The sequence below is a fragment of the Nocardioides psychrotolerans genome, assembly GCF_943371775.1.
GTDB lineage: Bacteria > Actinomycetota > Actinomycetes > Propionibacteriales > Nocardioidaceae > Nocardioides > Nocardioides psychrotolerans_A.
In genome coordinates this window covers 1-52,656 of sequence record NZ_CALRWD010000024.1, presented here as the reverse complement: position 1 = coordinate 52,656, position 52,656 = coordinate 1, and the positions used below count along the sequence as shown (strand labels likewise).

Here is a 52,656-nt window from a genome sequence, read left to right as displayed (position 1 = left end):
AGGATCTCGGGCGGGTCGTCGCTGGAGCGGGTCGAGCGGGCGGATCAGGCCTTGGCGTCGTCCTCGGAAGCGGCCTCGGCCGGCTCCTCGGTGTCAGCGGGGGCCTCGTCCACGGCGCCACCCTCGGTCTCGAGGGTGTCGGTCGCCTCGGCCTCGGTGACCTCGTCGGTGGCGGTCTCCTCGGCGGGAGCCTTCTCGACGGGGGCGGCCGGGGCGGCAGCAGCGGTGGTCTTCTTCGAGGACGGGGCCTTCGGTGCGTAGGCCTCGGTCACGAGCTCGATGACGGCCATGGGCGCGTTGTCGCCCTTGCGGGGACCGATCTTGGTGATGCGGGTGTAGCCGCCGGGACGCTCCGCGAAGGTGGGGGCGATCTCGGTGAAGAGCACGTGCACGACGCCCTTGTCGCGGATGGTCTTGAGGACCATGCGACGGTTGTGCAGGTCGCCCTTCTTGGCCTTGGTGATCAGCTTCTCGGCGTGGGGGCGCAGGGCGCGGGCCTTGGCCTCGGTCGTGGTGATGCGACCGTGCTCGAAGAGCTGGGTGGCCAGGTTGGCCAGGATCAGGCGCTGGTGGGCCGGGCTACCGCCGAGGCGGGGACCCTTCGTGGGCTTGGGCATGTCTTCTCTCGATTCTCCCCGGCCGTGTCAGGTACCGGGATAGAGGGATGTGGTGCGGGACCGCCGACCCGCCGCGGCAGCGACGGGTCAGCGGGAGGTGCTCAGTACTGCTCGTCCTCGACGTAGGCGTCGTCGTCCTCTTCGCCGTAGGCGGCGAGCGCCGTGGCGGGGTCGAAGCCGGGGGCGCTGTCCTTGAGGGAGAGACCCATCTCGACGAGCTTGGCCTTGACCTCGTCGATCGACTTCGCACCGAAGTTGCGGATGTCGAGCAGGTCCTGCTCCGAGCGCGAGATGAGCTCACCCACGGTGTGGATGCCCTCGCGCTTGAGGCAGTTGTAGGACCGGACCGTCAGCTGCAGGTCCTCGACCGGGAGGGCGAGGTCGGCGGCCAGCTGCTCGTCGACGGGCGACGGGCCGATGTCGATGCCCTCGGCCTCGACGTTGAGCTCACGGGCGAGGCCGAAGAGCTCGACCAGCGTCTTGCCGGCCGACGCGATGGCGTCGCGGGGCAGGATGGACGGCTTGGTCTCGACGTCGATGACGAGCTTGTCGAAGTCGGTGCGCTGCTCGACACGGGTGGCCTCGACCTTGTAGGTCACCTTCAGCACGGGGCTGTAGATCGAGTCGACCGGCATGCGGCCGATCTCGTTGTCGGCGCCCTTGTTCTGGACGGCGGAGACGTAGCCGCGGCCACGCTCCACGACGAGCTCCATCTCCAGCTTGCCCTTGTCGGACAGCGTGGCGATCTTGAGCTCGGGGTTGTGCACCTCGACACCGGCCGGGGGCGCGATGTCGGCAGCGGTCACGGCGCCGGCGCCGGACTTGCGGAGGTACATGGTGACGGGCTCGTCGTGCTCCGAGGAGACGACCAGGCCCTTGAGGTTGAGGATGATCTCGGTGACGTCTTCCTTCACGCCCTCGATGGTCGAGAACTCGTGGAGGACGGTGTCCACCTTGATGCTCGTGACCGAGGCGCCCGGGATCGACGACAGGAGGGTGCGGCGGAGCGAGTTGCCGAGCGTGTAGCCGAAGCCGGGCTCGAGGGGCTCGATGACGAACCGCGAGCGGAACTCGTCAACGGTCTCTTCCGACAGTGAGGGACGCTGTGCGATGAGCACTGATTCTTTCCTTTCCGGACCCACCCGCTATTTGACGGATCCGAACTACGACGGTGAAAAGGAAGGTCCACCGGGGGCCGAGGCCCCCGGTGGGGGGTGGTCGGGGGACGGAGGCCCCCCGACCGGTTACTTCTTGGAGTAGAACTCGACGATCAGCTGCTCCTGGATCGGCATGTCGATCTGCGCACGCACGGGGACCTGGTGGACCAGGACACGCATGCGGTTGGGCAGGGCCTCGAGCCACGCCGGGACGATCCGCTCGCCGAAGGTCTCGCGCGCCACGATGAACGGGGTCATCTCGAGGGACTTCTCGCGCACGTCGATCACGTCGTAGGCCGAGACCTGGAAGGACGGGATGTCGACCTTCTTGCCGTTGACCAGGAAGTGGCCGTGGTTGACGAGCTGACGGGCGTGGCGACGCGTGCGGGCGAAGCCGGCGCGGTAGACCACGTTGTCGAGACGGCACTCGAGCAGCTGCAGGAGGTTGTCACCGGTCTTGCCGGTGCGACGCGAGGCCTCCTTGTAGTAGTTGAGGAACTGCTTCTCCATCACGCCGTAGGTGAAGCGGGCCTTCTGCTTCTCCTGCAGCTGGGAGCGGTACTCGCCCTCCTTGATGCGCGCTCGGCCGTGCTGGCCGGGAGGGTAGGGACGCTTCTCGAACGCTGCGTCTCCGCCGACGAGGTCGACACCGAGACGGCGCGACTTCCGGGTCATGGGTCCGGTGTAACGAGCCATGGGTCAGTCTCCTGTTCTGTCTCGGGTCAGACGCGCCGGCGCTTGGGCGGGCGGCATCCGTTGTGGGGGGTGGGGGTGACGTCCTGGATGGTGCCGACCTCGAGGCCGATCGCACCGAGCGAACGGATCGCGGTCTCGCGACCGGAGCCGGGGCCCTTGACGAAGACGTCGATCTTCTTCATGCCGTGGTCCATGGCGCGACGGCCGGCGGCCTCCGCAGCCATCTGCGCGGCGTAGGGCGTGGACTTGCGCGAGCCCTTGAAGCCGACGGTGCCGGCGGAGGCCCACGAGATGACCGCCCCGGTGGGGTCGGTGATGGTGACGATGGTGTTGTTGAACGTGCTCTTGATGTGGGCTTCGCCCTGAGCGATGTTCTTCTTCTCCTTGCGGCGGACCTTCTTGGCGCCGGCCGCGCGTGCCTTGGGAGGCATACGGTTCTCCTGTGTTAGCTGGTCTGTGAGTTAGGAAGGCAGTGCGTCGCGCGAACGCGAACGGTCACTTGGCCTTCTTCTTGCCGGCAACCGTGCGCTTCGGACCCTTGCGGGTGCGAGCGTTGGTCTTGGTGCGCTGACCGCGGACCGGGAGGCCCTGGCGGTGGCGGCGACCCTGGTAGCTGCCGATCTCGATCTTGCGGCGGATGTCTGCCTGGACCTCGCGACGGAGGTCACCCTCGATCTTGAAGTTGGCTTCGATCTCGTCGCGGAGCTTGACCAGCTCTTCGTCGCCCAGCTGGTGGACGCGCAGGTCGGGGTTGACCCCGGTTGCGGCCAGCAGCTGCTGCGAGCGGGTACGGCCGATGCCGTAGATGTAGGTGAGTGCGATCTCGATGCGCTTGTCGCGCGGGAGGTCCACACCAACGAGGCGTGCCATGTCATGGCCCTTTCTTGAAGAGCGGTTGCTCTTCGGTGGTTCACAGAGGTTTCGTGCGTGACGCGTCCTGGTGGTGACCAGGCTCCGGCCTTCTGCTCCGGAGGTGGTTTCAGCCTGTGCTCGTGAGAGACCCAGACCTAGCGATCACGATGAGTGGTGTTCAGTTGTGGTGCAGTGCGTCGCAGGCAGGGACTCAGCCCTGGCGCTGCTTGTGACGCGGGTTCTCGCAGATGACCATGACCACGCCGTGACGACGGATCGTCTTGCACTTGTCACAGATCTTCTTGACGCTCGGGTTGACCTTCATGAGTCGACCCTTTCTGGCTAGTCGGCTGCTTACTTGTAGCGGTAGACGATGCGACCTCGCGTGAGGTCGTAGGGCGAGAGCTCCACCACCACGCGGTCCTCGGGGAGGATCCGGATGTAGTGCTGGCGCATCTTGCCGCTGATGTGGGCGAGCACCTTGTGTCCGTTGCTCAGCTCCACACGGAACATCGCATTGGGCAGGGCTTCCGTGATGGTGCCCTCGAGCTCGATCACGCCTTCTTTCTTCGGCATGTCCTCCACAATCTGTTGGAACGGGTGTGTCTACCGGTGGCCCGGGAACCTCCGGCCAGGTGACCGGTGGACCTCGTAAGGCCGCTCAGGAGCGCCTCTTTCCGGACACACCTGACCTGCTCCGAGGAGACGGTCAGAGGTGATCCGGGCAGCCGCGAGGCACCACGGAACAGACCCACGTTGGGCCGACACGCCAGTTTACGAGGAAGCGGCTGCGAAACACGAATCGGGCAGGGTATCGGCCCTCCCCCGGACGCTCAAGCAGCGAGGAGCCGCAGCGTGTCGACGCGAGCGGGGGACGCATCCGTCGCCGTGCCCGCCGTCGCGCCGGCCACCGGGTTGACCATCACCTCGTCGACGCCGTACGACGCCGCGAGGTCGGCGAGCTGCGCGCGCCCCTGCTCGGCGTCGCCGATGACCCACCGGGTGCGCATCGCGTCGATCAGTCCCCGGTGCGCGTCGGGCACCTCCGCGGCGAGCGCCTCCTCCACGGTGAGCTGGGCGGTCAGCGGCTGCCCGGTGCGCAGCGCGACCATCTGCAGCAGCTGGGGCAGCGCGAGCCGCTCGGCCTCCTCGGTCGTCTCGGCCACAGCGGCGTTGACGGTCAGGAAGGTCCGGGGCTCGGCCAGCTCCGGCGAGGGGCGGAAGTGTGAGCGGTAGAGGTCGAGCGCCTCGGCGGCGCCCTGCCCGGAGAAGTGGTGCGCGAAGACGTAGGGCATGCCCTTCTCGGCGGCCAGCCGCGCCGAGTAGTCCGAGGAGCCGAGCAGCCAGATCCGGGGCACCGAGCGCGCCTCGGGGGTCGCCTTCAGCAGGTGCTGGCGGCCCTGGAGCGCCAGGCCGACCCCGGACGGCTCCATCATGGCCAGCACGTTGTCGACGTACTCCGGGAAGCGGTTGACGGCCTCGTCGCTGACGCCGCCCGCGCCGTGGCGCAGCGCCCAGCTGGTCACCGGGTCGGTGCCCGGAGCGCGGCCGATGCCGAGGTCGATGCGGTCGGGGTAGGCCGCCTCGAGCAGCGCGAACTGCTCCGCGACGACGAGCGGCGCGTGGTTGGGCAGCATGACGCCGCCGGAGCCGACCCGGAGCCGCTGGGTCGCGGCGGCGATCATCGCGATCAGCACCGGCGGGTTGGTCGACGCGATGGCGGCCATGTTGTGGTGCTCGGCGACCCAGAAGCGGCGGTAGCCGAGGTCGTCGGCGGCCCGCGCCAGGTCCAGCATCGCGCCGAGCGCGTCGCTGGTCGACTGGTCGCTGCGGACCGGGACGAGGTCGAGGACGGACAGGGCGGGCGCGGTGGAGGACATCACCGGCTCAACGCCCGGGCGGCGTGCGGCATTCCGGCTCTCAGCGACGGAAGGTGCGCAGGCTCAGCGCGGCACGGACACGTCGGCGACGCGTGACGCCCTGGGACATCCGGCGGCGCTCGGCGTCGACCTCCTGCCAGTACGACGACGCGACGTCCTCGGGCGGCTGGCTGGGGCCGAAGACGTGGCGGTCGGCGAGCGCGGCGAGGCCAGGCGCCTGAGCGGACGAGACGCGGAAGGACTGCTCGCGTCGCGTCCAGCCCGCCCCCACCGGGACCGGCTGGCCCAGGTCGCGGGCGTGGTCGACCAGCTCGCGCCAGCCGCCGACGATGCGCGAGGTGACCCGCTCGGCCGAGCGACGTCGGCGCCGGCGCAGCGCCTTGACCAGCACGACCGACGAGAGCACCAGGACGACGACCAGCAACGGGAGCGCGACGTAGAGGAGCACGACGCGCAGCCACGCGGGGAAACCGCTGCCGGCCTCGTCGACGCGGTCACCCTTGCGTGCGTTGAGCTCGGCATCGTTCTGCTCGGCGAGCGTCGACGGCGGCGGGATCGGCGCGGGCGGCGGCACGACGGTGCCCCTCATCTCCTGCTCGGCGATCGGCGGCTGCTCGGCCGGACGATCGGTGTCCATGAACGCCTCGGTCGGCAGCACCCGCCAGGAGCCGTCGGCGACGCGCAGCTCGACCCAGGCGTGGACGTCCTTGCCCTCGACGACCCCGTCGTCGGGGACGACGGCTCCGAGCACGACCCGGGCGGGCACACCGATCTTGTTGGCGACCAGCGCCATCACGGCGGCGTACTGCTCGTCGTTGCCGACCATGATCGGAGCGTTGACGAACTCCTCCGACAGCCGCCGCACGTGGTGGCCGGCGTGGTAGATCTTCTCGCTCTCCAGGACGCCGTCGGAGTACTTGCCCTCGCTCTTGAGGTGCTCGGCGGCCGCGAAGACCCGCTCCATCGGCTCCGAGGCACCGGCGGTCCACTGCACGGCCTGGGTGTCGAGGAAGCCCGCCGCCAGCGCTGCGTCGGTGAGGTCGCCGCTGGGTGCCGAGGTCTCGGTGACCTCCTCGACGGGACGGACGGCCGAGAAGTGGTAGACGTCGCCGGGCGCCAGACCGGCCGGGACGACCCCGGTCGAGGTGGCGAGGTTGTAGCGGAAGGACTCCGCCTGCTCCTCGACGGCGTCCTCGGAGGAGCCCTCGTCGAAGTGCATCGACTGCAGCGACCCGACGGTGGGCAGCCACACCCCGGAGTAGCCCTCCCCCAGGGTCACCGTGACGTCCACGCGCTCGCCGTCGACCGGGTTGTCGATCGTGGAGGAGACCCGCTGGAAGGTGTCGAGGGTGCTGCCCGGGACGGTGTCCTCGGCGGCGCCCCACACGACGCCGTCGTAGTCGTCGAGCGTGGCGATCCGGACCCGGGACCCCTCGGGCGCCCCGTCGACGGTCATCAGCGTGACGTCGTGCAGGTTGACGGCGTCGGGCTCGGGCATCGCGACGTAGCGACGGAAGGAGGAGAGCGGCGAGGGGTACTGACCGATGTCGAAGGGCGGCTCGACATAGGTGCGCAGGACCACCCGCTCGTCGTCGGCGCCCGCGACCCAGGTCGTGACCGGCAGCGCCGCGGCGCCGGCCACGCCGAGCATCGCCGCGCCGACGAGCACCCGGCGGGTGCGACCGGCACCGCCACGGACCGGACCCGAGCTGTGCTGCATGCGCACGACGAGCCAGCCCAGGGCGAGCACCGCGAGCACGACGCCCTGGAGCCACAGCGACGACGGACGTCGTACGCCGAGCAGGATGACCGCGACCAGCAGCACGGTGGGTGCCAGGACGGGCAGCAACGCGCGCAGCCACGCCGGCCCCGACCGGAGCCGGGCCGTCAGCGTGCCGAGCAGGCCGGCGACCAGGCCCAGCAGCCAGGGCAGGACCAGCAACGGGCCGTCGCCGTCGACCGGCGGCAGCGTGGTCAGCAGGTCCTTCCACCCGAAGAGGACCTGGTCGCCGAGCTCGGCGACCGTGCCCGGCCCGGGGGGCGAGCGCAACGCGAGCGGCCCGCCCACGAGCACGAAGACGACGATGGCCAGCACCACCGCCGACACGGCCGGCCAGCCCAGGCTGGAGGTGATGTGGGCGATGGTGGCGCCGAGGAGGACTCCGACGAGTCCCACCACGAGGAAGCCGATCCCGGTGAAGGTCGTCGTCAGCCCGGCCAGCGCGACGGCGCAGGCGGCGGTCAGCAGGACGGCGTCGAGGACGTGTGCCCGGGTGGGCGTGAGGCGGCTCATCGGGCACTCCAGTGCAGCAGACCGGGCAGGTCCTCCAGCGCCCCGACGCGCAGCACCGTCAGGCCGCCGGTCTCGGTCACCGTGGCGGCGGCGGAGCCGTCGACGACGATCGCGATGCGGCGGACCTCGGGCGGGAAAGCGGCCGAGGCGCGCAGGACGTCCTCGAAGGGCGCCGCGCCACCGGTGACGAGGAAGAGCAGGCTGGTGTCGTGGGCGATGTCGGCGGCCTTGCGCGCGGCGGGGATCAGCCCGACGCGGCCCGTGACCGCACGGCAGACGGCGTCGAGGGCGAGGTGGCCGTCGACGCCCGAGGACGCGTGGTGGCCGCAGACGAACGACGCCTCGAAGTCGTCGAGCACCGCGCGCACGATGATCGAGGCGGTCGCCGACATCGCGGTCTCGAACTCGTCGACACCGCGCTCCCCGCCCGCATAGCTGGCGGGCTGGTCGTCGACGACGATCGTGGCATGGCTGCGACGGGTGTCGAGGTACTGCCGCACGAGGAGCTGGCTCTCGCCGCCCGAGGCCATCGCCTTGGCCGAGGAGCGCCAGTGGACGTGGCGCAGGTCGTCGCCGGCGACGTACTCGCGCAGCGTGTGGAAGGCCAGGTCGCTCTGCGAGATCGACTCGGTCTCGACGCCCTCGAGGTCGCGCAGGAGGCCGGCGCCCAGGGCGTCGAGCGGGACCATCGCCGGGCGGACCAGGATCTCCTGGAGGTCGGTCCACTCGGTGTCGCGCGAGACCAGGCCGAGCGGGTCACCGCGGCGGGTGGTCGCCGGGCCGACGCCGATGACGCCGCGTCGCTCGGTGCGGACGGTGAAGGTCTCCTGGTGGGTGGCGCCGGGGGCCAGGGCCGGGATGCCGTAGCGGTGGACGGCGTCGCCGACCGGCAGGTCGAAGACCGTGGGCAGCATCCGCCCGGTCGCGAGGTTGGTGACGTCGATGCCGGCCGTCACCGTCATCCCGGCCGCGACCCGCGACGGCTCGAGCACCAGGTCGACGCGCACGCGGGTGCGCCCGACCAGGAACGGCAGGGACACCGCGAGCAGCAGCAGGCACGCGACGCCGAGGACCGTGAGCTCCCGCCACCCGGCGGTGGCCGCCGCAGCGAGGGCGAGCACCCCGAGGGCGAGGACCAGCCACCCGAGGGGCTTGACCACCCCCCGGACCCCGTGCCACCGCTGCCTGAGCCTCATCCGACGCTCACGCCACCCGGTCGGTCGGCGGGGCGACGGAGTCGAGGAGACGGGAGATGACGGTGTCGATCGAGACCCCGCTGAACTGGGCCTCGGCGTCGAGGAGCAGCCGGTGGCAGAGCACCGGGACCGCGAGGTCCTTGATGTCGTCGGGCACGACGTGGTCGCGCCCGTCGGCGGCCGCCCAGGTCTTGGCCACCCGGATGAAGGCCAGGCAACCGCGTGCGGAGAGCCCGAGCTTCACGTGGGGCTGGCGTCGCGACTCCTCGGCGATCTCGGCGACGTAGCCGATGACCGCCGGGTCGACGTAGACCTCGTCGGCCAGGCCGCTCATCTGGGCGATCGTGGCCGACGTGATGACGGGGGTCACGAGCGCGGCCCGGTCGCGCACCTTGGCGTTGACGAGGAGCTCGATGGTGGCGGCCTTGTCGGGGTAGCCGACGGAGCTCTTCATCAGGAAGCGGTCGAGCTGGGCCTCGGGCAGGCGGTAGGTGCCGGCCTGCTCGATGGGGTTCTGCGTGGCGATGACCATGAAGGGGCGCCCGACCTCGTGGGGCCGACCGTCGACGGTGACCCGGCCCTCCTCCATGACCTCGAGCAGCGCCGACTGCGTCTTGGGCGAGGCACGGTTGATCTCGTCGGCCAGCACGATGGTGTGGAAGATCGGTCCGGGGTGGAACTCGAAGGTGCCCTTGTGCTGGTCGTAGACGGTGACCCCGGTGACGTCGGAGGGCAGCAGGTCGGGGGTGAACTGGATGCGGGCGTGGCTGCCCTGCACGGTGTTGGCCAGCGCCCGGGCGAGCATCGTCTTGCCGGTCCCGGGGAAGTCCTCGAGCAGCAGGTGGCCCTCCGAGAGCAGACAGGTCAGCGCGAGCCGGACCACGTGGCGCTTGCCGAGGACGGCCTTCTCCATGTTGTCGGTGAGCTGGTCGAAGGTCTGCTTGAACCAGGCGGCCTGGTCGTGGGAGATGGTCACAGAGGTCCTCAGGAGTTGGGCCAGGGATAGCGGTTGGACTCGACGCCGTCGCAGACGACCCAGACCGTGCGGTCGGGGTAGCCGTAGTAGGGGCCGGGCTGGACGGTGCGGTTGGTGGCGATGGGGCGCGTCGCGTAGCTGCCGAAGTCGTCGTGGAAGACGCAGTTCATCGGGTTGTAGGCCCAGTTCTCGCTGGTGAACAGGATCCTCCCGCAGGAGGGGTGCAGGCAGTCGGTCCCCGTGCCGGTGGTGTTGCACGACGGGTCGTCCGTGCCGTCGTGGCACCGGTCGCCGCGGGTGATCGTGATGGTCGGCCTCGGCGCGTCGTCGGTCGTGGGGCTCCGCGCCTGCCGCTCCCCCGGTCCACGCTTGGGGCTGGTGTCGAAGAGCGTGACGATGAGCTGCTCGTTGCTCTTGAAGCCGATGTCGACCGAGCTGGTGCGGAAGGTGTGGACGTCGACACCGCTGAGGGTGAACGTCTCCTTGCCGCGCTTGTCGCTGTCGACGGTCATCGTGGCGGGGTCGCCGTCGGCGTCGACGGTGATCTCCCACGAGACCGTCTTGCCCTTGACGATCGGCTCCATCTTGAGGATGTCCTCGCGGCTCAGCGGACCGTAGGCCTGCAGCGGCTTGCCGGTCGAGCGCTCGCACGCGCCCGACTCGTTGCAGACCTCGAGCTCGATCGTGTAGGGCTTGTCGTTGGACCCGACCTGGATCGCGACGTCCTGGGGGCCGGTGCCGCTGAACTGGCTGATCGCCGCGCCGTCGGAGTAGATCGTCACGTTGGACTGGGCGCCGCGCGACGCCGGCACGGTGAACTGCGCCTGGCCGCTGTTGTCGCGACCGGTCGGTCGCACCGTGAAGTCACCCCACGCGGCCGGCTGACCCACGGCGCTCCACGGCGCTGACGGACCGGTGGCGGTGAGGCCCTTGCCGTTCTTGTTGGTCGCGCGCACGGAGTACTGGTAGGTCCGGCCGTCGTAGGCCATGCCGGCGTTGTCGCAGCGCGTCGCCACGATGTCGGCGCAGTTGGGCAAGGCCTTGCCGTCGCGCAGGACGGTGTAGCGCACGGGGTCGGGACCGTTGGGGTCGACGTCCGGCCAGGTGAGCGTCACCGCTCCGCTGTCGCCGGGCGTGCGCTGGTCGGTGATCGCGGGTGCCGCGGGCGTGCCCGGCGTGCCGATCGACTGGTAGGCGGCCGAGCGTCGGGCCGGGCCGATGTCGAGGGCGTTCTCCGCGGCCACGGAGAACGTGTACTCCTTGTTGTTGTCGAGGCCGGTGATCGTGATGTTGGGTCGCGTCGAGCTCTTGGACCCGCCCGGCCAGGACACCAGGTAGCGCCGGATGTCGGAGGTCTGGGTCGTCGGCGGGCTCCAGGCGATCACCAGGACCCGGTCACCCTCTCGCACGAGCTTGATCGGGCCGACCAGCCCGGGCTTGCGGTCCGGGGTCGCCTGCGCCGACCCGGTGCTCCACTCCGACCAGCCGACGCGGTTGTGCGCGCGCACCTGGAAGGAGTAGGCCGTGCCGTTGGTCAGTCCGCGGATCTCGCAGGTCGTGCCGCCGCACTGCTGCGTGGCACCGCCGCGGAGGCTGCGGACCTCGTAGCGGTCGACCGGGGCACCGTTGGCGTCGGGAGCGCGCCAGGACAGCGCGACCTCCTGGTCACGCACCGTGCGCCCGGGCACCGGCGCCGTGGGGGTGTCGGGCACGTCCAGCACCGCCAGCGAGATGCGGCCCTCGACCAGTCGCTCCGGTCCGGGGTCACCGCCGGACACGTCGCTCATGATGATGCGGAACTGAGCCTGCCCGTCGACGCGCTCGCCCGTGGTCAGCGTGACGCTGGAGCCCTCGGAGGTGATGTCCACGTCGAGCCCGGTGATCTGGGTGGCCTCCACGACCGTGGGGTCGGGGTTGCTCACGCCCGCGCGCAGGTAGCGCGCGAGGTCGATGGTGCGGGTCTCCCCGGCGCGCATGTCGTCGACCCGGATCGGGGAGAGCGAGGGCGGGGGCGACTTGACCACGAGCAGCTGGAGCCGGCCGGGCTCGCTGTCGCCCGTGGTCACGAGCAGGGTGCCGCGGCTGCCGGGGTCGGCGGTCGCCGCGGCGGCGACCTCGATGGCCGGGCCGCTCGGGGTGATGATCGCCAGCCCGTCGCTGGAGGTCTCCCAGTCGGCATCGAAGTCGAGGCCGCCGACGTCGTCGGGGTCAGGGGTCCAGACGTGGCACAGCGAGGCGATGTCGAGGTCGAGGGACTGGCCCTGGGCGATCCGCACCGGCTCGTCGGGGCAGCGCAGGATCGGGCTCTCGCTGCCCACCTGCACCGGCACCGACAGCACCGCGCGGATGCCCTCGGGGTCGTCGACCGAGGTGCCCGTGGTGACCTCGAGGACCACGGCGCCGGGACCGACGTAGGACTCGGCGGCGGTGAGCTCGAAGGCACGGTCGCCGGTGATGCCGGGGAGCAGGTTGGCGCTGGGCGAGGACCAGATGCGGTTCTTGAGGGTCAGCTGCACCGGGCCGCCGGCGGGGTTGACGACGTAGTCGTTGGGGTCGAAGGACTCGGTGTCGCCCGAGGCCAGCTCGATCAGGGCACCGGCCTCGACGTAGGGCGCCGCGGCACGCAGCGCGGGGACGAAGAGGGAGCCGGTGGCCACCCCGCCGTCGGAGTCACGGACGCGGAAGGGCACGACGATCGGCTGCTCGGCGCGGTCGACGGTGATCGTGCCGCCGTCGGCCGACGCCTCGATCCCCGAGGGCGCGACGACCTCGGTGACGCGCAGGGCCGAGGCGGGTCCGTCGGGGTCGTAGGCGGTCTCGAGCACGTCGACGGTCACGCTGTCGCCGGCACCCCCGCTGTCGCCGTCGCCGCCGAACGCGTCGAAGACGACGGGCGGGTTGTTGTAGGGGTCGCTGGTGCGCAGCGTGACGGTGCCCTGCGAGGCGGCGATGCCGTTGCTGAGCCGGTAGACGACCTCGACGTTGCGACCGGAGCCGTCGGTGGGCGACTCGACCACGACCGGACCCTGGGGGCTCTCCAGCTGGACCCCGTCGGGGGCGTCGAGCAGCTCGACGGTGACGCGGTCACCGTCGGCGACGAGGTCGTTGGCGAGCACGTCGACGGTGGCGACGCGGCCGGGCTCGACGGTGATGGCGTCCGCGACCGCCAGCGGGGGCTGCGGGGTGGCCGGCTGCACGACCGCGATGCGGGCGGTGCCGGTCGCCTGGGCGCCCTGGGGGTCGGTGACGGTGTAGGTGAACTCGTCGGTGCCCACGCTGCCGGGGAAGGCCTGGTAACGCAGCGAGTTGGCGCCGTAGGACACCAGCCGGCCCAGCGCCGGCGCGCTGGAGATCCCGGTCAGGGTGACGGGGTCGCCGTCGGGGTCGACGCCCGCGCCGGGGACCTTCAGCGTGATCGCGTCGCCCGACACGGCCCGTCCCTCGAGCGCGGGCGGCTCGGGAGGCTGGTTGGCGCGGCTCGCGGGCACCACGGTGATCTCGGCCTTGCCCGGCGAGGTCTCCCCCGCGGTGTTGGTCGCGAGGTAGCGCACCGTGAAGGTCTGCGCGTCGTCGATCCCGCGCGGTGCGACGTAGCGCACGAAGCGCCCGGCGACGTACGCCGAGCCCGTCGGCACGTCGTCGTCACCCGGAGGCAGCACCGTGAGCGAGCCCGCGGTCTCGCCGGCGACGTCACCGACCAGGCCGAGCTCGTCGCCGGAGGGGCTGAAGTCGTTGTCGAGGACGGGGATCGACGCGCCCGCGCCCTCGCGCACGACCACCCGGTCGACCTCGGTCACCGGGGAGTTGTCCTCGGGAGCGGGTCGCTGGGTCACGACGACCTCGCCCTCGATGCCTGAGCGGGTGCCGTTGCTGATGCGGTAGCGGACCAGCTGGGTGCGGGGGGCCAGCGTGCCCTGACGAGCGGAGAGCCGCAGCCACCGCCCCTCGACCACGGCGACGTCGAGCTGGTTGTCGGTCTCGGCCTCGCCGGACTGGACGACGAGGAGCCCACCGGTCGGGTCGACGTCGTTGGCGAGCACGTCGACCAGGGTCGCCGCCTGGCCGTAGACGGTGATGCTGTCGGGCATCGCCACCGGCGCCTGGGGCGGCTTCTCGCTGGCCCGCACGTCGACGCGGATGCGACCGCGGGCGAAGGGGGCGTTGCCGTACTTGGCGTCGTAGTCGAGGAAGTAGGTCTTGGGCTGCGCGGAGCGGAAGGTGATGGTGCCGCCGACCAGGTCGGTGCGGACGTCGGCGCCGCTGGTCGCGGCCACCTTGCCGGCGAGCTCGAGCACCGCGTCGGGCGTCACCGGGTCGGAGCCCGGGAGGTCGTTGCCGAGCGGGCGGATGGTGATCGGCTTCCCGGCCTCCCCGGCGATCACGTCGGGCTCGGCGGTCGCGGGGTAGGCCTGACGGTCCTTGATGCCCTGGACCTGGAACTTCAGCTCGTCGGGGACGGGGTCGCCGATGTCGTCGGTGACCTCGTAGACGACGCTCACCACCCCCGCCTTCACCGGGGCGGTGAAGCGGATCCGGCCCCCGGAGGTGACCCGGGCGGTGGCGCCGCTGCGCTCCCCGCCCTTGGCCTCGGCGGACGAGACCGACAGGGGGTCGCCGTCGTCCTTGTCGCGCCAGTCGGGCAGGACAGGCACGTCGAGCGTGCCGCCGGCCGGCACGTTCCACACCCGCGGCTCGAAGCCCTCGCGCAGCTGCGGCGCGCCGTCGACCTGCGGTCCTCGCGGTCGCACGGTGACCGTCGCGTGCGCCGCGACGTCCTGGCGGCCGTCGTCGACGTAGTACTCGAACGTCGTCACGCCGGCCTTGTCCGGCAGGGTGATCTGCACGGTCTGGCCGTCGGGGCTGATCGTCACGTCCGCGTCGGAGCCACTGATGTCCTGCACGGACCGGATGGAGAGCAGACGCCCCTCGGGGGCGGTGTCGTTGTCGAGCGGGTGGAGGACGGTCGTGCGCCCCAGCCGGGCGCCGAGGTCATCGGGCTTGGCCTCGGGCGGGCGCCGGTCCCCCTCGGCCTCCTCCTCGTTCTCCTCGTTCTCGTCGTCGTCCTTCACCTTGTTCTTGAAGGCGTCCCAGTTGTCGAGGCGGGTCGGCTCGTCGGAGTCGATGTTCCACACCGCACCGGAGGAGCGGTCGTTGAGCAGGATCTCGCCGCGGTTGACGCGGAAGACCAGGTCGCTGGAGTCGGTGCCGAGCGGGTTGACGACCGGCTCGTCGTCACCGCAGACGGTCGCGACCGCACCCACCCCGCCGGACCAGGCGCCGTAGTGGCAGGCGCCCAGTCGCACCGGAGCGGCCGGCCGGCCACCGACGCCGTCGGCGAGGGTCGTCTCCTCGCCCGACTCCAGGTCGATCGCGAGCAGCCGGTCGGAGGTCGCCACCAGCACCGAGGACGCGTCGGGCCCGGGCTGCTGCAGCACCGACCCGACGGGTACGTCGGTCCCCGCACCGCCGACGACGGTGAGGGAGCCGGACTCGGTGTCGAGGACGACCGGGGTGTCGCCCACGGCGGTGATGCTCACGGACGCCTCGACCGCGCCGGACAGGTCGGCGGTGCGGGGCTTGCCGAAACCGGCGTCGGTCCGGGCGATGCGGGTGAGGGTGTCGTCCTCGGCCGAGACGGTGAGGACCTCGCCGTCCTCGGTGACCGCGAGCGCGCCGTCGACGCCGGTCGTCGCCAGCGGGGGTGCCTGGGAGTCGAGGTTGCCGACGACGGGCACGCCGAGGTCGGGGTCGGCGACCTCGGCCCACAGCGAGCCGGTGGCCGGGTCGAGGACCGCGATCGTGCCGCCGGCCAGCTGCACCTGGGCGCCGCCCGGGATCGTGGCGCCGTCGCCGTCGGGGTGCTCGACGCTCGCGGGGTCGATCGCCGCGAGGGCGCCCGAGGAGATGTTGACCGCCACCACGGAGGCGCCGTCCTGGACGATGTCGAGCTGCGCGTCGAGCTCGGCGAAGAGCGCCCCGTCGATCTGCCCGATCGGCTTGTTGACGCGACCGTAGAACCCGTCGCGGGAGTTGGTGACCCAGATGCCGCCGTCGTTGAGCTGGGCCTCGTGCGTGCGGTAGCCGTCGGCCTGCACGGCAGCCGCCACCACCCCGGCGACCACCATGAGCAGCGCGAGGTTGGATGCGATGGCGATCCGGTGTCGCCGGATCGTCCCCGAGAGCGGCACGATCGTTTTCTCCCCGTGAAGAGTCCCCAAGAGCGTTCAGCCTAAAGGGTGCCGCATCGAGGCACTATTTGGCGCCTGCTTGACCGAACCCATTCCCTGGTCGCGACAATGGGGCCGTCAGCGCCGGTGGACCCGGCACGTCTCGGGAAGGGGACCACGGTGGAGGTGCGGTACGTCCCCGGGACCGGCGTGCTCCTCGCGGCCGCGCAGCGCTGGCTGCTGGTCGACGCGCCGCTCACGCCCGAGCAGGTCACCCTGCTGTGGGGCCCGCTCACCGCGCCCGGCCCCGCCGTCGAGCCCCTGACCGCCCTGGTGGTCGAGCTGCTCGGTGCCGACGTCTCCTTCGCCGTCCTCGACACCAGCCCCGAGCACCCCGGCTCGGTCAGTCGCGGCACGGCGCGGCTGCGTGTCGTCGACGACGCACCGCACACGGCGTCGGGAGGCGCACCTGCGCCCACGGCCCCCGCCGCCGGGCTCATCGACGGCATCCCGCCCGAGATCCTGGCCGGCCGAGCACTCCCCCCGTCCCCCGCGCCGACGCTCGAGGCCGTCACCACGGCCCCGCCCGAGGACCACACCGTCCGGCGCGCGCCCGGGCCGGTGCCGGAGCGTCGACTCGCGCCCGATCCGGACCACGACGGACACACCACCTTCGTCACCCCGCCGCGGCCCCCGGCCGCACCTCCCTTGGGTCCGCCCCTGCGTGCGCCCACCGCCCCCAAGGCGGAGCCGTCCGGGCCGCACCTGCAGCAGCACACCCACGAGACGGTGCTGGCGGCGCGGTGCCCGGTCGGCCACGTGACTGCCGCCTTCACACCGGCCTGTCGGGTGTGCGGCGCCCCGGTCCCGCCCCAGGAGCCGCAGCGGCTCCCCCGACCTCAGCTCGGCGTGGTCCGGCTGCCCGACGGCGACACCGTGCCCCTCGACCGGGGGGTGGTGTTCGGGCGCCAGCCCGTCGCCGCCCCGGAGAGCACCGACTGGCCGCACCTGGTGCGCCTGCCGCAGGGCTCGTCGTACGTCTCGAGGTCGCACCTCAAGCTCGAGCTCGACGGCTGGCTGGTGCTCGCGACCGACCTGGGGTCACGTGGAGGCACCACGCTGCGGGTGCCCGGTCGGGCGCCCGAGCGGATCCGGGCGCACGAGACCTACGTGTGGGAGCCGGGGCAGGTGCTCGACCTCGCCGACAGCTACGAGATCGTCCTCGAGACGACCGACGACCCCGGAGGCAGCGCGTGAGCGGTCCCCAGATCCCCGGCTACACCTACCTCGAGCACCTCGGTCGGGGCGGCTTCGCCGACGTCTACCTCTACGAGCAGGAGTGGCCGCGCCAGCGCGTGGCGGTCAAGGTCGTGCGACCCGACGTGCCGCTGACCGACCGCGAGAAGTCGCTGTTCACCGCCGAGGCGAATGCGATGGCGCAGCTGTCGGACCACCCCTACATCGTCAGCGTGATCACCGCCGGGGTCACCGATGCGGCCTCGGGAGGACGGCCCTACCTCGTGATGCGCTACTGCCCGCCGCCCGACCTCGGGGTGCGGGTGCGCACGGCGCCCATGCAGGTCGCCGACGCGATCGCCACCGGCGTCAAGCTGGCCAGCGCCGTCGAGACCGCCCACCGCGCGGGCATCATCCACCGCGACATCAAGCCCAGCAACGTGCTCGTCACGACCTACTCCGAGCCGGCGCTGAGCGACTTCGGCATCGCCGGCCACGTCACCGACATCGCCGGTGAGAGCGAGGTCCGGATCTCCTACCCGTGGTCGCCGCCCGAGCTGCTCGACGGCCGCTCCAACGGCTCGGTCGCCTCCGACGTCTACTCCCTCGGCGCCACGATCTGGAACCTCCTGACCGGGCGGTCGCCCTTCGCGATCCCCGGCGGCGACAACTCGCCGCGGGGCCTGACCGCCCGCATCCTGCACGCGCCACCGCCGCTGACGCAGCGCCCCGACGTCCCCGCCTCGCTGGAGCGAGTGCTCCAGCAGTGCCTCGCCAAGCAGCCCGAGCACCGCCCGCAGTCGGCCCTCGAGCTGGCCCGGGCACTGCAGCGCATCGAGGCGGAGGCCGGCTATGCCCGCACGGCCATCGCGGTCGAGGGCGACCGCCCGGCGCCCGGCGTCGTCGCGCCGCTCGGCGACGACCCCGACACGACCCACGTGAAGCCGATGACGGTGATCCCGTCGTCGGGCCCGCGGGCCGCCCGCATCGAGTCCGGACCGGCCGCGACCGAGCCCACGCGCCGGTCGACCGTGGTGTGGGCCGTCACCGGCACGGCCGTGCTCGCGGTCGTCGGCGTCCTGCTCGCCGTCAACCTCGCCGGCGGCGACGACGCCGAGGCTCCGACCACCAGGCCGTCGGTGTCCTCGACACCCCTCGACGTCGCCCCGGAAGCCCCCACGCGGGCACCGACGGTCACGGGCACCCGCGCCGGGGAGCAGGTCACGTTCACCTGGCGCTCGCCCGACGCCGGACAGACCGGCGACAGCTGGGAGTGGAAGCGCACCGACACCGGCGAGGGTCGTCGTACGACGGAGACGACGCTGGAGGTCGCCTCACCGGACCGCACGTGCCTGCAGGTGCGCTTGATCCGGGGCAGCTATGCGTCGCCGTGGGCCGAGGACTGCGTCGACTGACGCAGCCCCCGGCACGGCAGGCACTGGGGTCAGGCTGCGACCTTCTCCTGGTCGCGCTTGTCCTTGCGCAGGCTCAGCACCGCGGTGAGGACCAGCGTCACGATGATGACGCCCAGGCTCACCAGGGAGCTGATCTCGGGGACCTTGACGTGCTCGCCGCCGTTGATGAAGGGCAACTCGTTCTCGTGGAGCGCGTGCAGGACGAGCTTGACGCCGATGAAGGCGAGGATGAACGAGAGGCCGAGCGAGAGGTAGACCAGACGCTTGAGCAGGCCACCGAGGAGGAAGTAGAGCTGACGCAGACCCATCAGGGCGAACACGTTGGCCGTGAACACCAGGTAGGGCTCCTGGGTGATGCCGAAGATCGCGGGGATCGAGTCGAGCGCGAAGAGGATGTCGGTGGTGCCGAGCGCGATGACCACGATCAGCATGGGCGACACGACGCGGACGCCGTTCTCCTTGTACCAGAGCTTGAGGCCGCGGAACTCGTCACCGACGTTCATGTGGGTCTGCGCGAACTTCACGACCTTGTTGTCCTCCGGGTGCTCCTCGTCGTGGGAGCGATAGCTCTTCACGAGGCTGTAGGCCGTGTAGACCAGGAACGCGCCGAAGATGTAGAAGACGAAGGAGAAGTTCTCGATCAGCTGGTAGCCCAGCGCGATGAAGATCGCGCGGAAGATGAGGGCCAGGATGATGCCGACCATCAGCGCTTCCTGCTGGTACTGCCGGGGCACCTTGAGCGCCGCCATCAAGATGATGAAGACGAAGAGGTTGTCGATCGAGAGGCTGTACTCGGTCAACCAGCCGGCGAAGAACTCGATGCCGTAGTCGTGACCGTGGAAGAGCAGCACCCACACGCCGAACGCGACCGCGGCGGCGATGTAGACCGACAGCGCGATGGCGCACTCGCGCATGGTCGGCTCGTGCGGGTCACGCGCGATGACCACCACGTCGAAGAGCAGCACGGCGACCGTGACACCGATCGTGATGGCCCATTCGAGGGTTGAAACTTCCACAGGGGACTCCAGTGAGATGAGGGGACGTCAGGGCGCCTGAGGTCTCTTCCGCCGCCCTGGGACGACCCGCGGCCCCGGACCGGCGCAGGGCGACGATCGTGCTGACGAGACCGCAGCGAAAGGAATACTCCCCTCCTGCGAGGGTCATCCTTCCACGCACCCGAGAGGGGTGCGGAATCGCGACGGGTCAGCGTCCGCCGAACGGGACGCCCAGCGCGTGCAGCTCGGCCTCTCCCCCGTCGAGCGCGGTGAGCACCCACGCCCCCTGCGGGGTGAGCGTGAACGTGTGCTCGAAGTGCGCCGCCCAGGAGCCGTCGTCGGTGACGACCGTCCAGTCGTCCTCGAGGACGACCGTCTCCTTGCTGCCCAGCGTGATCATCGGCTCCACCGCCAGGGCCAGGCCCTCGACGAGCTTGGGTCCGCGGCCCGCCCGGCCGTAGTTGGGCACGTTGGGCGGCTGGTGCATCTCGGTGCCGATGCCGTGCCCGGTGTAGTCCTCGAGGATGCCGAAGCTCCCCCTTGCTCGCACGTGCTGCTCCACGGCGAAGGAGATGTCGGTGACACGACCTCCCAGGCGAGCGGCAGCGATGCCGCGCCACATGGCCTCCTCCGTCACCGTCATCAGGTGGGTGACCTCGGGTGCGACCTCACCGAGGGCGACCGTGATCGCGGCGTCGCCGTGCCATCCGTCGACGATCGCGCCGCAGTCGATCGAGACCACGTCGCCGTCGGCGAGCACGCGACTGCCGGGCATGCCGTGCACGACCTCGTCGTTGACCGAGGCACAGATGGTCCCGGTGAAGCCGTGATAGCCCTTGAAGGACGGCACCCCGCCCGCCGAGCGGATGTTGTCCTCCGCGATGGCGTCGAGCTCACCGGTCGTCATGCCGGCGCGCACGCTGGAGCGCAGCAGCTCGAGGGTCTCCCCCACGAGCAGTCCGGCGCGCCGCATCAGCGCGATCTGCTCGGGGGTCTTGATCTGGATCCCGCGGTCGAGGAGGCCCATGGCCGCAGTCAGCTCCGCGCGGTCAGCTCTGGGCCACGACGTCGAGGGCTTCGAAGATGCGCTGGGTCACGTCGGTGACCTCGCCCATCCCGTCGACCTCGACCAGGAGCCCGCGACCGCGGTAGACCTCGATGAGCGGCTCGGTCTGCTCGGCGTAGACCTCCTGGCGTCGACGGATGACGTCCTCCGTGTCGTCGGCGCGCCCCTCCGTCTGCGCACGCTGGAGCAGACGCTCGACGATCTCGTCCTCGTCGACGGTGAGCACCACGACGGCGTCGAGCTGGTGCCCGGTGAACGTGATCATCCCGTCGAGCTCCTCGACCTGGGCGACCGTGCGCGGGTAGCCGTCGAGAAGGAACCCGGACACAGCGTCGCTCTCGTCGATGCGGTTGCGCACCATCTTGTTGGTGACCTCGTCGGGGACGTAGTCGCCGGCGTCCATGTAGCGCTTGGCCTCGATGCCGAGCTCCGTGCCCTCGGACACGTTGGCCCGGAAGATGTCACCGGTGGAGATGGCAGGGATCTTGAAGTGCTCGGCGATGTACTTCGCCTGCGTGCCCTTGCCGGCCCCTGGCGGGCCCATCATGATGAGGCGCATGTGCGAGCGAGTCTCCTTGTCGTGGCGGGTGAGCACAGTCTCGCATGGCCCCCGACGACGCGACGCCGGGTCCCACGCACGGGGCCGTCAGCGCAGGAAGCCCTCATAGTTGCGCTGCTGGAGCTGGCTCTCGATCTGCTTCACGGTGTCCAGCGCCACGCCGACCATGATCAGGATCGACGTGCCACCGAACGGGAAGTTCTGGTTGGCGTCGATCAGGACCAGGGCGATCAGCGGGATCAGCGAGATCAGGCCGAGGTAGAGGGCTCCCGGCAGCGTGATGCGCGACAGGACGTAGGACAGGTAGTCCTCGGTCGGCTTGCCGGCCCGGATCCCCGGGATGAAGCCGCCGTACTTCTTCATGTTGTCGGCGACCTCCGTGGGGTTGAAGGTGATCGACACGTAGAAGTAGGTGAAGAACACGATCAGGGCGAAGAAGGTCGCCATGTAGATCGGGTGGCCGCCCGAGACGAAGTACTTGGAGATGAAGTCCACCCACGGCGAGGGGCTGTTCTGGTTGAACTGCACGGCCATGGCGGGGAGGTAGAGCAGCGAGGAGGCAAAGATGACCGGGATGATGCCGGCCTGGTTGACCTTCAACGGGATGTAGGTCGAGCTGCCACCGAACATCTTGCGACCGACCATGCGGCGGGCGTACTGGACCGGGATCCGGCGCTGGGCCTGCTCGATGAAGATGACCGCGGCCACGACCACGAGGCCCACCGCGATGACGATGGAGAAGATCCACCAGCCCTGCGACTTCTGGACGTCCCACAGAGCGGCGGGGAACGTCGCTACGACCTGCGTGAAGATCAGGATCGACATGCCGTTGCCGACGCCACGGTCGGTGATGAGCTCGCCGAGCCACATGATGACGGCCGTGCCGGCGGTCATCGTCATCACCATGACGAGGAAGGTCGAGGTGCTCTGGCTGTGCAGGAGCGGCTCGGTGCAGCCCTGGAGCAGGTTGCCCGAGCGGGCCAGCGCCACGATGCCGGTCGCCTGGAGCAGCGCGAGGCCGAGCGTCAGGTAGCGGGTGTATTGAGTGATCTTGGTCTGCCCCGCCTGGCCCTCCTTCTTCAGCGCTTCGAGCCGCGGGATGACCACGACGAGCAGCTGCAGGATGATGCTGGCGGTGATGTAGGGCATGATCCCCAGCGCGAAGATGGTGAGCTGGAGCAGCGCACCGCCGGAGAACAGGTTGATCAGGTTGTAGACGCCCTCGTTGTTCGCCGTGTTGCCCAGGCAGTCCTGGACGTTGGCGACGTTGACGCCGGGGGCTGGAATCTGGGACCCCGCCCGGAAGATCACAATGATCAGCAGGACGAACAGCAGCTTGCGCCGCAGGTCGGGAGTCCGGAAAGCGTTCACGAACGCGCTGAGCACGAGATCCTCTTTCTCCAAGCAAGTAACGGGCCCTGGTCAGGACAAGCGAGTCCACAGCCGTGGACAAGGGCCCGTGGAAGCCTAACAGGCAGTGTTCGGGCGATCACACCGCGCACGAGGGGCGCGGCCCCGACTCCCGGAGGAGTGGAGCAGCGCCCCTGCACGTGCGTGGTGCTGGTCAGACCAGCGTGGTGGAACCGCCGGCGGCCTCGATCTTGTCCTTCGCCGAGGCGGAGAACGCGTTGACGCTCACCTCGACCTTGACCGAGATGTCGCCCTGGCCGAGGACCTTGACCGGCTGACCCTTGCGGACCGCGCCGCGGGCCACGAGCTCGTCGACGGTGACAGCGCCACCCTCGGGGAAGAGCTCGGAGATGCGGTCGAGGTTGACGACCTGGAACTCCACCTTGAACGGGTTCCGGAAGCCCTTGAGCTTCGGGAGCCGCATGTGGATCGGCATCTGGCCACCCTCGAAGGCGACCGGAACCTGGTAGCGGGCCTTGGTGCCCTTGGTGCCGCGACCGGCAGTCTTTCCCTTGGAGCCCTCACCACGACCCACGCGGGTCTTGGCGGTCTTGGCCCCGGGAGCCGGGCGCAGGTGATGAAGCTTGAGCGTCATGGCTTCACTCCCCTCCGTCGATGCGCTCGACCGTCACCAGGTGACGGACGGTCTGGACCATGCCCCGGATCTCCGGGCGGTCCTCCTTGACGACAACGTCGCCGATCCGCTTCAGGCCGAGCGAGCGCAACGTGTTGCGCTGGTTGGCCTTGCAACCGATCGTGGACTTCAACTGCTTGACCTTCAGCTGTGCCATCAGGACCTCACCGCCGCCGCGTCAGCAGCCTCCGCGATGCCGAGGGCCTTGGCGCGCAGGAGCGCCGCCGGAGCGACGTCCTCGACCCGGAGGCCACGACGGGCAGCAACTGCCTCGGGCTCCTCGAGCATGCGCAGGGCCTCGACCGTCGCGTGGACGATGTTGATCTGGTTGGACGAGCCCAGCGACTTGCTGAGGACGTCGTGGATGCCGGCGCACTCGAGCACCGCACGCACCGGACCACCGGCGATGACACCGGTACCGGGGGCCGCGGGACGCAGGAAGACGACGCCAGCCGCCTTCTCGCCCTGGACCGGGTGCGGGATCGTGCCCTGGATGCGGGGGACGCGGAAGAAAGCCTTCTTCGCCTCCTCGACACCCTTGGCGATCGCTGCCGGGACTTCCTTGGCCTTGCCGTAACCGACGCCGACCATGCCCTCACCGTCACCGACGATCACGAGGGCGGTGAAGCTGAAGCGACGACCACCCTTCACGACCTTGGCGACTCGGTTGATCGCAACGACGCGCTCGATGTAGGCGGTCTTGTCGGCGGCCTGACCACGACGATCGTCGCGACCACGGCCCCCCGACTGGCGCTCGCCACTGCGCTGTCCGCGCTGGGCTCCGCTCATGAGTCTTTCCTCTTCTCTTGCTTGTCTCTGGCGATCAGAAGGTGAGGCCGCCCTCGCGGGCGCCATCAGCTAGGGCCGCGATGCGGCCGTGGTACTTGTTGCCGGCGCGGTCGAAGACCACGCCGTCGACACCGGCAGCCTTGGCGCGCTCGGCAACGAGCTCGCCCACCTTCTTGGCCTTGGCGGTCTTGTCCCCGTCGAAGGAGCGCAGGTCGCCCTCCATGGTCGAGGCGTAGGCGAGCGTCTTGCCCACCAGGTCGTCGACCACCTGGACGGTGATGTGCTTCGTCGACCGGGTGACGACCAGGCGCGGACGCTCGGTGGTCCCGGAGATGCGCTTGCGGCCACGAACCTGGCGACGCAGACGCGACTTGGTGCGAGCAGCAGTGTGCTTGTTCTGCTTCAGCGAGATCGCCATGTCACTTACCGGCCTTTCCGACCTTGCGGCGGATCTGCTCGCCGGCGTAACGAACGCCCTTGCCCTTGTAGGGCTCGGGCTTGCGGAGCTTGCGGATGTTGGCCGCGACCTCTCCGACGAGCTGCTTGTCGATGCCCGCCACGCCCAGCTTGGTCTGGCTCTCCACGTTGAACGTGATGCCTTCGGGCGCGTCGAACACGATCGAGTGGGAGTAACCGAGCTGGAACTCCAGCTGGGTGGGGCCCTTGGACAGGACGCGGTAACCCACGCCCACGATCTCGAGCTTCTTCTCGTAACCCTCGGTCACACCGACCACCATGTTGCTGATGAGGGTGCGGGTGAGGCCGTGCAGGGCCCGGCTCTGACGCTCGTCGTCGGGACGCTTGACGTCGAGGACGTCGTCGTTGCGCTCGATGGTGATCGGCGCCGCGATGGTGTGCGACAGGGTGCCCTTGGGGCCCTTGACGGTCACGTGAGCGGCATCGATGGCCACATCGACCCCGGACGGGACCGGGATGGGGAGCTTGCCAATGCGCGACATGCTGGTGTTCTCCTTCTCGGTCTCGGGGTTACCAGACGTAGGCGAGGACTTCCCCACCCACGCCCTTCTGGTTTGCCTGGCGGTCGGTCAGCAGGCCCTGGCTCGTCGAGATGATCGCGACGCCCAGGCCGCCGAGCACCTTCGGGAGACCCGTGTGCTTGGCGTAGACCCGGAGACCGGGCTTGCTGATGCGTCGGACACCGGCGATCGAACGCTCGCGGTTGCGGCCGTACTTCAGGGTGATGGTCAGCGTGCGGCCGACCTCCCCCTCGGCGGGCTCCCTCACGTCGAACGACGTGATGTAGCCCTCCTGCTTGAGGATCTCGGCAACGCCCTGCTTGAGCTTGCTGTACGGCATGGTCACCGCATCGTGGTACGCCTGGTTGGCGTTACGCAGACGAGTCAGCATGTCTGCGATCGGGTCAGTCATCGTCATGGCCGGGTGGCCCTTTCTGTCTGTGGTTTCGCGTCCATCTCGTGGGCGCGACCTTCAGCGGTTGTGGTGAGTGTTACCAGGAGGACTTGGTGACGCCGGGCAGCTCGCCCCGGTGTGCCATCTCGCGCAGGCAGATGCGGCACAGGCCGAACTTGCGGTAGACGGCCTTGGGACGGCCGCAGCGCTGGCAGCGGGTGTAGCCACGCACCGCGAACTTCGGCTTGCGGGCAGCCTTGACCTTGAGCGCGGTCTTTGCCATGTCAGTTCTCCTTGAAGGGGAAGCCGAGCTGCTTGAGCAGCGCGCGGCCTTCCTCGTCGTTGGTGGCGGTGGTGACGACCGTGATGTCCATGCCCCGGGTGCGGTCGACCTTGTCCTGGTCGATCTCGTGGAACATGACCTGCTCGGTCAGGCCGAAGGTGTAGTTGCCGTTGCCGTCGAACTGCTTCGCCGACAGGCCGCGGAAGTCGCGGATGCGCGGGAGCGACACGGAGAGCAGACGGTCCAGGAACTCCCACATGCGGTCACCGCGCAGGGTGACGTGGCAGCCGATCGGCATGCCCTCGCGCAGCTTGAACTGGGCGATGGACTTGCGCGCCTTGGTCACCGACGGCTTCTGGCCGGTGATGGCGGTGAGGTCCTTGATGGCACCCTCGATCAGCTTGGAGTCACGAGCAGCCTCGCCGACACCCATGTTGACCACGATCTTCGTCAGACCGGGGACCTGCATGACGTTGGCGATCTCGAACTCCGTCTTGAGCGCGGGGAGGATCTCCTCGCGGTAACGGGTCTTGAGGCGCGGGGTGACCTTCTCGGCCGGAGCCGTGGTGGCCTCGGGGGTCTCAGTCGTCATCAGATGTCCTTGCCGGTCTTGCGGGAGATGCGCACGCTGCGCGTCGAGGAGTACGTCGAGCCGTCGGGACGACGCTTCGTGACCTCGTCGCGGCGGAAGCCGATGCGGGTGACGCCGTCACCCTCGACGAGCATCACGTTGGAGACGTGGATCGGGGCCTCGGTCGTGATGATGCCGCCGGTCGTGCCTGCGCGGCCGCCCTGGTTGACGACCTTCGTGTGCTTCTTGATGCGGTTGACACCCTCGACGATCACCCGCTGCTCCTCGCGGAGCACCTTGATGATCTTGCCTTCGGCGCCCTTGTCCTTGCCAGCGATCACCTTGACGGTGTCGCCCTTCTTCAGGTTCACAGTGGGCTTGTCCTTCGCCATGGTCAGAGCACCTCCGGCGCCAGCGAGATGATCTTCATGAACTTCTTCTCGCGCAGCTCGCGGCCGACAGGGCCGAAGATGCGGGTGCCTCGGGGCTCGCCGTCGGCCTTCAGGATCACGGCGGCGTTCTCGTCGAAGCGGATGTAGGAACCATCCGCGCGGCGACGCTCCTTGACGGTGCGAACGATGACCGCCTTCACGACGTCACCCTTCTTCACGTTGCCACCGGGGATCGCGTCCTTCACGGTGGCGACGATGACGTCGCCGATACCGGCGTAGCGTCGACCAGAGCCTCCGAGAACACGGATGCAAAGGATCTCCTTCGCACCGGTGTTGTCGGCGACCTTGAGTCGCGACTCCTGCTGGATCATCAGTTTCTCCTTGTCGAGCTGGTTCTCGCCGCCGGCTGGGGGCGACGAGCCTTGCCGAACTTCTTCGTCAGTTGCGGGCTGGGCCCGGGATTACTTGGCCTTCTCGAGGATCTGTACGACGCGCCAGCGCTTGGTGGCCGACAGCGGACGGGTCTCCATGATGAGGACCCGGTCGCCGATGCCGCACTCGTTCTGCTCGTCGTGCGCCTTGAGCTTGCTCGTGCGGCGCAGAACCTTGCCGTAGAGCGCGTGCTTGACACGGTCCTCGACCGTCACGACGACGGTCTTGTCCATCTTGTCGCTGACGACCAGGCCCTCGCGGACCTTGCGGGCGTTGCGCTCGTTGGTCGCGGTGTCAGTGGTGGGCTGCTCGCTCATGCGGACGCCTCTTCCTTCTCGGACCCGGGAGCCGTCCGGATGCCGAGCTCGCGCTCACGCACCACGGTGTAGATCCGGGCGATGTCCTTCTTGACCGTGTTGAGCCGACCGTGGCTCTCCAGCTGGCCGGTGGCTGCCTGGAAGCGGAGGTTGAACAGCTCCTCCTTGCACTCCCGAAGCCGCGCCTCGAGGTCGACGCTGTTGAGCTCGTCGAGCTCGTGGGCCTTGATGCCCTGAGCCATCAGAATTCACCCGCCTCTCGCGAGATGAACCGGCACTTCATCGGGAGCTTGTGCATCGCGCGGCGCATGGCCTCGCGGGCAGTCTCTTCGTCGACGCCGGAAAGTTCGAACATGACACGGCCGGGCTTCACGTTGGCGATCCACCACTCCGGGGAACCCTTACCGGAACCCATGCGGGTCTCGGCAGGCTTCTTGGTCAGCGGGCGGTCGGGGTAGATGTTGATCCACACCTTTCCGCCACGCTTGATGTGACGGGTCATGGCGATACGAGCCGACTCGATCTGTCGGTTGGTCACGTAGTGACCCTCGATCGCCTGGATCCCGAAGTCACCGAACGCGAGCGTGGTGCCACCCTTCGCCATTCCCCGGCGGTTGGGGTGGTGCTGCTTGCGGTGCTTGACGCGACGGGGCATCAACATGGGTCAGCTCTCCGATCCGGCGTTCTCGGCGGCAGCCGGAGCAGCAGCCTCGGCCGGAGCCTCGGTCGCTGCGGGCGCCTCGCGGTCCGCACGGGTGGGGCGCGAGCCACGGCTCGGACGCTCGTTGCCACGGGCGGGACGACCACCGCTGCCGCCACGACCGGGGACACCGGCGCGGGCAGCGGCCTGGGCCTGACGCTCGGCACGGGTGCCGGCGACCTCGCCCTTGTAGATCCAGACCTTCACGCCGATGCGGCCGAAGGTCGTCTTGGCCTCGTAGAAGCCGTAGTCGATGTCGGCACGCAGCGTGTGCAGCGGGACGCGACCCTCGCGGTAGAACTCGGTGCGCGACATCTCGGCGCCGTTGAGACGACCCGAGCACTGGATGCGGATGCCCTTGGCACCGGAACGCATCGAGGTCTGCATGGCCTTCTTCATGGCGCGACGGAACTGCACGCGACCGGAGAGCTGCTCGGCAACTCCCTGCGCGACCAGCTGGGCGTCGACCTCGGGGTTCTTGACCTCGAGGATGTTGAGCTGCACCTGCTTGCCGGTGAGCTTCTCGAGCTCGCCGCGGATGCGGTCGGCCTCGGCGCCACGGCGACCGATGACGATGCCCGGGCGCGCCGTGTGGATGTCCACGCGGACGCGGTCACGGGTGCGCTCGATCTCGACCTTGGAGATGCCGGCCCGCTCCATGCCCTTGGAGAGCAGCTTGCGGATGGCGACGTCCTCGCCCACGTAGGCCTTGTACAGCTTGTCGGCGTACCAGCGGGACTTGTGGTCCGTGCTGATGCCGAGGCGGAAGCCGTTCGGGTTGATCTTCTGGCCCATCAGGCCTTCCGTCCCTTCTTCTTGGCGGCAGCCACCACGCCGGCGGGCTGGACCGCCAGGGTGATGTGGCTGGTGCGCTTGTTGATGCGCGTCGCACGGCCCTGGGCGCGGGGGCGCCAGCGCTTCATCGTGGGGCCCTCGTCGACCTGGCAGATGGAGACGACCAGGTCGGCGGAGTCCAGTCCCTCGGTGGTCGCGGCGTTGGCGATCGCGCTCTCGAGGACCTTGTAGACGGTCTCGGAGGCGGCCTGCGGCGCGAACTGGAGGAGCGACAGGGCGTCGTCGACGGGAAGACCGCGGACCATGTCGACGACACGGCGGGCCTTCATGGGGGTGATCCGCACGAAGCGAGCGCTCGCGAAGGCGCCCGGCTGGTCGCCCAGGAGCGACTCACGACGCGCGCTGCTGCGGTGGCGTTCGGTGGTGCTCATCGACGGCGTCCCTTCCGGTCTTCCTTCACGTGCCCACGGTAGGTGCGGGTGGGGGCGAACTCGCCCAGCTTGTGACCGACCATGGAGTCGGTGACGAAGACCGGGACGTGCTTGCGACCGTCGTGCACCGCGATGGTGTGACCGATCATGTCGGGCACGATCATCGACCGGCGCGACCAGGTCTTGATGACGTTGTGGCTGCCCTTCGCGTTCTCGGCGTCCACCTTCTTCTGAAGGTGGTCGTCGATGAAGGGGCCCTTCTTCAGGCTGCGAGGCATGTCGGTTACTTCCTACCCTTGCCGGACTTGCGACGACGGATGATCTGGGAGTCGCTGGCCTTGCGCTTGCGCGTGCGACCCTCGGCCTTGCCCCAGGGCGAGACGGGGTGACGTCCACCGGACGTCTTGCCCTCGCCACCACCGTGCGGGTGGTCGACCGGGTTCATGACGACACCGCGGACGGTCGGGCGCTTGCCCTTCCACCGCATGCGGCCGGCCTTGCCCCAGTTGATGTTGGACTGCTCGGCGTTGCCGACCTCACCGATCGTGGCGCGGCAGCGCACGTCGACGAACCGCATCTCGCCGGAAGGCAGACGCAGCGTGGCGCGCGAGCCCTCACGGGCGACGAGCTGGGCGGAGTTGCCGGCGGAGCGAGCCATCTTGGCACCGCCACCGGGACGCAGCTCCACGCAGTGGATCGTCGAACCGACGGGGATGTTGCGCAGCGGCAGGTTGTTGCCCGGCTTGATGTCGGCGGTGACGCCCGACTCCACGACGGTGCCCTGGGTCAGGTCCTTCGGCGCGATGATGTAGCGCTTCTCGCCGTCGGCGTAGTGCAGCAGGGCGATGCGAGCCGTGCGGTTGGGGTCGTACTCGATGTGAGCGACCTTGGCCGGCACGCCGTCCTTGTCGTAGCGACGGAAGTCGATGATGCGGTAGGCGCGCTTGTGACCGCCGCCCTGGTGCCGCGTGGTGATGCGGCCCTGGTTGTTGCGGCCGCCCTTCTTGGGAAGCGGACGCGTCAGCGACTTCTCCGGCGTGGTCCGGGTGACCTCGGCGAAGTCGGCGACGGACGAGCCACGACGGCCCGGCGTTGTCGGCTTGTACTTACGGATAGCCATTTCTCAGTCCTCGTTATCCAGCTGCCCGGTCAGGAGACCGGACCTCCGAAGATGTCGATGCGGTGGCCCTCGGCCAGGCTGACGATGGCGCGCTTGGTGTCCTTGCGCTTGCCGAGCCCGTTCTTGGTTCGGCGCGTCTTGCCCTTGCGGTTGATCGTGTTGACCGAGGTCACCTTGACGCTGAAGACCTTCTCGACCGCGATCTTGATCTCGGTCTTGTTGGCGTCAGGGCGCACCAGGAACGTGTACTTGTTGGCGTCGAGGAGGCCGTAGCTCTTCTCGGAGACGACCGGCGAGATCAAGACGTCGCGGTGGTCCTTGTGCAGGGTGCTCACTTGTCGCCCTCCTCGGCGGTCTCGGCCTTGCCGTTCACCAGGACGTCGTAGGCGCCCTTGGTGATGACGACGTCGTCGGAGGCCAGCACGTCATAGGTGTTGAGCTGGTCGACGGCCACGATGTGCACCTGGGCCGCGTTGCGCAGCGACAGCCAGGTGATCGAGTCGGTGCGCTCGAGCACGACCAGGAAGCGGGTGCGCGGCGACAGGTCGGCCAGGGCTGCGAGAGCGGCCTTGGTCGAGGGCTTGTCACCGGCGACGAGCGACTCCACGACGTGGATGCGCTCGTTGCGGGCCCGGTCCGAGAGGGCACCGCGCAGGGCGGCGGCCTTCATCTTCTTGGGGGTGCGCTGGTCGTAGTCGCGCGGCTTGGGGCCGTGCACGACGCCACCACCGGCGAACTGGGGAGCGCGGGTCGAGCCCTGACGGGCGCGGCCGGTGCCCTTCTGCTTGTAGGGCTTGCGTCCACCACCGCGGACCTCGCCGCGACGCTTGGTGGAGTGCGTGCCCTGGCGAGCGGCAGCCTGCTGAGCGACGACGACCTGGTGGATCAACGGGATGTTGACCGCGACGTCGAAGATCTCGGCGGGGAGCTCGACCTTGAGGGTCTTGGTAGCCATGTGCTCAGGCCTCCTGGCTCTTCTTCGCAGCCGAGCGCAGGATGATGACCCCACCCTTGGGGCCGGGAACGGCGCCCTTGAGGAGGATCAGGCCCTTGTCGGCGTCGACGGCGTGCACGGTGACGTTCTGGGTGGTGACGGTGTCACTGCCCATCCGGCCGGCCATGCGGACGCCCTTGAAAACGCGACCCGGCGTGGCGCAGGCGCCGATCGAACCGGGCTTGCGGTGGTTGCGGTGGGCACCGTGCGAGGCGCCGACGCCGTGGAAGCCGTGACGCTTCATGACACCGGCGAAGCCCTTGCCCTTGCTCGTGCCCGTGACGTCGATGACCTCGCCGGCCTCGAACGTGTCCACGGGCAGCTCCTGGCCGATCGTGTAGGACGCGGCGTCAGAGGTGCGGATCTCGACGACGTGGCGACGGGGCGTGGTGCCCGCCTTGGCGAAGTGACCGGCCTGCGGCTTGGTGATCTTGCGACCCTCGATCTCGCCGAAGCCGACCTGGATGGCGTTGTAGCCATCGGTCTCGGGCTGGCGAACCTGGGTGATCACGTTGGTCGTCGCAGCGATCACGGTGACGGGAACGATGCGGTTGTTCTCGTCCCAGACCTGGGTCATGCCGAGCTTGGTGCCCAGCAGCCCCTTCACGTTCTTCTCAACAGTCATGGCTAGTTCCTCGACCTCAGAGCTTGATCTCGATGTCGACACCGGCCGGGAGGTCGAGTCGCATCAGGGAGTCAACGGTCTTCGGCGTGGGGTCGATGATGTCGATGAGCCGCTTGTGCGTGCGCATCTCGAAGTGCTCGCGCGAGTCCTTGTACTTGTGCGGCGACCGAATGACGCAGTAGACGTTCTTCTCGGTCGGGAGCGGCACGGGGCCGGCTACCTTCGCACCCGTACGGGTGACGGTGTCCACGATCTTGCGAGCCGAGGTGTCGATCACCTCGTGGTCATAGGCCTTGAGCCTGATGCGGATCTTCTGTCCCGCCATAGGTCTCTCTCGTCCTTCTACTGGTCCACGTGCCTGTCCGGAACGTCCTCGGGTTTGAGTCTGTCCCGCCCTGTGCTCACCACCTTCCCCGACCCCCGCGGTCGGGCGTGTCGCGAGATTTCCTCGCAACACAGCACGTCCGTCGAGCCAAGGTGTTGTGTGGCGCCTGACGGTTCGTCAGGCTGATCGGGTCTCCTGGTGCAGCGCGAGCACAGCCGAACACCGAAACGACACTCCGTGAAGAAGTGGGAGACGCGATTCAGAAGTCAAGATGTGCCGCGCCCCGGCAACCCGCCGGAGCAACCGGACTATCTTGGCAGATGTCTGCTACTGCGCCAAATCGGTTCGGACCTACCCCGCCGGCACTGCGTTCACTAGCCTCCCACCATGGCAGACGAGAACACGTTCTACTCCGGTGCGAACGACGCGACGCCCCTCCCGGTCGTCGTGTGGGGTACCGGCAACATGGGGCGAGCCGCCATCCGCGCGGTCGACGCCCACCCCGGGCTGAGCCTCGCCGGGGTCCTCGTCGCCGACCCCGCGAAGGTCGGCCGTGACGCCGGTGACCTGGCCGGTCTCGGGCGACCACTCGGCGTACGCGCCGGTGACGACGTGGCTGCGGCCCTCGACGGTGCCGCTGCCGTGGCCTACATGGCGTCGGGCGACGTGCGGCCCGACGACGCGGCGGCCGACGTGGCGCGGGCGCTGCGGGCGGGGGCGGTCGTGGTGACGCCGGCGCTCTACGCGCTCTACGACCCGCGCAGCGCGCCTGCGGAGCTGGCGGGGCCGCTGCTCGCCGCCGCCGAGGAGGGCGGGTCGGCGCTGTTCGTCAGCGGGATCGACCCCGGGTGGGGCAACGACGTGCTGCCGGTGCTGGTGAGCGGCCTGGCCGGGAGCGTCGACCAGGTGCGCTGCCAGGAGATCTTCGACTACTCGACCTACGACGCCCCCGACTCGGTGCGCCTGCTCGTCGGGATGGGCGAGCCGATGGACTACGACCCGCCGATGGTGGCGGCCGGGGTGCCGACGATGGTGTGGGGCGGCCAGGTCCGTCTGGTCGCCCGGGCACTCGGCCTGGAGGTCGACGAGATCCGCGAGACGCTCGAGCGCCGTCCCCTCGAGCGCGACGTCACCAACCAGATGGGGCTCTTCCCCGCGGGCAGCCAGGGCGCCCTGCGCTTCGAGGTGCAGGGCATCGTCGACGGGGTGCCCGTGGTCGTGGTCGAGCACGTGACCCGGATCGCGGCCGACGTGGCGCCCGACTGGCCGCTGCCGGCCGACGGCGGCGACGGCGCCCACCGGGTCGTCATCGAGGGCCGCCCCCGCATCGAGGTCAACGTCGAGGCGACCGACGAGGGCGGCAACCGCGCGGCCGGCGGCAACGCCACCGCCGCCAACCGCCTGGTCAACGCGATCCCCTGGCTGCACGCGGCCTCGCCCGGCATCTACGACGCGCTCGACGTCCCCCTCTCCCCCGCCGTCGGTCGCCTCGGCCGCGCGCTGCCCACCCTCAGCACCGTCCCCACCACCTCCCGCGGAAAGGCCGCCTCATGATCATCGACGTCCCCGAGGACAAGGACCCGATCCTCTACGTCTGGGGGGAGATGGTGCCCGGGATCGGACCGGCCGCCTCCCGCTTCGCCACCAGCGTCTACGAGCACGGCACCCTCGAGCTGAGGGCCTTCGAGGCGGCCCGGCTGCGGATCGCCCAGCTCAACGGCTGCCTCTTCTGCCAGGACTGGCGCACCGAGAAGGACGGGGTGAAGGTCGAGGACGGCTTCGCCGACGCGGTCACCGCGTGGCGCACGACCCCGGCCTTCGACGACCGGACCCGCCTCGCCGCCGAGTACGCCGAGCGCTACGCCCTGGACCACCACGGCCTCGACGACTCTTTCTGGACCCGGATGAGGACGCACTACTCCGACCGGGAGATCGTGGAGCTGTCGATGTGCCTCGGCTCCTGGATCGCCTTCGGCAGGCTCAACCGGGTGCTCGGCCTCGACACCGCGTGCGTCCTGCCCAGCCACGTGGGCACCGTCACGTGACCTGACAGGATGGCGCTCGACGAACGCCCGCGCAGGGCCGACGAAGGGGAGCCATGTCGGGCTACGACTCCTATCCGCCACCGGGGGCGCCGCCCCCGCCGCCCGGGGCGGGCGCGCCACCACCCGGCTGGGCACCGCCTCCACCTCCTGGCCCGCCCGGTCCTCCTGGCCCGGCCGGCTGGGCGCCCGCTCCCGGGATGCTCGGCGCGGCGCACAAGCCCGGCGCCATCGCGCTGCGCCCCCTCGGCCTGGGCGACATGTACGACGGCGCGTTCCGGATCATCCGCTTCAACCCGCGCGCCACGGTGGGCTCGGCGGTCCTGGTCGCCTCGGTCACGATGGCGATCCCGGTGCTCGTCACGGCGCTGCTCACCTTCACCGTCGGCGCGGTGCTCGACGAGACCGGCGGCGGTGGCAGCGAGCTGATCGGGGGCATCGGCTCCTTCGGCTCCCTCTTCGTCGGGCTGGCGCTGCTCCAGGTCGGGCTGGTCTTCGTCACCGGGATGGTCGCCCACGTCACCCACGCGGCGGCCGTCGGTCGACGGCTCAGCCTCGGCGAGGCGTGGGCCGCCACGCGCGGCAAGCGGTGGCGGCTCCTCGGGCTCACCCTGCTGATCAACCTGGTGTGGATCGTCGGCCTGGCTGTCTACGCGCTGCTGTGGGTCGTCCTGGCGTTGACCACCACCGAGGCGCTCGTGCTGGTGGTCTGGGGCCTGGTCAGCGTGCCGGTCCTCATCGCCCTCCTGTGCTTCTTCTGGGTGCGCGTCTACTACCTGCCCGCCCCCGCCCTGATGCTGGAGGACGTCGGTGTGCTCGGCGCGATCGGTCGCGGCTGGACCCTCACGCGCGGCGCCTTCTGGCGCACCTTCGGCATCGCGCTGCTCACCGTGGTCGTGGCCTCGATCGCAGGCAACATGCTCGCCGTGCCCGTGACCATCGGTGGCGAGCTGGGCGCGGTGGCCGCCGGTCCGGAGTACGCCGCTCTCGGGCTGGTGCTGAGCCAGGCCCTCTCGTCGGTGATCTCGTCGGCCTTCGTCGCGCCGTTCACCGCCGGCGTCGCGTCCCTGCAGTACCTCGACCAGCGCATGCGCAAGGAGGCCTACGACGTCGAGCTGATGACGCAGGCAGGGGTCCTGCGGCGGTGACCCTGCACGCGCTGCTGGTCCTGCCGTCGGGCGACCCACCCCTCGACCCGACGCCCGACGAGGCCCGGTCCCTGCTGCGACGAGAGCTGCTGTCGCCGGACTACCACGACCAGGACCTCGTGCAGCGCCTCCTCACCTGGCTGGAGCGGCTGATCGACCGCGGCGTCACCAGCGCCAGCGGCACCCCTCCCCTCCAGACCCTCGCGGTCATGGTCGTCGCGCTCGCGCTCATCACCGGGCTGGTGCTGCTGCTCTCGCGGGCCCGACGCACGGCCCGCGCGGCCGGCGCGCGCCGCGCCGTGCTCACCGACGAGGCCGTCACCGCCGCGCAGCTGCGCGCGCGGGCCGAGGCCGCCCTGGCCGACGGACGCTGCGAGGACGCCCTCGTCGACGCCTTCCGCGCCCTGGCCCTGCGCCAGGTCGAGCGCGGACGGCTCGACGACACCCCAGGCGCCACCGCTCACGAGGTGGCTCTCGCCCTGGCCGCCCAGCACCCCACGCTCCGGGCCCGCGTCGACACCGGGGCCGACCTCTTCGACGGCGTCCTCTACGGCGACCGCCGCGCGACCCACGAGCAGGCGCTCGCCGTCCTGACCCTCGACGACGACCTGGCGGGCGTGCGATGACGGGGCTCCTGCGGCGTCACCGGGCCGTGCTGCTGATCACCATCGGGCTGCTCGCGGCGGTCGCGGTCGTGGTGTGGTCGGGCCAGGGGGGTCGCACGGCCGAGGACCTCGACCCCGCCAACCCCGGCCCCTCCGGCGCGCAGGCCCTGGCCCGCGTGCTCGACGACCAGGGGGTCGACGTCGACGTCGCCCGCGGGGCCGACGAGCTCGACGACACCGCCGTCGACGCCGGCACCACCGTGGTCGTGACCTCGACCGACGCGCTCGGCCGGAGCACCGTCGAGCGGCTGCTCGCGGCCGTCGGCGACGCACGGCTCGTCCTCGTGGCACCCGGACCCGGCGTCACCGAGGCCGTGGGCCTCGGTGGGCAGCCGAGCAGCAGCACGCTCGGCGGGGGCACGCGCGGCGCGTGCGCCGATCCGTCGTACGACGCCCTCGTGCTGGAGGTCGACACCACGCTGGCCTATCCCGCGACCGACGGCTGCTTCCGCACCGACGACGGTGACGCCGTGCTGGTCGAGCGCGACGGTGTCGTCTCCTTCGGGGCCGGGGACGCCCTGACCAACGACCAGGTGCTGCGCGCCGACAACGCGGCTGTGGCGCTGCGGCTGCTCGGCGAGGACGAGCGGCTGGTGTGGTACGTCCCCAGCGTCGCGGACCTGGTCGGCGACGACGGGGTGAGCCTCACGAGCCTGTTGCCCGACTGGCTGGTGCCCGGCCTGTGGCTGGTCGGGCTCAGCACCGTCGCGCTGGTGCTGTGGCGGGTGCGTCGCCTCGGCCCGCTCTCCACCGAGCCGCTGCCCGTCGTCGTCAAGGCGATCGAGACCACCCTGAGCCGCGGCCGGCTCTACCGCCGCGCCGGCGACCGGGCGCACGCGGCCGCCGCGCTGCGCCGCGCGGCCCGCGCGAGGGCCGTCGAGCAGCTGCGGCTCGGTGCGACGACCGACGACCGGGTCCTCGTGCGCGACCTGGCCCGCCACCTCGACCGGCCCGTCGACGAGGTGGCCGCGCTGCTCGCCCCCGACTCCCCGACCCCAGCGTCCGACGCTGCCCTGATCACCCTGGCCGACCAGCTGGCCGAGCTCGACAGAGAGGTACGCCGACCATGACCGAGACTCCCCACGACCACACCGCCGAGCCCACACCCGACCCCACGCGGGCCGCCGGCGAGGCACGCGAGCGACTGACCGCCGTACGCGCCGAGGTGGCGAAGGCCGTCGTCGGCCAGGACGCCGCCGTGTCGGGCCTGCTGGTCGCGCTGCTGTGCGGCGGGCACGTGCTCATGGAGGGTGTGCCCGGCACCGCCAAGACGCTGCTCGTGCGCACGCTCGCGGGTGCGCTGGCCGTGGACACCCGACGCGTGCAGTTCACCCCCGACCTGATGCCCGGCGACATCACCGGCTCGATGGTCATCGACTCCTCCCAGGGCGAGCTCAGCTTCCGCGAGGGGCCGGTCTTCACCAACCTCCTGCTCGCCGACGAGATCAACCGCACCCCGCCCAAGACGCAGTCGGCGCTGCTCGAGGCCATGGAGGAGGGGCAGGTCTCCGTCGACGGCGTCTCCCACCAGCTGCCGCGCCCGTTCCTGGTGGCGGCGACGCAGAACCCCGTGGAGTACGAAGGCACCTACCCGCTGCCCGAGGCCCAGCTCGACCGCTTCCTGGTCAAGGTGGTGCTGCCGATCCCCGAGCGGGCCGCCGAGCTGGAGATCCTGCGCCGTCACGCGGCCGGCTTCGACCCGCGCGACGTCGCCGGCGCAGGCGTGCGGGCGGTGACCGGTGCCGCCGACATCGCGGCCGGGCAGGCCGCGGTCAAGACGGTGCAGGTCTCTCCCGAGGTCGCCGGCTACATCGTCGACATCGCCCGGGCCTCCCGCGACTCCCCCTCGCTCAGCCTGGGGGTGAGCCCCCGCGGCGCGACCGCGCTGCTGCGCGCGGCCCGTGCGTGGGCATGGCTGGTCGGCCGCGACTTCGTGACGCCCGACGACGTGAAGTCCCTGGCTCACGCCACCTTGGTGCACCGGCTGGGCCTGCGGCCCGAGGCCGAGCTCGAGGGTGTCGACGTGGCCCAGGTCCTCGCCTCCGCGCTGGGATCGGTGCCCGTCCCGCGATGACCATCTCGGGGCGCGTGCCCCTGCTGCTGCTCCTCGGCCTGGTGGCCGTGGTGCTGCGCCCTGCCGGCAGCACGGTCTGGCTGTGGCTGCTCGTGGTGACGGCACTGACCCTGCTCGACTGGTCGATGGCGCCGAGGCCGGCCGCGCTGTCCCTCGAGCGGCGGCCGGTCGGCACCACACGGCTCGGTCACCCCACCGAGACACTGCTGGTCGTGGGCAACACCTCGCGCCGCCGGGTCCGCGCGCTGGTGCGGGACGCGTGGCAGCCCACCGCCGGCGCGAGCGACAACCGCCACCGGGTGTCGCTGGCCCCGGGCGACCGGGCGGTGCTGCGCACCCCGCTCCTCCCCCGTCGCCGTGGCGACCTGCGCGCCACGGGGGTGACCGTGCGTCTGCCCGGCCCCCTCAGGCTGGCGGCGCGCCAGCGCACGCTCGACGTCCCGGGCTCGGTGCGGTCGCTGCCACCCTTCGAGTCGCGCAAGCACCTGCCCTCGCGCCTGGCCCGGCTGCGTGAGCTCGACGGCCGCTCGGCCGTGCGGGTGCGCGGCCAGGGCACGGAGTTCGACTCGCTGCGGGAGTACGTCCGCGGCGACGACGTGCGCTCGATCGACTGGCGCGCGTCGGCGCGCAACCGCAACGTCGTGGTGCGCACCTGGCAGCCCGAGCGCGACCGTCGCGTCGTGCTGGTCCTCGACACCTCGCGCACCTCGGCCGGTCGGATCGACGACGTGCCCCGCCTCGACTCCGCCATGGACGCGGCCCTGCTGCTCGCGGCCCTCGCGTCACGGGCCGGAGACCGGGTCGACGTGGTGGCCGGTGACCGCCGGGTCCGCGCCCGGGTGCGCTCCGCCGGCGCCCGCGACATCGTGGCCCGCCTCCAGGACACGATGGCCGACCTCGAGCCGGTCATCGCCGAGGCCGACTGGGACTCGCTGGCCGGCGCCGTCCAGGCGATGGGGCGCCAGCGCGCGCTGGTCGTGCTGCTCACGCCGCTCGAGCCCTCCGCGATCGAGGAGGGCCTGCTGACCGTGCTGCCCGCGCTCACCCGGCACCACCGGGTCGTGCTGGCCTCCGTCAAGGATCCTGCTCTCGACCGGCTCGCCGCGGCTCGCGGGTCGATCGACGAGGTCTACGACGCCGCCGCGGCCGAGCAGGTGCTCGCGCGCCGACGTCGTACGGCGCAGCTGCTGGTCGCGCTCGGCGTCGACGTCGTCGATGCGGACGCCGAGCGGCTGCCGCCGGCCCTGGCCGACCACTACCTGCACCTCAAGGCGCAGGGACTGCTCTAGCCCGGGGTCAGGCGGGGGTGTCCCGGTGCTGGTCGGGGTGCCGGTCGGGGTGCTGGTCGGTGACGGCCTCGCGCGGCGGCTGCGGCACCTGGTGACCGGCCTCCCCACCAATGCGGCCACCGAAGGGGCGACCGTGGTCGGCGAACTCCTCGCGGAAGTAGGCCAGCCGGTGGCTGCCCAGCTCCACGCGGGCGCCGGTGCGCAGGATCTGGGCCACGACGGGGGCGCCGTGGACCCGCGTGATGCCCTCGATCGCCTTGATGACCCACTCGTCGCGGTCGTCGTGCACGATCCGGGCGTGCACGGGCTCGAGGCCCGCGAGCACCAGGTCGCACCCGGGGTCGGAGCCGATCAGCATGCCGTCCTCGAGCCAGAAGATCTGCTGGCGCTCCTCGGGACCCACCGTCTCGGGAGCCACCACGAGGCGCGCTCCGCCACCGCGGGCGGGGTCGTGGGTCGTGCCGACGCCGCGGCGCGCGCGGCGGTGCATGGTGGGGAAGAGCGGAAGGATCGTGCCCGGTGGCACGAGGCCCGGCCCCGGCAGCACCGATGCGGTGCCACGAGCGCGCGACCGGGCGGAGGTCCAGACACCGCGCAGGCTGCCCAGGCGGATCCGGCGGGTGCCGGTCACGCGGCGCTGCCACCACGGCGCCGAGACGTCACCCAACGACACGAGGTGGTCGCCGCGGTGCACGACGCGGATGACGAGGCCCTGCGTGGCCAGGGTCTCCGCGATGGAGCGCACGGAGACCGCGTCGCCGGCGCCGGCGAAGGCACCGGGGTCGTCGACCTCGAGCGTCATCCGGTTGCCGCTGCCGCGCAGGCGTCCGCGGACCGGGTCGTTGCCCGGGCGCTCGATCTCGAACTCGAGGTCGGCGGCGAGGCTGAGGGTCATGACGGATCACGGACCGGGGGCACGGGCTGGCCCTGGTCGCTGGTCGTGATGGTCAGGGTGCCGTTGATCTTCCACGTCGCCCGAGGCGAGCTCGGGCCGGTGTCGCGCGGGACCTCCACGGCCATGTCCTCGAACCGGTAGTGGATGGCTGCCTCCCGCCCCGTGAGGAAGCTCCACATCCGTGCCCCGAGGTCGGTCCAGTCGACGACCTCGTTGCTCGTGCTGTCCATCGGTTGACTGCTCATCGTCATCACGCTTTCTTGTGGTGTTTGTCCACAACTTCCTCAACAGCCTGTTGAGGAAGTACAGTGACAGCATGAACACGATGTCGAGGTTTACGCAAGTGGTCGAGTCCACTGATTCATCACTGACGATCGGAGACCTCGCCGAGCGCACGGGGCTCAGCACGGCCACGCTGCGGATGTGGGAGCAGCGGCACGGCTTCCCCACCCCCCGCCGGCTCGACAGCGGGCACCGGCGCTACGCCGAGTCCGACGTGGAGGCGGTCCTCGAGGTGGTGCGGCGCCGCGATGCCGGTGTGCGCCTCGACGTCGCGATCGGCGAGACGACCAGCGCGGCCCTCCTCGACGTCGCTCCCCCCGCGCCGTCGGTCTTCGCCGGCCTGCGTCGCCTCCACCCCCATCTCGCCACCCACCGTCTGAAGAAGTCGACCCTGCTCGCGCTGTCGTGGGCGATCGAGGACGAGTTCTGCGCCAAGGCGGACCGGGCCCACATCTTCGGCGCCTTCCAGGCCGGCAAGAACTACGACCCCGCCCACGACCGTTGGGTCGAGCTCGCCCGCGTCGCCAAGTCGGCCTTCGTCTTCGCCGACTGGGACACCGAGGAGCCGGGCAGCTCGCCGATCAAGGTGCCGCTGGCACTGGACGCCCCGATGCGTCGCGAGTGGGCGGTCATCTGCGACGCCGTCGACCTCCCGGTCGCCCTCACCGCGTGGGAGCTGCCGGGCCAGCGCGACGTGCGAGACCGCGACCGCGTCTTCGAGGCCGTCTGGACCGTCGAGCCGGCCGCCGTGCGCGACGCCTCGCGCATCTGCACCCAGGTGGCGGGCGATGCCCTCCCCCACGACGCGGCACCCGTGCTCTACGACCTCGCGGAGCGGCCCGCCCCCGGGGTGGCCGACCTGGCGTCGGTGACCTCGATGTTCAACCGCGTCGTGGCCTACGTCGACCGCTTCGGCGGCCGCTGACGTGGCGGGCCACGACCACGACCTCGACGTCGTCGTCGTCGGCGCCGGCATGGCCGGCCTCCAGGCGGCGCGAGCCCTGACCCGCGCCGGGCTCGAGGTGCAGGTGCTGGAGGCCTCCGACGCCGTCGGCGGTCGGATCCGCACCGACGTGGTCGACGGGTTCCTCGTCGATCGCGGCTTCCAGCTGCTCAACCCCGGCTACCCCGCGGTCAAGCGATCGGTGGACGTCGCGGCCCTGAAGCTCCAGCCCTTCCCCGCGGGTGTGGCCGCCCTCCTCGACGACGGGCTCCAGGAGCTCGGTCACCCGCTGCGCGAGCCGCGCCTGGTGGGCACGACGCTGCGCTCGGTCGCCAGCCGGCCGCGCGAGGGCGTCGCGATGGCGCGGTGGCTGGCGCCGCTGGCCCGGGCCAGCGTGGGCCGCGGCCGGCTCGCGACCCGGCTGCCGCGCTCGGTCGACGGCAGCCTGCGCGAGTCGCTCGACCGCGTCGGGATGGGCGGCGAGCTGCGCACGGTCCTGGAGCGCTTCCTCGCCGGTGTCGTGCTCGAGGACGACCAGTCCACCTCGGCGGCCTACGCCCTGTTGCTCACCCGCGCCTTCGCCACCGGGGTCCCGGGGCTCCCCGCCGCCGGCATGCAGGCGCTTCCCGAGCAGCTCGCCGCGTCGCTGACCGGTCGGATCCGGCTGGGCCGCGAGGTCGAGTCGCTCGAGGGGTCCTCGGGCGACTACACGCTGACGGTGTCAGGCGAGACCATCCGTGCCCGCCATGTCATCGTCGCGACGGCCGCCCCCGAGGCGGCCCGCCTCACCCAGGCCTACACGCCGGCGATGAAGGGCGTCGTGACCCACTGGTTCGCGACCGACGAGCTGCCCACCCACCGTGGGCTGCTCCACGTCGACGCCCGCACCCGCGCGACCGGCCCCGTGCTCAACACGGCGGTCGTGTCGACCGTCGCGCCGTCGTACGCCCCGGAGGGGCTGCACCTCGTGCAGGCCTCCGCCCTGATGCACCCGGGCACGGCGGCGCCGACCGAGGAGCAGATCACCCGCCACGCCGGCGAGCTGCTCGGCTCTGCCACCACCCGCTGGCGCTCCATCGCGCGCCAGGAGATCCCGCACGCGCTGCCGGTGCAGCTCGCGCCCTTCTCCGAGCGACGGCCCGTGGTGATCGACCGTGGCATCGTGATGTGCGGCGACCACCGCGACACCGGCTCGATCCAGGGCGCCATGGTGAGCGGGGAGCGTGCGGCCCGCGCCGTGCTCGCAGCCCGGCTCGTCACCCGATGAGGGTCCGGTGAGGGTCGCGTGACCACGGCCGGCGTCGCCTTCGCCCTCGCCGCCGCGCTGCACGCCGGCTTCCAGCTCACCGTGACGGTGCTCGTCTATCCCGTGCTCGCCCGGGTGCCGGCGTCGTCGTGGAGCGACGCGCACGCCCGCCACAGTCGGCTGATCGTGCCCCTGGTGGGGTTGACGTACGCCGGGCTGGTCGCGGCAGGTGCCTGGCTGCTCGCGTCCTCCCCGGGGCCTCTCGGCCTCGCCGCGGTCCTCGCCGCCGCGGGCTCGGTGGTCGTCACCGCCGTCGCCGCCGCCCCCACCCACGGCCGCCTGGTCACCCCCGACCCGGCGCTGCTGCGTCGGCTGCTGGTGGTCGACCGGCTGCGCGGGCTCTTCGCCGTGCTCGCGCTGGTGCTCGCGGTCGCGGCGCTCGGCTGAGCGGCGCCGCGCCTTCGACTCGGCCGGCCGCCTCACGCCTGCGTCGCGACCCGGTCCTCGAGCAACGCGGCGTCGAGGTCGCCGGTGAAGCCGCGGTCGGCAGCGTTGCGGCCGAGGACGAACACGTAGGCGAGGAAGACCAGCTCGGCCAGCACCCCGACCGAGATCCGCGCCCAGGTCGGCAGGCCCGAGGGGGTCACGAACGCCTCGATGACGCCGCTGATCGCGAGCACCACGACGAGCCCGAGGGCGACGGTGGCCGCCGTGCGGCCCTCCCGCGCCACGGACTGCGGGCGGGTCAGGCTGCCGGGCTCGATCCACGACCAGAAGAGCCGCAACCCGACCCCGCCGGCGACGAAGACCGCGGTCAGCTCGAGCAGGCCGTGCGGGAGGATCAGGCCCCAGAAGAGCGAGCCACGGTCGGCGCGCATCATCACCGAGCCGATGATCGCCAGGTTGAGGATGTTGCTGAAGAGCAGCTGCACGACCGGGAAGCCCAGGATGCCGAGCGCGATGCAGAGGGCCGAGACCCACGCGTTGTTGATCCAGACCTGGGCGGCGAAGTGGCTGGCGGCGTACTCGCTGTAGTAGCCCTCGAAGTCCTCGTTGACCAGCTGGTCGACCTCCGTCGGCGACAGCAGCGTCTGCTCGACGGTGGGGTGGTCGAGGAGCCACCACATCATCACGGCCGCCACGACCACGTTGGCCGCGACGCAGCCCAGCCACCACCAGCGCAGCCGGTAGAGCGCGGCCGGGAACCGCTCGACGAAGAAGGTGCGTACGCCGCGCCACGAGGCCGCGCGCGTGCCGACGGCGCGGTTGCGGGCCCGGGCGAGCAATGACGAGAGGTGGGCGACCAACGAGGCGTCGGGCGCCGACGTGCGCACGACGGACAGGTGCGTGGCCACCTGCTGGTAGCGATCGACCAGCTCGTCGCTCTCCGCCCCACTGAGACGCCGGGTGCGGACCAGGGTGTCGAGGCGCTCCCACTCGTGGGCGTGCGCGAGCACGTAGGCGTCGAGGTCCACGCGCCCACTCTAGGCACCGTCACCCCGGCGGCACCGGACCGGCGCCGACCTAGACTGCCCCTGATGTCCCCGGAGTTCGCGACCCTGACCACCGACGACCTCGTCACCGGCGAGGCGGTCGCGCTCGACCTGCCCGCCGCCAGCCTCGGGGCCCGCATCGCCTCCGGCCTCATCGACCTGCTGGCGACCGTCGTCCTGCTGGTCGGTGTGATCCTCGTGGCCCTCGTCGCGGCGATCGACACCGACGCGGCGCTGGCCCACGTTGCCCTGATCGGCACCCTGATCACGGTCTTCCTCGTTTTCCCCACGGTGCTCGAGACCCTGACGGGCGGACGCAGCCTCGGCAAGCTCGCGCTCGGCCTGCGCACGGTCCGCGACGACGCCGGGCCGATCACCGTGCAGCACGCGTTCATCCGTGCGCTGATCGGCTTCGTGGAGATCTACGCGTTCAGCGGCGTGCCGGCGTTCTTCTCCGCCCTGCTGAGCAGCCGGGGCAAGCGGTTGGGCGACTACGCGGCAGGGACCTACGTCGTGCGCGACCGGGTGCGTCTGCAGCTCGCCCCGCCGGCGCTCATGCCGCCCTACCTCGCGGGCTGGGCGCGCAGCGCCGACATGACCTCGCTGCCGACGGGCCTGGCGCTGGCCGTCCGCCAGTTCCTCGGCCGCTCGGCCGGCATCGACCCCGCGGCCCGGGCGAGCATCGGCGCCCGGCTCGCCGACGAGGTCCGCCACCACGTCGCGCCCGCTCCTCCGCCCCACACCCGACCCGAGGACTTCCTGGCCGCGGTCATCGCCTCGCGCCGAGAGCGCGACCAGGCCCGGCTGCGGCGCGAGGCGGAGCTGCGGCAGCGGCTCACCCGCCGAGGTTGACCTCGCCGTCGACCGGCAGGACCGAGCAGCGCAGCTCGACGTCGCAGCCGTAGAGCGCGGAGCCCTCAGCGTTGTGCGCGGTCGCGAGCAGGGTGCGCTCGTCCATCCACCGGACCATGTCGACGCGTCCGTCGATCCCGCTCACGGGGCTGGCCTCGCCGTCCCAGACCGAGAGCGTCGACATCTCCCCGTCGAGGACGGCGACCCGCTCCGCGTAGGGAGCGAGCACCGCGAACCCCTCGAACGTCTCGACCAGCACGGCGGCGCCGCCGGTCAGGTCGTAGAGCCGCGAGCGTCCGTCGCGGTCCTGCACCAGCACCTGGCCCATGGCCACCTCCGAGGCAACCCCGTAGCCGTCGCCCTGCACCGGGACCGGGATCGACGAGCCCGCAGCGTGCAGCGCGAGGTCACCGTCGTCCGAGACCAGCAGGCCCTCGGCGCTGACGTCGGTCAGTGAGGCGTTCCGGCCGACCTCGACCTGGAGGTCCACCCGTCCGGCCTTGAGGTCGTAGCGGTGGGCGGTGCCCGACAGGTCCAGCCAGCCCAGCCAGCGTCCGTCGCCGGAGAGTGCCACGCTGCTCACCACGCCGGTCACCGGGCTGGTCTCCTCGGTGAGGGCCGCCACGCCGGTCCCCTCGTCGTCGTAGGTGACGCCCCGCACGACCAAGCGGCTCTCGCGGTCGAGCGCATAGACACGCTCGCTGGTGAAGCCGACCACGCCCTCGGAGGCCACACCCGTCCCGTGCAGGCGACCCGACGGGTCCAGCGCGGTCAGCTCGCCACCGCGCACGAACCAGGCCGTCTCGCTCAGGCCGCGGGCGCTCGGTGCCTGGGGCGTCGTGTCGCTCACGCGGGCGGAGTCGTCGGCGCCGCCGACGGTGCCACTCAGTCCCACGCCGACGGCGGTGACCACGGCGGCGGCGACGCCCGTGGCAGCGAGCGCACGGGTCGTCGTACGACGGCGGCGCTCGGCGCGCACGCGGGCCTGGAAGGCGAGGCGGTCGATCTCGGGCACGGCCACGGCCTGGCCCACCTCGATGAGCGCGGTCTGGATCTCTGTGCGGGTCATGACATCTCCTGGACGAGCTGAAGGTCGGGCAGCGCGGCACGCAGCCGCTGCAGGGCGTGGTGGGTCTGGCTCTTGACGGTGCCGACCGAGCAGCCGAGCTCGGCGGCGGTGGCGGCCTCGGTGAGGTCCTCGACGTAGCGCAGGACGAGCGTCGCGCGCATCCGCGGGGGCAGCCGACGGATCTCGGCCCAGAGCGCCAGGTGGTCGGCTCGTACGTCGAGCCCTCCGTCGTGCCCGACGTCCGGGAGGTCGTCGGTCGGCACCTCCCGCCGGCGCTTGCGCCACTGGCGCGACATCTGGTGCAGCATCGCGGTGCGGACGTAGGCGTCGGCGGCGCCCTTGTCCCGGATGGACTCCCAGCGGACGCACGTGCGGGCGAGGGCCGACTGGAGCAGGTCCTCGGCCTCGTGCCGGTCCCCCGTGAGGAGGTAGGCCGTGCGGAACAGCGGGGTCCACCGCGCGCTCATGAACTCATCGAACGTGAGCCCTGACCACGGGTCTGTCATGGGGATGATCCTCTCCGAGCGGGGGTGTGCCAGGAGGTGAGGACACCCCGTGCGCCAGGAAGGTTGGGCCGCGCGTCCGACCTGTTCGCCAGCCGCCCCCGGGGGCTCGCTGGATCCTCGCACCAGCGCGTCGTCGGCGCAGGCTGTCGGCGCGGGAGCCGGAGGCGGCAAGATGGGGTCGTGCTCGACCTGACCTCCCTCTGGGACTTCGACGACCCGGCGGCCTCCGAGAAGCGCTTCCGCCTGGCGATCCGTGGTGCGAGCCCGCGCGACCAGCACGTGCTGATGACGCAGCTGGCGAGGGCCGTCGGCCTCCAGGGGCGCTACGACGACGGGCTGGGCCTGCTCGACGCCACCACCGCGGTGGACCCCGAGGTGACCGCGCGGATCCACCTCGAGCGCGGCCGCATCCTGCGCACCCGCGGGCTCCCCGACGAGGCCCGGCCCGAGCTCGAGGCAGCCGTCGCCGCCGCGGTCGGCTGCGACGAGGTGCACGTCGACGCGCTGCACATGCTGGCGCTCATCGCTTCCCGCGAGGAGCAGAGCGCCCTGCACGAGGAGGCGCTCCGCATCGCCCGCGCGAGCGCGGACCTGCGCGCCCGCGACTGGGACGCGTCCCTGCTCAACAACATCGGGATGGCGCACGCCGACGCCGGAGAGTGGCACGACGCGCTGGCGGCGTTCGAGAACGCGTGGGGAGCCCGCGAGCGTCAGGGCGACGCCGGGCGCACCCGGATCGCGCGCTGGATGGTGGCCTGGGCACTGCGTCACCTCGACCGCACCACCGATGCCCTCCTCATGCAACGCGCGCTGAAGGCCGAGCTGACGGCGATCGGCGAGCACGACCCGCACGTCGACGAGGAGCTGGCGATCCTCGAGGCGACCAGCGGCGGTCGCTAGACGCGACGGTAGGCGAGGTCGACGATGTCGCGGTCGACTGCCCGTCCCTTGCGCTCGAACTTCGTGACGGGTCGCTCCGACCAACGCTCCACGGCACCGCCCTCGAGGCCGGTCTCGGCGTCGAGCACGGCGAGCATCTGGTCGGCGTAGGCCGCCCAGTCCGTCGCCAGCCGCCACGTGCCCCCGGGCTCCAGCCGGGAGGCGACCAGGCGCGCGAAGTCGGGCGAGACGATGCGTCGCTTGTGGTGACGGGTCTTGGGCCACGGGTCGGGGAAGAAGGTCCAGAGCTCGCGGATGCCCCCCGGCGCCACGAGGTTCTCAATCGCCCACACAGCGTCGACCGAGCAGAAGCGCACGTTGTCGGCCCCGGCCGCGGCCACCTCGGCGAGGCTCGCCGCGACCCCGGGCAGCCAGACCTCGATCGCCAGCACGTTGCAGTCGGGGCGGGCGGCGGCCAGCACCCCGGTCGCCTCCCCCACGCCGCTGCCGATCTCGATGATCAGCGGCGCGTCGCGCCCGAACCACTGCGCCCAGGCGAAGTCGGGGGCGTCGACGGCGGCGTCGGGGATGACCCAGCCCTCGTGGTGGGCGTCCCACGCCTCCTGCTGGCTGGGGGTGAAGCGGCTTCCGCGCCGGGAGTAGCTCAGCACCTCGCGCATCCGGCGACCGTCGTCGGTCAGCTTGCGGTGCGGGCGGGCCGGGGTCACGCGGTCGTTCATGGGGGTCATCCTCCCGGACGTCGTACGACGGAGACGATTCGTCGGGTCTGCAACATTGCGCCGACTCGGCGTTCAACACAGGACGGCCCCGGACACGAGGTCCGGGGCCGTCCTGGTGACACTGGTGCTGCTGGTGCGCCTAGGGCGCGAGGATCACTTGGTGATCTTGGTGACCCGGCCGGCGCCGACGGTGCGGCCACCCTCACGGATCGCGAAACGCAGGCCCTCGTCCATGGCGATCGGCTGGATGAGCTCGACGATCATCTCCGTGTTGTCGCCCGGCATGACCATCTCGGTGCCCTCGGGGAGGGTCACGACGCCGGTCACGTCCGTGGTGCGGAAGTAGAACTGCGGGCGGTAGTTGTTGAAGAACGGCGTGTGACGGCCGCCCTCCTCCTTCGAGAGGATGTAGACCGAGGCCTCGAAGTTGGTGTGCGGGGTCGTGGTGCCCGGCTTGATGACGACCATGCCGCGCTCGATGTCCTCGCGCTTGGTGCCACGAAGCAGCAGCCCGACGTTCTCGCCGGCCTGGCCCTCGTCGAGCAGCTTGCGGAACATCTCGACGCCGGTGACGGTCGACTTCTGCGAGGTCTCGCGGATGCCGATGATCTCGACCTCCTCGTTGACCTTGACGATGCCACGCTCGATGCGACCGGTGATGACCGTGCCGCGACCGGTGATCGTGAAGACGTCCTCGACGGGCATGAGGAAGGGCTTGTCCGTCTCACGGGCCGGGGTCGGGATCGACTCGTCGACAGCGTTCATCAGCTCGATGATCGACTCGCCCCACTTCTCGTCGCCCTGGAGGGCGGGGAAGGCGGCAACGCGGACGACGGGGATGTCGTCGCCGTCGAACTCGTACTCGGAGAGGAGCTCGCGCACCTCCATCTCGACGAGCTCGATGAGCTCCTCGTCGTCGACCATGTCGCACTTGTTGAGCGCCACGACCAGGGCGGGCACGCCGACCTGGCGGGCGAGCAGCACGTGCTCACGCGTCTGCGGCATGGGACCGTCGGTGGCGGCGACCACGAGGATCGCGCCGTCCATCTGGGCCGCACCGGTGATCATGTTCTTGATGTAGTCCGCGTGTCCGGGGCAGTCGACGTGGGCGTAGTGACGCGCCTCGGTCTGGTACTCCACGTGGGCGATCGAGATCGTGATGCCGCGCTGACGCTCCTCGGGAGCCTTGTCGATCTCGTCGAACGCCGAAGCAGCGTTGAGATCGGGGTACTTGTCGTGCAGCACCTTCGTGATTGCTGCGGTCAGCGTCGTCTTCCCGTGGTCGATGTGACCAATGGTTCCGATGTTGACGTGCGGCTTGGTCCGCTCGAACTTCGCCTTAGCCACTGGGGCTCCTCCTGGTGTGGTTGTTACTTGACTCGTACTTGACGTGGGTGGTGCGTGGTGCGTGCAGCATGGCCGAGAGGCCGGTGAGGACTACTCCCCACGCACCTTCTTGATGATCTCGTCGGCGATGTTCGTGGGAACCTCGGCGTACGAGTCGAACTCCATCGAGTACGACGCCTGGCCGGAGGTCTTGGACCTCAGGTCGCCAACGTACCCGAACATCTCGGAGAGCGGCACGAGGGCGTTGATGACCATGTCACCGTGACGCTCCTCCTGTGCCTGGATCTGGCCGCGTCGGCTGTTGATGTCGCCGATGACCGTGCCGAGGAAGCTCTCCGGCGTGGTCACCTCCACGGCGAACATCGGCTCGAGCAGCACGGGCTTCGCCATGCGGGCGGCCTCCTTGAAGGCCTGGTTGCCGGCGATCTTGAACGCGAGCTCCGAGGAGTCGACGTCGTGGTAGGCGCCGTCCTCGAGGCTGAACTTGACGTCCACCATCGGGTAGCCGGCGAGCACGCCGAACTCCATGGCGTCCTGACCACCCTGGTCCACCGAGGGGATGTACTCGCGGGGCACGCGGCCACCGGAGACGTTGTTCTCGAAGACGTAGCCGCCGCCGGTCCCGGTCTCGGGGTCGATGTTGGGGCCGAGGGAGATGACGACCTTGGCGAACTGACCCGAACCACCGGTCTGCTTCTTGTGCGTGTAGCTGTGGTTCTTGACGTCCTTGCGGAGGGTCTCGCGGTAGGCCACCTGCGGCTTGCCGACGGTCGCCTCGACGCGGAACTCGCGCTTCATGCGGTCGACGAGGATCTCCAGGTGGAGCTCGCCCATGCCGGCGATGATCGTCTGGCCAGTCTCCTCGTCGGACTTCACCGTGAAGGTGGGGTCCTCGTCGGAGAGACGCTGGATGGCGGTGCCCAGCTTCTCCTGGTCGCTCTTGGTCTTGGGCTCGATCGCGACCTCGATCACCGGGGCCGGGAACGTCATCGACTCGAGGATGACCTGGTTCTGGGGGTCGCTCAGCGTGTGACCGGTCTTGGTGTCCTTGAGACCCATGACCGCCACGATCTGGCCGGCGCCGACCGACGCGATCTCCTCACGCTTGTTGGCGTGCATCTGGTAGACCTTGCCGATCCGCTCCTTGCGGCCGTTGACCGAGTTGACCACGGTCGAGCCGGCCTCCAGCTTGCCGGAGTAGACGCGCACGTAGATCAGCTTGCCGAGGTGCGGGTCGGTGGCGATCTTGTAGGCCAGGCCCGAGAACGGCTCGTCGTCGGAGGGCAGTCGCTTGATCTCGACCGTCTCGTCCTTGACGGAGTGACCGATGATCGCGTCGATGTCCAGGGGCGAGGGGAGGTACTTGACGACGGCGTCGAGCAGGGGCTGGACGCCCTTGTTCTTGAACGCGGTGCCGCAGAGGACCGGGTTGAGCTTGTCGGCCAGGGTCGCGCGACGGATCGCGGCCTCGAGCTCCTCGACGGTGAAGTCCTCGCCCTCGAGGAACTTCTCCATGATGGCGTCGTCGGCGTCGGAGAGCGTCTCGAGCAGCTTCTCGCGGTATTCGGCGGCCTGCTCGGCCAACTCGGCCGGGATCTCCTCGACGACGTAGTCCTCACCGATGGTGGTCTCGCCGCGCCAGACCAGCGCGCGCATGCCCACCAGGTCGACGACACCGATGAAGTCGCCCTCGGCACCGATCGGCAGCTGCAGGACCAGCGGCGTGGAGTTGAGGCGGTCGACCATCATGTCGACGCAGCGGAAGAAGTCGGCACCGGTGCGGTCGAGCTTGTTGACGAAGCACATGCGAGGCACGGAGTACTTGTTGGCCTGGCGCCACACCGTCATCGTCTGGGGCTCGACACCGGCGACACCGTCGAAGACGGCGACAGCGCCGTCGAGGACGCGCAGCGAGCGCTCGACCTCGGCGGTGAAGTCGACGTGACCCGGGGTGTCGATGATGTTGATCTGGTGCTTCTTCCACCAGCAGGTGGTCGCAGCAGAGGTGATCGTGATGCCACGCTCCTGCTCCTGCTCCATCCAGTCCATCGTGGCCGCGCCCTCGTGGACCTCACCGATCTTGTAGGTGATGCCGGTGTAGAAGAGGATGCGCTCGGTGGTGGTGGTCTTGCCGGCGTCGATGTGCGCCATGATGCCGATGTTGCGGACCTGGTTGAGGTCGGTGGTGATGTCGACAGCCACTGAAAGTCTCAGTCCCTCGGAAGTGGTTGGAATGCGGGTGACGCCAGGGGTGCGACGCACCCCTGGCGTTCAGATCACCAGCGGTAGTGGGCGAAGGCCTTGTTGGACTCGGCCATCTTGTGCGTGTCCTCGCGCTTCTTCACAGCGGCACCGAGGCCGTTGGACGCGTCGAGGATCTCGTTCATCAGACGCTCGGACATCGTCTTCTCACGACGGTCCGCGGCGTAGCCGACGAGCCAGCGCAGCGCGAGCGTCGTGCTGCGCGTGCCCTTGACCTCGATCGGGACCTGGTAGGTCGCGCCACCGACACGGCGGGACTTGACCTCGATGGACGGCTTGACGTTGTCCATCGCACGCTTCAGCGTGACGACGGGGTCGGTGCCGTTCTTCTCGCGGCAACCCTCGAGCGCGCCGTAGACGATGCGCTGGGCGACCTGCTTCTTGCCGTCCTGGAGGACCTTGGAGACGAGCTGGGAGACCAGCTGCGAGCCGTAGACCGGGTCGATGTCGATCGGCCGCTTGGGGGCCGGACCCTTGCGGGGCATTAGCTCTTCTCCTTCTTGGCGCCGTAGCGGCTGCGGGCCTGCTTGCGGTTCTTGACACCCTGGGTGTCGAGCGTGCCGCGAATGATCTTGTAACGGACACCGGGGAGGTCCTTCACCCGGCCGCCGCGGACGAGCACGATGGAGT

Annotated in this window: 60 protein-coding genes and 1 pseudogene; 14 read left to right on the top strand and 47 right to left on the bottom strand. The window is 70.5% G+C overall.

The features are described from left to right. Nucleotides 1–44: 44 nt before the first annotated feature. The 12 genes from rplQ to AAG827_RS09260 all read right to left on the bottom strand — a co-directional run bounded on the left by rplQ (nucleotide 45) and on the right by AAG827_RS09260 (nucleotide 15,855). Nucleotides 45–617 (bottom strand): 50S ribosomal protein L17, encoded by a 573-nt coding sequence (gene rplQ, locus AAG827_RS09315; RefSeq protein WP_341925645.1) that lies wholly within the window; start codon nucleotides 615–617, stop codon nucleotides 45–47. Nucleotides 618–718: 101 nt separating this feature from the next. Continuing rightward, the gene (locus AAG827_RS09310) at nucleotides 719–1,735 is read right to left on the bottom strand and encodes a DNA-directed RNA polymerase subunit alpha (protein ID WP_341925644.1); all 1,017 of its coding nucleotides are present in this window, start codon (nucleotides 1,733–1,735) and stop codon (nucleotides 719–721) included. Between the two features lie 126 nt (nucleotides 1,736–1,861). After that, nucleotides 1,862–2,470 carry a 30S ribosomal protein S4 gene (gene rpsD, locus AAG827_RS09305; protein ID WP_341925642.1) on the bottom strand — a complete coding sequence of 203 codons (609 nt, stop codon included), beginning with the start codon at nucleotides 2,468–2,470 and terminating at the stop codon, nucleotides 1,862–1,864. 26 nt (nucleotides 2,471–2,496) lie between these two features. Continuing rightward, nucleotides 2,497–2,901, bottom strand: coding sequence for a 30S ribosomal protein S11 (rpsK, locus tag AAG827_RS09300; protein ID WP_091025736.1), 405 nt, complete (start codon nucleotides 2,899–2,901; stop codon nucleotides 2,497–2,499). Between the two features lie 64 nt (nucleotides 2,902–2,965). Continuing rightward, entirely contained in the window at nucleotides 2,966–3,340 is a 375-nt protein-coding gene (rpsM, locus tag AAG827_RS09295) for a 30S ribosomal protein S13 (protein ID WP_091109673.1), read from the bottom strand. Nucleotides 3,341–3,533: 193 nt separating this feature from the next. Then, nucleotides 3,534–3,647 (bottom strand): 50S ribosomal protein L36, encoded by a 114-nt coding sequence (rpmJ, locus tag AAG827_RS09290; protein ID WP_091025735.1) that lies wholly within the window; start codon nucleotides 3,645–3,647, stop codon nucleotides 3,534–3,536. 29 nt (nucleotides 3,648–3,676) lie between these two features. Beyond that, entirely contained in the window at nucleotides 3,677–3,898 is a 222-nt protein-coding gene (gene infA / locus AAG827_RS09285; RefSeq protein WP_026145687.1) for a translation initiation factor IF-1, read from the bottom strand. Between the two features lie 257 nt (nucleotides 3,899–4,155). Then, the gene (locus AAG827_RS09280) at nucleotides 4,156–5,202 is read right to left on the bottom strand and encodes an LLM class flavin-dependent oxidoreductase (RefSeq protein WP_341925640.1); all 1,047 of its coding nucleotides are present in this window, start codon (nucleotides 5,200–5,202) and stop codon (nucleotides 4,156–4,158) included. A gap of 40 nt (nucleotides 5,203–5,242) precedes the next feature. After that, nucleotides 5,243–7,495 carry a transglutaminase-like domain-containing protein gene (locus AAG827_RS09275; RefSeq protein ID WP_341925639.1) on the bottom strand — a complete coding sequence of 751 codons (2,253 nt, stop codon included), beginning with the start codon at nucleotides 7,493–7,495 and terminating at the stop codon, nucleotides 5,243–5,245. Continuing rightward, nucleotides 7,492–8,655 carry a DUF58 domain-containing protein gene (locus tag AAG827_RS09270; RefSeq protein ID WP_341925638.1) on the bottom strand — a complete coding sequence of 388 codons (1,164 nt, stop codon included), beginning with the start codon at nucleotides 8,653–8,655 and terminating at the stop codon, nucleotides 7,492–7,494. The genes AAG827_RS09275 and AAG827_RS09270 overlap by 4 nt, the downstream gene beginning before the upstream one ends. Nucleotides 8,656–8,698: 43 nt before the next feature. Then, nucleotides 8,699–9,667 carry a MoxR family ATPase gene (locus AAG827_RS09265; RefSeq protein WP_341925637.1) on the bottom strand — a complete coding sequence of 323 codons (969 nt, stop codon included), beginning with the start codon at nucleotides 9,665–9,667 and terminating at the stop codon, nucleotides 8,699–8,701. 8 nt (nucleotides 9,668–9,675) lie between these two features. Next, nucleotides 9,676–15,855 carry an Ig-like domain-containing protein gene (locus AAG827_RS09260; RefSeq protein ID WP_341925636.1) on the bottom strand — a complete coding sequence of 2,060 codons (6,180 nt, stop codon included), beginning with the start codon at nucleotides 15,853–15,855 and terminating at the stop codon, nucleotides 9,676–9,678. A 159-nt stretch (nucleotides 15,856–16,014) separates the two neighbouring features. Between AAG827_RS09260 and AAG827_RS09255 the strand changes: the two genes are divergently transcribed. Then, nucleotides 16,015–17,091, top strand: coding sequence for a hypothetical protein (locus tag AAG827_RS09255; RefSeq protein WP_341925635.1), 1,077 nt, complete (start codon nucleotides 16,015–16,017; stop codon nucleotides 17,089–17,091). Continuing rightward, complete coding sequence (locus AAG827_RS09250) at nucleotides 17,088–18,485, top strand: protein kinase (RefSeq protein WP_341925634.1); 1,398 nt, start codon at nucleotides 17,088–17,090, stop codon at nucleotides 18,483–18,485. The genes AAG827_RS09255 and AAG827_RS09250 overlap by 4 nt, the downstream gene beginning before the upstream one ends. Nucleotides 18,486–18,514: 29 nt before the next feature. Here AAG827_RS09250 and AAG827_RS09245 read toward each other — a convergent pair whose 3' ends face one another. The 25 genes from AAG827_RS09245 to rpsJ all read right to left on the bottom strand — a co-directional run bounded on the left by AAG827_RS09245 (nucleotide 18,515) and on the right by rpsJ (nucleotide 32,294). Beyond that, entirely contained in the window at nucleotides 18,515–19,501 is a 987-nt protein-coding gene (locus tag AAG827_RS09245) for a TerC family protein (protein ID WP_341925633.1), read from the bottom strand. Between the two features lie 187 nt (nucleotides 19,502–19,688). Beyond that, nucleotides 19,689–20,507 carry a type I methionyl aminopeptidase gene (gene map / locus AAG827_RS09240; protein ID WP_341925632.1) on the bottom strand — a complete coding sequence of 273 codons (819 nt, stop codon included), beginning with the start codon at nucleotides 20,505–20,507 and terminating at the stop codon, nucleotides 19,689–19,691. A 22-nt stretch (nucleotides 20,508–20,529) separates the two neighbouring features. After that, nucleotides 20,530–21,105: an adenylate kinase gene (locus AAG827_RS09235; protein ID WP_341925631.1), complete on the bottom strand. Its 576-nt coding sequence runs from the start codon at nucleotides 21,103–21,105 to the stop codon at nucleotides 20,530–20,532. Between the two features lie 87 nt (nucleotides 21,106–21,192). Further along, entirely contained in the window at nucleotides 21,193–22,491 is a 1,299-nt protein-coding gene (secY, locus tag AAG827_RS09230) for a preprotein translocase subunit SecY (protein WP_341925628.1), read from the bottom strand. A gap of 178 nt (nucleotides 22,492–22,669) precedes the next feature. Beyond that, nucleotides 22,670–23,110: a 50S ribosomal protein L15 gene (gene rplO, locus AAG827_RS09225; protein ID WP_341925627.1), complete on the bottom strand. Its 441-nt coding sequence runs from the start codon at nucleotides 23,108–23,110 to the stop codon at nucleotides 22,670–22,672. 4 nt (nucleotides 23,111–23,114) lie between these two features. Then, nucleotides 23,115–23,306: a 50S ribosomal protein L30 gene (gene rpmD, locus AAG827_RS09220; protein WP_309647394.1), complete on the bottom strand. Its 192-nt coding sequence runs from the start codon at nucleotides 23,304–23,306 to the stop codon at nucleotides 23,115–23,117. Continuing rightward, a complete protein-coding gene (gene rpsE / locus AAG827_RS09215; RefSeq protein WP_091109697.1) occupies nucleotides 23,306–23,938 on the bottom strand; it encodes a 30S ribosomal protein S5 in 633 nt (210 codons plus the stop codon). Before rpsE ends, rpmD begins: the two co-directional genes overlap by 1 nt. Nucleotides 23,939–23,972: 34 nt before the next feature. Beyond that, the gene (rplR, locus tag AAG827_RS09210; protein WP_091109698.1) at nucleotides 23,973–24,356 is read right to left on the bottom strand and encodes a 50S ribosomal protein L18; all 384 of its coding nucleotides are present in this window, start codon (nucleotides 24,354–24,356) and stop codon (nucleotides 23,973–23,975) included. 1 nt (nucleotide 24,357) lies between these two features. Further along, on the bottom strand, nucleotides 24,358–24,897 hold the full coding sequence (rplF, locus tag AAG827_RS09205; RefSeq protein WP_309647395.1) for a 50S ribosomal protein L6: 540 nt from the start codon (nucleotides 24,895–24,897) through the stop codon (nucleotides 24,358–24,360). Between the two features lie 28 nt (nucleotides 24,898–24,925). Then, the gene (gene rpsH, locus AAG827_RS09200) at nucleotides 24,926–25,333 is read right to left on the bottom strand and encodes a 30S ribosomal protein S8 (protein ID WP_341925626.1); all 408 of its coding nucleotides are present in this window, start codon (nucleotides 25,331–25,333) and stop codon (nucleotides 24,926–24,928) included. A 73-nt stretch (nucleotides 25,334–25,406) separates the two neighbouring features. After that, on the bottom strand, nucleotides 25,407–25,592 hold the full coding sequence (locus AAG827_RS09195) for a type Z 30S ribosomal protein S14 (protein ID WP_011757321.1): 186 nt from the start codon (nucleotides 25,590–25,592) through the stop codon (nucleotides 25,407–25,409). Between the two features lies 1 nt (nucleotide 25,593). Further along, nucleotides 25,594–26,184 (bottom strand): 50S ribosomal protein L5, encoded by a 591-nt coding sequence (gene rplE / locus AAG827_RS09190; protein WP_341925625.1) that lies wholly within the window; start codon nucleotides 26,182–26,184, stop codon nucleotides 25,594–25,596. Next, nucleotides 26,184–26,555, bottom strand: coding sequence for a 50S ribosomal protein L24 (rplX, locus tag AAG827_RS09185; protein WP_341925624.1), 372 nt, complete (start codon nucleotides 26,553–26,555; stop codon nucleotides 26,184–26,186). The genes rplE and rplX overlap by 1 nt, the downstream gene beginning before the upstream one ends. A 2-nt stretch (nucleotides 26,556–26,557) precedes the next feature. Beyond that, on the bottom strand, nucleotides 26,558–26,926 hold the full coding sequence (rplN, locus tag AAG827_RS09180; protein ID WP_091109706.1) for a 50S ribosomal protein L14: 369 nt from the start codon (nucleotides 26,924–26,926) through the stop codon (nucleotides 26,558–26,560). A 90-nt stretch (nucleotides 26,927–27,016) separates the two neighbouring features. Then, on the bottom strand, nucleotides 27,017–27,304 hold the full coding sequence (gene rpsQ / locus AAG827_RS09175) for a 30S ribosomal protein S17 (protein ID WP_341925623.1): 288 nt from the start codon (nucleotides 27,302–27,304) through the stop codon (nucleotides 27,017–27,019). Then, nucleotides 27,301–27,546 (bottom strand): 50S ribosomal protein L29, encoded by a 246-nt coding sequence (gene rpmC / locus AAG827_RS09170; RefSeq protein WP_341925622.1) that lies wholly within the window; start codon nucleotides 27,544–27,546, stop codon nucleotides 27,301–27,303. The genes rpsQ and rpmC overlap by 4 nt, the downstream gene beginning before the upstream one ends. Continuing rightward, nucleotides 27,546–27,965 (bottom strand): 50S ribosomal protein L16, encoded by a 420-nt coding sequence (gene rplP, locus AAG827_RS09165; RefSeq protein ID WP_341925621.1) that lies wholly within the window; start codon nucleotides 27,963–27,965, stop codon nucleotides 27,546–27,548. The genes rpmC and rplP overlap by 1 nt, the downstream gene beginning before the upstream one ends. 3 nt (nucleotides 27,966–27,968) lie before the next feature. Then, nucleotides 27,969–28,799: a 30S ribosomal protein S3 gene (gene rpsC, locus AAG827_RS09160; protein WP_341925620.1), complete on the bottom strand. Its 831-nt coding sequence runs from the start codon at nucleotides 28,797–28,799 to the stop codon at nucleotides 27,969–27,971. Then, nucleotides 28,799–29,230 carry a 50S ribosomal protein L22 gene (gene rplV / locus AAG827_RS09155; RefSeq protein ID WP_341925619.1) on the bottom strand — a complete coding sequence of 144 codons (432 nt, stop codon included), beginning with the start codon at nucleotides 29,228–29,230 and terminating at the stop codon, nucleotides 28,799–28,801. Before rplV ends, rpsC begins: the two co-directional genes overlap by 1 nt. Then, on the bottom strand, nucleotides 29,227–29,508 hold the full coding sequence (rpsS, locus tag AAG827_RS09150) for a 30S ribosomal protein S19 (protein WP_091109718.1): 282 nt from the start codon (nucleotides 29,506–29,508) through the stop codon (nucleotides 29,227–29,229). The genes rplV and rpsS overlap by 4 nt, the downstream gene beginning before the upstream one ends. Nucleotides 29,509–29,513: 5 nt before the next feature. Then, complete coding sequence (gene rplB / locus AAG827_RS09145; RefSeq protein ID WP_091109720.1) at nucleotides 29,514–30,350, bottom strand: 50S ribosomal protein L2; 837 nt, start codon at nucleotides 30,348–30,350, stop codon at nucleotides 29,514–29,516. A gap of 29 nt (nucleotides 30,351–30,379) precedes the next feature. Then, nucleotides 30,380–30,685 (bottom strand): 50S ribosomal protein L23, encoded by a 306-nt coding sequence (gene rplW / locus AAG827_RS09140; RefSeq protein WP_091109721.1) that lies wholly within the window; start codon nucleotides 30,683–30,685, stop codon nucleotides 30,380–30,382. Beyond that, nucleotides 30,682–31,305 carry a 50S ribosomal protein L4 gene (rplD, locus tag AAG827_RS09135; RefSeq protein ID WP_341925618.1) on the bottom strand — a complete coding sequence of 208 codons (624 nt, stop codon included), beginning with the start codon at nucleotides 31,303–31,305 and terminating at the stop codon, nucleotides 30,682–30,684. Before rplD ends, rplW begins: the two co-directional genes overlap by 4 nt. A gap of 4 nt (nucleotides 31,306–31,309) precedes the next feature. Further along, nucleotides 31,310–31,969, bottom strand: coding sequence for a 50S ribosomal protein L3 (rplC, locus tag AAG827_RS09130; RefSeq protein WP_341925617.1), 660 nt, complete (start codon nucleotides 31,967–31,969; stop codon nucleotides 31,310–31,312). Between the two features lie 16 nt (nucleotides 31,970–31,985). Next, on the bottom strand, nucleotides 31,986–32,294 hold the full coding sequence (rpsJ, locus tag AAG827_RS09125; protein ID WP_008360994.1) for a 30S ribosomal protein S10: 309 nt from the start codon (nucleotides 32,292–32,294) through the stop codon (nucleotides 31,986–31,988). A gap of 387 nt (nucleotides 32,295–32,681) precedes the next feature. Here rpsJ and AAG827_RS09120 point away from each other — a divergent pair, with 387 nt between their 5' ends. From AAG827_RS09120 to AAG827_RS09090, 7 genes are all read left to right on the top strand, one after another. Continuing rightward, nucleotides 32,682–33,848: a dihydrodipicolinate reductase gene (locus tag AAG827_RS09120; protein WP_341925613.1), complete on the top strand. Its 1,167-nt coding sequence runs from the start codon at nucleotides 32,682–32,684 to the stop codon at nucleotides 33,846–33,848. Beyond that, nucleotides 33,845–34,339 (top strand): carboxymuconolactone decarboxylase family protein, encoded by a 495-nt coding sequence (locus AAG827_RS09115; protein ID WP_341925612.1) that lies wholly within the window; start codon nucleotides 33,845–33,847, stop codon nucleotides 34,337–34,339. Before AAG827_RS09120 ends, AAG827_RS09115 begins: the two co-directional genes overlap by 4 nt. A gap of 197 nt (nucleotides 34,340–34,536) precedes the next feature. Next, nucleotides 34,537–35,484, top strand: a complete 948-nt coding sequence (locus AAG827_RS09110; protein ID WP_341925611.1) for a hypothetical protein — start codon at nucleotides 34,537–34,539, stop codon at nucleotides 35,482–35,484. Beyond that, a complete protein-coding gene (locus tag AAG827_RS09105) occupies nucleotides 35,481–36,110 on the top strand; it encodes a DUF4129 domain-containing protein (RefSeq protein ID WP_341925610.1) in 630 nt (209 codons plus the stop codon). Before AAG827_RS09110 ends, AAG827_RS09105 begins: the two co-directional genes overlap by 4 nt. After that, on the top strand, nucleotides 36,107–37,219 hold the full coding sequence (locus tag AAG827_RS09100) for a DUF4350 domain-containing protein (protein WP_341925609.1): 1,113 nt from the start codon (nucleotides 36,107–36,109) through the stop codon (nucleotides 37,217–37,219). Before AAG827_RS09105 ends, AAG827_RS09100 begins: the two co-directional genes overlap by 4 nt. Next, complete coding sequence (locus tag AAG827_RS09095) at nucleotides 37,216–38,223, top strand: MoxR family ATPase (protein ID WP_341925608.1); 1,008 nt, start codon at nucleotides 37,216–37,218, stop codon at nucleotides 38,221–38,223. Before AAG827_RS09100 ends, AAG827_RS09095 begins: the two co-directional genes overlap by 4 nt. Further along, nucleotides 38,220–39,512: a DUF58 domain-containing protein gene (locus AAG827_RS09090; protein ID WP_341925606.1), complete on the top strand. Its 1,293-nt coding sequence runs from the start codon at nucleotides 38,220–38,222 to the stop codon at nucleotides 39,510–39,512. Before AAG827_RS09095 ends, AAG827_RS09090 begins: the two co-directional genes overlap by 4 nt. A gap of 7 nt (nucleotides 39,513–39,519) precedes the next feature. Here AAG827_RS09090 and AAG827_RS09085 read toward each other — a convergent pair whose 3' ends face one another. Together AAG827_RS09085 and AAG827_RS09080 are read right to left on the bottom strand one after the other, a co-directional pair. Next, on the bottom strand, nucleotides 39,520–40,407 hold the full coding sequence (locus AAG827_RS09085; protein WP_341925605.1) for an FHA domain-containing protein: 888 nt from the start codon (nucleotides 40,405–40,407) through the stop codon (nucleotides 39,520–39,522). Then, a complete protein-coding gene (locus tag AAG827_RS09080) occupies nucleotides 40,404–40,637 on the bottom strand; it encodes a hypothetical protein (RefSeq protein WP_341925604.1) in 234 nt (77 codons plus the stop codon). The genes AAG827_RS09085 and AAG827_RS09080 overlap by 4 nt, the downstream gene beginning before the upstream one ends. A 113-nt stretch (nucleotides 40,638–40,750) precedes the next feature. Between AAG827_RS09080 and AAG827_RS09075 the strand changes: the two genes are divergently transcribed. Genes AAG827_RS09075 through AAG827_RS09065 form a run of 3 tightly spaced genes read left to right on the top strand, consistent with a single transcriptional unit; the run spans nucleotide 40,751 to nucleotide 43,325 of the window. Beyond that, entirely contained in the window at nucleotides 40,751–41,614 is an 864-nt protein-coding gene (locus tag AAG827_RS09075; RefSeq protein WP_341925603.1) for a DICT sensory domain-containing protein, read from the top strand. Between the two features lies 1 nt (nucleotide 41,615). Next, nucleotides 41,616–42,899 (top strand): NAD(P)/FAD-dependent oxidoreductase, encoded by a 1,284-nt coding sequence (locus AAG827_RS09070; protein WP_341925601.1) that lies wholly within the window; start codon nucleotides 41,616–41,618, stop codon nucleotides 42,897–42,899. A gap of 18 nt (nucleotides 42,900–42,917) precedes the next feature. Then, nucleotides 42,918–43,325, top strand: coding sequence for a hypothetical protein (locus tag AAG827_RS09065; protein WP_341925600.1), 408 nt, complete (start codon nucleotides 42,918–42,920; stop codon nucleotides 43,323–43,325). A gap of 32 nt (nucleotides 43,326–43,357) precedes the next feature. On the opposite strand, the gene AAG827_RS09060 is transcribed toward AAG827_RS09065, so the two are convergent. Further along, nucleotides 43,358–44,353, bottom strand: coding sequence for a stage II sporulation protein M (locus AAG827_RS09060; RefSeq protein ID WP_341925599.1), 996 nt, complete (start codon nucleotides 44,351–44,353; stop codon nucleotides 43,358–43,360). A gap of 63 nt (nucleotides 44,354–44,416) precedes the next feature. Here AAG827_RS09060 and AAG827_RS09055 point away from each other — a divergent pair, with 63 nt between their 5' ends. Further along, nucleotides 44,417–45,223, top strand: coding sequence for an RDD family protein (locus AAG827_RS09055; RefSeq protein WP_341925598.1), 807 nt, complete (start codon nucleotides 44,417–44,419; stop codon nucleotides 45,221–45,223). On the opposite strand, the gene AAG827_RS09050 is transcribed toward AAG827_RS09055, so the two are convergent. Further along, entirely contained in the window at nucleotides 45,207–46,292 is a 1,086-nt protein-coding gene (locus AAG827_RS09050) for a hypothetical protein (protein ID WP_341925597.1), read from the bottom strand. The genes AAG827_RS09055 and AAG827_RS09050 overlap by 17 nt on opposite strands. After that, complete coding sequence (locus AAG827_RS09045) at nucleotides 46,289–46,798, bottom strand: SigE family RNA polymerase sigma factor (RefSeq protein ID WP_341925596.1); 510 nt, start codon at nucleotides 46,796–46,798, stop codon at nucleotides 46,289–46,291. The genes AAG827_RS09050 and AAG827_RS09045 overlap by 4 nt, the downstream gene beginning before the upstream one ends. 180 nt (nucleotides 46,799–46,978) lie before the next feature. Here AAG827_RS09045 and AAG827_RS09040 point away from each other — a divergent pair, with 180 nt between their 5' ends. Next, nucleotides 46,979–47,698, top strand: coding sequence for a tetratricopeptide repeat protein (locus tag AAG827_RS09040; protein WP_341925595.1), 720 nt, complete (start codon nucleotides 46,979–46,981; stop codon nucleotides 47,696–47,698). On the opposite strand, the gene trmB is transcribed toward AAG827_RS09040, so the two are convergent. From trmB to AAG827_RS09015, 5 genes and pseudogenes are all read right to left on the bottom strand, one after another. Then, a complete protein-coding gene (trmB, locus tag AAG827_RS09035; protein ID WP_341925594.1) occupies nucleotides 47,695–48,417 on the bottom strand; it encodes a tRNA (guanosine(46)-N7)-methyltransferase TrmB in 723 nt (240 codons plus the stop codon). The two genes, AAG827_RS09040 and trmB, sit on opposite strands and share 4 nt — an antisense overlap. A gap of 153 nt (nucleotides 48,418–48,570) precedes the next feature. Further along, nucleotides 48,571–49,764: an elongation factor Tu gene (gene tuf, locus AAG827_RS09030; RefSeq protein WP_341925593.1), complete on the bottom strand. Its 1,194-nt coding sequence runs from the start codon at nucleotides 49,762–49,764 to the stop codon at nucleotides 48,571–48,573. A gap of 90 nt (nucleotides 49,765–49,854) precedes the next feature. After that, nucleotides 49,855–51,966 (bottom strand): elongation factor G, encoded by a 2,112-nt coding sequence (gene fusA, locus AAG827_RS09025; RefSeq protein WP_341925592.1) that lies wholly within the window; start codon nucleotides 51,964–51,966, stop codon nucleotides 49,855–49,857. 74 nt (nucleotides 51,967–52,040) lie between these two features. After that, a complete protein-coding gene (gene rpsG, locus AAG827_RS09020) occupies nucleotides 52,041–52,511 on the bottom strand; it encodes a 30S ribosomal protein S7 (RefSeq protein WP_091109754.1) in 471 nt (156 codons plus the stop codon). Next, nucleotides 52,511–52,656: pseudogene (locus tag AAG827_RS09015) on the bottom strand (30S ribosomal protein S12); the annotation flags it as partial. The pseudogene AAG827_RS09015 and the gene rpsG, both read right to left, overlap by 1 nt.

Coding starts and splice junctions, on each gene's coding strand:
- rplQ (WP_341925645.1), bottom strand. CDS start 617: ATGCCCAAGCCCACGAAGGGTCCCCGCCTCGGCGGTAGCCCGGCCCAC.
- rpsD (WP_341925642.1), bottom strand. CDS start 2,470: ATGGCTCGTTACACCGGACCCATGACCCGGAAGTCGCGCCGTCTCGGT.
- rpsK (WP_091025736.1), bottom strand. CDS start 2,901: ATGCCTCCCAAGGCACGCGCGGCCGGCGCCAAGAAGGTCCGCCGCAAG.
- rpsM (WP_091109673.1), bottom strand. CDS start 3,340: ATGGCACGCCTCGTTGGTGTGGACCTCCCGCGCGACAAGCGCATCGAG.
- rpmJ (WP_091025735.1), bottom strand. CDS start 3,647: ATGAAGGTCAACCCGAGCGTCAAGAAGATCTGTGACAAGTGCAAGACG.
- infA (WP_026145687.1), bottom strand. CDS start 3,898: ATGCCGAAGAAAGAAGGCGTGATCGAGCTCGAGGGCACCATCACGGAA.
- AAG827_RS09280 (WP_341925640.1), bottom strand. CDS start 5,202: ATGTCCTCCACCGCGCCCGCCCTGTCCGTCCTCGACCTCGTCCCGGTC.
- AAG827_RS09275 (WP_341925639.1), bottom strand. CDS start 7,495: ATGAGCCGCCTCACGCCCACCCGGGCACACGTCCTCGACGCCGTCCTG.
- map (WP_341925632.1), bottom strand. CDS start 20,507: ATGGGCCTCCTCGACCGCGGGATCCAGATCAAGACCCCCGAGCAGATC.
- AAG827_RS09235 (WP_341925631.1), bottom strand. CDS start 21,105: ATGCGCCTCATCATGATGGGCCCGCCAGGGGCCGGCAAGGGCACGCAG.
- rplO (WP_341925627.1), bottom strand. CDS start 23,110: ATGACGCTCAAGCTTCATCACCTGCGCCCGGCTCCCGGGGCCAAGACC.
- rpmD (WP_309647394.1), bottom strand. CDS start 23,306: ATGGCACAGCTGAAGGTCAAGCAGTTGAAGTCCACGATCGGTTGCAAG.
- rpsE (WP_091109697.1), bottom strand. CDS start 23,938: ATGAGCGGAGCCCAGCGCGGACAGCGCAGTGGCGAGCGCCAGTCGGGG.
- rplR (WP_091109698.1), bottom strand. CDS start 24,356: ATGGCGATCTCGCTGAAGCAGAACAAGCACACTGCTGCTCGCACCAAG.
- rplF (WP_309647395.1), bottom strand. CDS start 24,897: ATGTCGCGCATTGGCAAGCTCCCCATCCCGGTCCCGTCCGGGGTCGAT.
- rpsH (WP_341925626.1), bottom strand. CDS start 25,333: ATGACGATGACTGACCCGATCGCAGACATGCTGACTCGTCTGCGTAAC.
- AAG827_RS09195 (WP_011757321.1), bottom strand. CDS start 25,592: ATGGCAAAGACCGCGCTCAAGGTCAAGGCTGCCCGCAAGCCGAAGTTC.
- rplE (WP_341925625.1), bottom strand. CDS start 26,184: ATGACGACTGAGACCCCCGAGGCCACCACGGCTCCGGCCGAGAAGGTC.
- rplX (WP_341925624.1), bottom strand. CDS start 26,555: ATGGCGAAGGACAAGCCCACTGTGAACCTGAAGAAGGGCGACACCGTC.
- rplN (WP_091109706.1), bottom strand. CDS start 26,926: ATGATCCAGCAGGAGTCGCGACTCAAGGTCGCCGACAACACCGGTGCG.
- rpsQ (WP_341925623.1), bottom strand. CDS start 27,304: ATGAGCGAGCAGCCCACCACTGACACCGCGACCAACGAGCGCAACGCC.
- rpmC (WP_341925622.1), bottom strand. CDS start 27,546: ATGGCTCAGGGCATCAAGGCCCACGAGCTCGACGAGCTCAACAGCGTC.
- rplP (WP_341925621.1), bottom strand. CDS start 27,965: ATGTTGATGCCCCGTCGCGTCAAGCACCGCAAGCAGCACCACCCCAAC.
- rpsC (WP_341925620.1), bottom strand. CDS start 28,799: ATGGGCCAGAAGATCAACCCGAACGGCTTCCGCCTCGGCATCAGCACG.
- rplV (WP_341925619.1), bottom strand. CDS start 29,230: ATGAGCACCACCGAACGCCACCGCAGCAGCGCGCGTCGTGAGTCGCTC.
- rpsS (WP_091109718.1), bottom strand. CDS start 29,508: ATGCCTCGCAGCCTGAAGAAGGGCCCCTTCATCGACGACCACCTTCAG.
- rplB (WP_091109720.1), bottom strand. CDS start 30,350: ATGGCTATCCGTAAGTACAAGCCGACAACGCCGGGCCGTCGTGGCTCG.
- rplD (WP_341925618.1), bottom strand. CDS start 31,305: ATGGCTACCAAGACCCTCAAGGTCGAGCTCCCCGCCGAGATCTTCGAC.
- rplC (WP_341925617.1), bottom strand. CDS start 31,969: ATGACTGTTGAGAAGAACGTGAAGGGGCTGCTGGGCACCAAGCTCGGC.
- rpsJ (WP_008360994.1), bottom strand. CDS start 32,294: ATGGCGGGACAGAAGATCCGCATCAGGCTCAAGGCCTATGACCACGAG.
- AAG827_RS09120 (WP_341925613.1), top strand. CDS start 32,682: ATGGCAGACGAGAACACGTTCTACTCCGGTGCGAACGACGCGACGCCC.
- AAG827_RS09115 (WP_341925612.1), top strand. CDS start 33,845: ATGATCATCGACGTCCCCGAGGACAAGGACCCGATCCTCTACGTCTGG.
- AAG827_RS09110 (WP_341925611.1), top strand. CDS start 34,537: ATGCTCGGCGCGGCGCACAAGCCCGGCGCCATCGCGCTGCGCCCCCTC.
- AAG827_RS09100 (WP_341925609.1), top strand. CDS start 36,107: ATGACGGGGCTCCTGCGGCGTCACCGGGCCGTGCTGCTGATCACCATC.
- AAG827_RS09095 (WP_341925608.1), top strand. CDS start 37,216: ATGACCGAGACTCCCCACGACCACACCGCCGAGCCCACACCCGACCCC.
- AAG827_RS09090 (WP_341925606.1), top strand. CDS start 38,220: ATGACCATCTCGGGGCGCGTGCCCCTGCTGCTGCTCCTCGGCCTGGTG.
- AAG827_RS09085 (WP_341925605.1), bottom strand. CDS start 40,407: ATGACCCTCAGCCTCGCCGCCGACCTCGAGTTCGAGATCGAGCGCCCG.
- AAG827_RS09080 (WP_341925604.1), bottom strand. CDS start 40,637: ATGGACAGCACGAGCAACGAGGTCGTCGACTGGACCGACCTCGGGGCA.
- AAG827_RS09055 (WP_341925598.1), top strand. CDS start 44,417: ATGTCCCCGGAGTTCGCGACCCTGACCACCGACGACCTCGTCACCGGC.
- AAG827_RS09050 (WP_341925597.1), bottom strand. CDS start 46,292: ATGACCCGCACAGAGATCCAGACCGCGCTCATCGAGGTGGGCCAGGCC.
- AAG827_RS09045 (WP_341925596.1), bottom strand. CDS start 46,798: ATGACAGACCCGTGGTCAGGGCTCACGTTCGATGAGTTCATGAGCGCG.
- trmB (WP_341925594.1), bottom strand. CDS start 48,417: ATGAACGACCGCGTGACCCCGGCCCGCCCGCACCGCAAGCTGACCGAC.
- rpsG (WP_091109754.1), bottom strand. CDS start 52,511: ATGCCCCGCAAGGGTCCGGCCCCCAAGCGGCCGATCGACATCGACCCG.